Genomic DNA, 57,671 nt, shown 5'->3' on the forward strand with positions numbered 1-57,671 from the left:
ATACACGAGTTGTTATATTTGAGGGGAGATATGTACCCAGGAGCATGGGGTGGGTACATGAGTTGTGGTTTGAGGTGGAGATGTGTATCCAGGAGCTTGGTGTGGATACATGAGTTGTGGTTTTGAGGTCGAGATGTGTATCCAGGAGCGTGGTGTGGATACATGAGTTGATAGATTATGGTGTAGACGTGTACCCAGAAGCGTAGGGTGGGTACATGAGTTGTGGTTTTGAGGTGGAGATGTGTATCCAGAAGCGTCGGGTGGGTACATGAGTTGTTGTATTTGAGGGGAGATATGTATCCAGAAGCGTGAGGTGGATACATGAGTTGAGGATTTTGGGCTGAGATATGTACCCAGGAGCGTCGGGTGGATACACGAGTTGTTGTATTTGAGGGGAGATATGTACCCAGAAGCGTCGGGTGGGTACATGAGTTGAGGATTTTGGGTTGAGATATGTACCCAGAAGCGTGGGGTGGATACATGAGTTGAGGATTTTGGGCTGAGATATGTACCCAGAAGCGTGGAGTGGATACACGAGTTGTTATATTTGAGGGGAGATATGTATCCAGGAGCGTGGGGTGGATACATGAGTTGAGGATTTTGGGCTGAGATATGTACCCAGAAGCGTCGGGTGGGTACATGAGTTGAGGATTTTGGGCTGAGAAGTGTATCCAGAAGCGTTGGGTGGATACATGAGATGTGGATTTTGGGCTGCAATATGTATCCAGGAGCGTGGTGTGGATACATGAGTTGTGGTATTTGAGAGGAGATATGTATCCAGAAGCGTTGGGTGGATACAGAAGTTTTTAATAATATCGGGGTCTGACCCCAATGGCGCCTTTTTGAAGGGGATACAGGATAGAAAACTATCTTTCTCTTATTGACAATATCTGCAACTTTCACTATGCTATAGATAACTGAATACGGAAAGAATAGGTTTGATTTACTGATCTATGGAAGTAAATCATTAAAAGGGAAGTCCGGTGAAATTCCGGCGTGGTCCCGCCACTGTATATGGGAGTTTTCTACTAAAATACCACTGTCTAAAGATGGGAAGGTGATAGAAAACGATGATCATGAGCCAGGAGACCTGCCTATTTTTAACGACATTCGACCTACGCGGATAGGGAGGTGTACAACGTTTCTGGCATTATGCTGTCTTTGTGCGTAATGAAACCGGAATCCTGCTGTGTACACACATCTCTTGGATAAGGGGTGTATTTTTTTTGCGTAAATACCATATAAGGGGAGAGTTTTCCATGAACAAGCGAATTATGCAGCGTTTGACGGTTATATTAGCCGTTCTCGTGCTGATTGTGGGCAATCTGGCGTTTATTCAGCCGGCTGCAAATGCGGCTGGGCTTGATAATGCAGTGACGATCAAAGCGATTGATGAAAATGGTGAGGTTGTTTTACCATTGACTGCAGTGGAGATAGAAGAAGGGGAAACGGCTTATGATGCGCTGCAGGAAGCCGGTGAGAAAAACGATGCAGAAATTGAAGCAGCCATGGGGGAGTATGGGGCGTTCATCACTGGCATTGGAGGAGCATCCCCAACAGGAGAGGCTTACTGGTCTTTCAATCTTAACGGAATAGCTGCAGAAGTAGGTGCTTCTACACACCAGGCTTCCAATGGCGACCATTACCTGTTTTCTATCACAGAATGGCCTAGTCCTTCTGTAACCGCTAAAGTTTCGGTAATCGGGAAAGATGGAGCCGAAATAATTTCTGAAGAACAAGTGGAACTGATACAAGGAGCCAGTGCGTACGGCGCCTTAATTCAGGCAGCTGCAAAACATGATGTACCTGTACAAGCTACAGTGGATAACACATTTTTTACGTTTATCAATAATATCGCAAATACAGAATTGGGTGCCAATGATTATTGGAGTGTAGATGTAAACGGCAATGGTTTAAACAGCAGTATCGTAGAATATACGATTCAGCCGGATGATCACGTGCAAATGACACTTCAAACCTATGAAGCGCCGTCCGAACCAGATCCAGAGGAGCCGGGTGAACCGGAAGAACCAGCTGAGCCGGAAGAGTCGGCAGAGGAAGCAGATCCTGTTACAGAGAAAGAAATCAATGAGGGTATCGCAAATATCTTATCTTATATGAAAGCCAATGACGTTTCTGTCGCGTACGGAAATGAGTGGTGGGTATGGGGACTGGCGAATGTCAATGAAAAAATCCCATCCTCTTATGTCACAAGTGTGGCAGACAGAGTAGAATCGCTAGAAGGAAACTTCCGAAATATCTATGATTTAGAGAAAACGATTATGGGACTATCGGCGGCAGGCAAGGATGCAGCTTCTATAGAAGGATATGACCTGGTTGAGGCATTGGTGAATCATGCCAGTTTTGAAAATCCAGTGATTAATATGAATATCTATGCACTGCTGGCAGTCGACAGCGGCCAATATGAAACACCGGAAGGCTTCAGGGAGGAGCAAGTGGAAGCTGTTTTGGCAAATGAGCTGGATGGCGGAGGCTGGAGCTTCGTCGGTTCGACTCCGAGCCCAGACATTACGGGAATGGCATTGGCTGCATTAGCTCCTTACAAGGAACAGACTGATGTAAAGGCAGCAATTGACCGTGCAGTTACGTACCTTTCTGAAGCTCAGGGAGAGACTGGCGGGTATAACATTGATACCAATGGAGGAGACGCCAGCGAATCCATTTCACAGGCAATAATAGGTCTTGCTTCTGTTGGAGTGAATCCTAACGGAGAAGCATTTACTAAAACTGGCGGAAATCTTGTTCAGCATTTAATGAAGTTCAAACAAGCTGACGGCGGCTTCAGTCATTTGCAAGATGATGGAGCTTCAAGTTCAATGTCTACTCAACAAGCTTTATTGGCTTTAACTGCTTATCAAAGCTTTGTGAATGGAAGCGGGCTGGTGTATCAGTTTGATTTGGAAATTGGTGAAACCCCGGAACAGCCTGAGCAGCCTGAAACAGAGCAGCCGGATGAAACAGAAACAGAAACAGAAACAGAACAGCCGGAACAGCCAAGTGATCAGGACGATTCCGAGGAAGTTCCAACTGAGCAGCCTGAACAGTCAAATGACGAAACACCTGCAGAAGAAACAACAACAGCTAAGAAAACAGAAGGAGAGAAACTGCCTGAAACAGGAACAGATACGTTAGCTATTATGATAGCTGGTCTTGGTTTACTGTTGATCGGTTTCATTCTATTCTATATATATCGCAGAAAAACAGCATAATTAATAATCGGGTAATTTATCCTAATGGATGAATTACCCTCATTCATTGTTAGGAGAGGAGGATGAACGATGAAACGATTGATTTTTTCAGCTTTGATGCTGCTGATGTTGTTACTGGCCGGATGTGCAAAAGATGAAGTGGGACCACCAGCTGAGAATTCTGGTGAACAGTCTGAAGAGCTGGCAGGGGAAGGTGCTTCCAATGATCCGATAGTCGAGAAGGAAGATAGCGAAACAGAGAAAGAAGCCTCAAGCGACGACAAAAATGAAAACAGTGGCGATAAGAAAACAGAAGAAACTTCCCAGAAGGAAACCAGAAGCGGCAGCAATTCTGACCAAGAGGATGCAGCCACCAATACTTCTGAACAGGCGCAACAGACCGAACAGACGGCTAAAAAAGAGCAGGCTGATCCATCGCCATCAGAAAGTAATCAGACAAAGAAATCTCAGGGAGAAACGGCCTCTTCCAGCACTGAAAAAAAGGAAGCAGAAAAACCTGTTAAGCAAGAAGAGAAAACCTCTTCGCCAAAGCAGGAAAAGGACTCAGCTCCTCCAAAACAGGAAGAGAAAACCGCCCCGCCAAAACAGGATCCGCCAAAAGAGCCTGAGAAACCAAAACAAACCGTCACGATCACCATGGTTGCTCCGGATGTAAAAGGGACGATCCTACCGGTGACAACGGTGGAGATAGCAGAGGGGGATACGGTTCTGTCAGTCACACAGAAGATCACCAAAGCTGAAGGCATCCAACTGAGTGTCCGGGGATCAGGGGCGACTGCTTATGTTGAAGGAATTGATAATTTATTTGAAATGGACGAGGGTCCGTTGAGTGGATGGGAAGTTTTCGTCGACGGAAAGCAATTAGATAAAAGTACCGGCATATACGGTATCAAGCCGGGACAGGCTATTAAGTGGCATTTCACGAAGAACTACACAGAATAGCTAAATCAGAGGATTGAGTTGAGTTAAAATGATACGGGGATTTCGATCGTTTCATCCTGTAATATTGCTTCTATATTATATCCTGGCAATAGCCGGAATCATGCTCTATCAGCATCCGGTGTTCCTGGCAGCATCCGCCTTGATAATCATCCTCATCAATTGGATGCTTGACGGGGGCAGGGAATTGAAAAAATGGATGATTCCAATATTTTTTATGGGTGTTCTTACTTTGCTTCTGACGCCCTTTTTTAATCGCCGCGGCAATCATATTTTATTTTATTTATTCGACAATCAAGTATTTCTGGAAGCGGTATGGCAGGGAGTGATGATTGCATTGACTCTTGTCGGAATACTGACCCTGTTCATTACCTTTAATTTAGTCATCACACCGGATAAATTCGTCTTTCTATTCTCGAGGATCCTTCCGCAATGGGCGCTACTGATCATGTTGTCCATGCGATTTGTTCCGCTGCTGAGGAAAAGGCTCAAAGAAATCAGTGATGCACAAGGTGTGAAGGGCATGTCAATCAAGAGCGGATCATGGAAGAGCCGTGCCCGGACAGGGATGCTGCTTCTGCAAATTCTTCTGACATGGTCGCTGGAAGAGTCCATTCAAACGGCGGATTCCATGACAGCGAGGGGCTATGGAATTGGGAAGCGCAGTAAATACCAGCCGTTTTATATGAAAAGCAGGGATTGGATTGCACTTGCATTTCTTTTGTTAAGCGGTTCACTTGTTCTTTTTGGCTGGTGGCTGGGTGACGGTGTGATGACATTGCTCCCGACCCTTGAGCCAGTGTGGTTATACGGCAGAGAATGGTTTTATTTAGCGATTTGGTGCTTGTTTATTGGATTTCCGGTCTGGATGGAAGGAAAGGAGATGGTGAAATGGAGATACTTTCGGCACATAATTTAAGTTTCACTTATCCCGAAGAGGCAGAGAAGGCATTAAGCGATATAAGTATAAGTGTGCAGCAGGGCGAATTTGTGGTCCTTTGCGGTCCTTCCGGAAGCGGTAAATCCACTCTGCTTCGCCTTTTTAAACCTGAAATCGCCCCGCATGGTAAAGTAGAGGGCTCCCTTTTCTTTCAAGAAAGGCTGCTGGAAGATCTTGATTTGCGAATGAAAGCCAAGGATTTGGGAATGGTTTTTCAGGATCCCGAGAACCAAATCGCCATGGACAATGTGATGGAAGAACTTATCTTTGGCATGGAGAATCTAGGATTTACAACAGAGCAAATGCGGAAAAAAGTCGCTGAAATGGCCAATTTCTTCGGATTGAATCATCTTTTGCACAAACGGACAGATGAGTTGTCAGGAGGTCAAAAGCAATTGGTCAACTTAGCAGCTGTTTTGCTGCTTGATCCCAAGGTTTTGCTGCTGGATGAGCCGACTGCCCAGCTTGATCCAATTGCCGCAAAAGAGTTCATTCATATGCTTCAGCGCCTGAATGAAGAGTTCGGCATTACGATTGTTATCGTGGAGCATCGTCTGGATGAGCTGTTTACGGTCGCGAATAGGGTGATCATGCTAGAAAATGGAGAATTGCTTCATGATATGACACCTGTGGAAATTGTGCAGGCTCTTCGAAACCATGAAATCATGAGGAATTTCCTGCCAAGCACTGCGCTATTATATCTGGATTTTCATTTGGGAAGACTTACAGAAAATGTCCCTCTCAATGTGAAAGAAACAAGACAATGGCTGCAAGACCAGAAGATTCAGTGCAGTGAACCCCTTGAGGAAACGAATGTAAATCATTCTCCCCTCCTTGAACTGAATGAAATTGATTTCCAGTATGATAAACATACTGCGCCCGTGCTTCATAACTTAAATCTTACTATCTTTGAAGGGGAATGGCTTGCGATCGTCGGCGCGAACGGTACCGGCAAATCCACCCTGCTGAAAGTAATCGGGGGCATCCTGAAATTCCAGCACGGCTGGATGAGGTTCAACGGAAAGAAGGTAAAAAAACGCTTTCCAGAACAAGTGAGCTATCTTCCTCAAAATCCAAAGGTATTTTTATTCAGGATACAATCAAAAAGGAATTTGACCACATAGCGGAGCAGCATGGTCTGACGGATGCTGAAGACCGCATCCAGGCGCTCCTGGAAAAGTTGAATATCCGGCATCTGCAGGACCGCCATCCTTATGACCTGAGCGGAGGAGAATTGCAGAAGGCAGCATTGATTGGCAGCTTGCTGGCGGAACCAAAAATTTTGCTGATCGATGAGCCTACCAAAGGACTTGATCCCCAATCAAAAAAGGCATTCGGCGAAATTGTCTCAGATTTGGTAAAAGAGGGGCTTACTGTTGTGATGGTCACTCATGATATCGAATTTGCCGCAAACCATGCAACAAGATGCAGCATGCTGTTTCAAGGAGAGATTACCGTAACCGAAAGAACGAGAGATTTTTTCCACGAAAATACCTATTATACGACAGTCGTGAATAGGGTGACACGAAACAGCCATGTGAGCCCGGTCGTGACATTAGAGGAGGCAAAGCGCCTATGGCACGTTCAAAGCCAGTCTTAATCAGCGTTGCCATCCTGATTCTCGTCCTTCTCATTGGTTTTCCATTATTTAACCAGCAGCATTACCTGGCATTAAGTCTGTTGATCATGGGGGCATCCTTTCTTCCGTTCATGGTCAGTTTCTCTGCGAAACAGGTGATGAGCAGAGAACTGGTAGTGATCGCCATACTTGCGGCGATCGCCGCTGTCAGCCGGGTCCCTTTTGCATCGATACCAAGCGTGCAGCCGACAACCTTCGTCATCATCATGGCAGCCATGGTATTGGGACCGCAAAGCGGATTCGTCGTCGGCACCTTGGCTGCCATCGTCTCCAATCTGTTTCTAGGGCATGGCCCGTGGACGCCATGGCAGATGTATGCTTGGGGCATGATCGGCTTAACTGCAGGACTTCTTGGAAACACGAGGTTCATGCAGAATAAGATAGGGCGCTGTATTTTTGGATTCATTGCCGGAATTGCTTTCGGCTGGATAATGAATCTGTGGTTCGTTGTCGGTGTCATCCAGGAATTCAACTGGCCCGCCATCTTATTATACTACAGCACCAGCTTTTATTTTGACCTTGCCCATGCTGTCTGCAATGTGTTATTTATATGGGTTTTCAGTGCCAGCTGGATGAAGATCATCGGCAGGTTTAAGGTGAAGTATGGGTTGTTTACCGGGACCTGACTCCAGGCGTCGGGACACAGGGACAGGTTCCTTGTCCCGACGAATTAATACAAATTACTACTGAGACAAATTATTAATGCAGAAGAGACCTGTCAACTATGGCATGTCTCTTTTCTGTTTCCATAGCTGAATGGGACAATGTACCTGTCCCTCCGTCTGTAAACTATGGTCTCCAGGAAGGCAAAAAAGCCTCCAAGTGAAGCTGCGAGTGAATACAGAGGAATAGGACAGTCGGTTGGTGTAACAACGTTCAGCTATGGCTCTGCTAAATCATAAAAGTCACGAAAAAAGGAAGAATACATACCTGGTGGTACGGCAGGGTATTACGAGGACCCGGCCAACATCTACTTCCAGAAATCGACAGACGGGAGGAACGAAGAAGGATAAAAAGTGAGGACTCCTATTCCGTTGGTGAATATACAAAGAGGGAAACAAAAGGGCGAAGCGGAAGGCGTTGGAAGAGGAGGCCTATCTTCTCCGGATATAATGCTGACCACTGGATAGTAAAAGCAGCCGATGATGCCTTAAGCCGCACTCAAAGAGAACGGGAATGGGAAAACGACAAGCAGGATTACCAGCCCATAACCGATTCATACAATCACTGGGAGTCCCAATGCCGCTGCTGCACCCGTTGTTCTTATCCTTGTGATTGCTGCGGTGAATGTGGAGAAGCAAATTGCCGTTGGTGCCGGTCGTGCGATTCATACCCTTGCCAGTGCTGTTCAAGGTGCGATTCGTACCCATGTGAGTGCTGTGAGGATTGCGGCCAGCCGGATCGGTATTGTCGTAGTTAAAGGAGGGACATAGGGTAGAGGTTAAATTTCTCATTATTACACATCTCGGCTGGAAACTGCAGCTCGTCACCGAAGAGAAGGTTACTTTAAACACATATAGCCCGGAAACTGTGTGTCGTGACCGAAGTCAGGTCTACTCATACATCTCTAGCCGGGAAACCGTGTCTTGCTACCGAAGTGAGGTCTACTTCATCATATCCCGCCCGGTAACTGCAGCTAGTGACCTAAGACGGGCTGCTACGAACACATCTTCCCCAAAAACCTCAGGGCACGACCGAAGCCAGGTCCCCCCATCGTACCCAACCGGTCTCCAAACTTCACACAATTGCATCGGTTAGCTAAATGAACAACGGTACCTGTCCAGCCACCACGCCTTACAAAAAGGTTAATGATTTTTTATAATTAGTTAACACCAGGTTTACAAACCATTGTTAGTATTTTTGTATACAAGTATATATTTATTCTGGTTAGGGAAACTGAGAAACCTTCGATAGATGAGTGCCTTTCTATATTTTTATAGAAAAACCATCTGTTGGAGGTTTTATTTTTTGGAAAAGGGAGGGATTAAATGCAAGGCTCTACTTCATCACTACATTTTGAAAAAAGACTGCAGGAATTTAAGAAGATTGCATCTATTAAGAAACCTAAACACATAGAGAAGGTTTTTGAAGAAGAAATCAGCGGTGTCTTTCTTTTGACTGGTAATATAGGTGTATTAAAGAGGTATGTTGATCTTTTTAAAAGTAAAGACCTGCCCGTGTTTATACATATTGATAAAATCGGAGGATTGAGCTCAGACATCGAAGGGGTGAATTTCTTGGCGAATTATGTTCAGCCAACAGGGATTATCTCTACGAGAAGCAGTTTGATTAAGATGGCGAAGAAAAACGGATTGCTTACGATACAGAGGTTGTTTTTGGTGGATACCGAAGCGGTCAACCATGGACTGGAATCTATTGAAAAGTATCGCCCGGATTATGTTGAGATAATGCCGGCAATCGTACCTGAGGTCATTACGTATATAAGTGAAAATGTGAAGGTGCCAGTTATGACTGGGGGGTTGGTGAAGACGCCGCTTCATATGACGAATTCAATTAAAGCAGGGGCTGCGGCCGTTTCAACGTCTAATCCTGATTTATGGAAGGTGGATCTGAAAGAGTGAATATCAAAGCTGTTCTTTTCGATTTGGATGGTACGCTGATTGATAGTCGTGCCAGTATTATTAAATCTGTTTTAGCTACCACTGAAAAATTTGCTCCAGGCCGTTTTACTTACGAGGGCTTAGCCGCTCAGTTCGGTACTGCGTATGTGAAAATCCTTGAGACCCTGGATGAGGCACGAACTAAAGAAATCATAAACCATTATGCCATTGGCCAAGCCCGGTCGTATGCTGCTGAGGCTGAATTATTTCCTGGAGTCTTAGAGGGGCTTGAGCAGCTGAATAAACAGGGATTTACTCTTGGTATTGTAACGAATCAAAATCGTCTTTTAACGGAAGAGATTCTCAGACTGCATAATATTCACCATTACTTCGAGTGCATTATTAGCTGTGATGATGTACTAGAAGGAAAACCAAGTCCCGAGCCGATTACTAAAGCAGTTACCAGACTGGGGCTGAATGAAAATGAGTGCTTAATGGTGGGTGATTCCCATTTCGACATCATGGCTGCAATCAATGCGGGGGTCCATAGTGCGCTTATTGAGTCTTATGGAAAAAAACAAAACAAAGATTGTATTCCAAGCTATACATTCTCATCATTGGCCGGATTTTTCGATTATTCCTTGAAAACCTTTGAGAAGGAGAGGCTGGTAAGATGATTAACTGTACTGCCCACAGAGGGTGTTCATTACTCGCTCCTGAAAATACACTGATTGCGTTTAAAAAGGCAATAGATCATCCTGCGGTTTCGATGATAGAGTTGGATGTCCAGCTTAGCAAAGATCTTCATCCTGTCGTCATTCATGACTTTTCGGTTGATAGAACGACCAATGGCAAAGGATTGGTTGGTGATCACACGCTGGAGGAATTAAAGAAATTAGACGCTGGTTCATGGTTTAACAGTGACTTCAGCAATGAATCGATTCCAAGCCTTTCAGAAGTGCTTCGCTTATGCAAAGGACAGATAAAAATAAACATTGAACTGAAGACACTTCCGAGGTACTATCCGCAACTGGAAGAAATGGTTGCGAAAACGATTTTAGAAGAAGGAATGGAGAAGGAAGTGATGATTTCTTCCTTTGACCACCAGCGGATCAAAAGGGTAAAAGATTGGCTGCCTGACACGGAGACAGGGCTTATCATGATGGCAAACCCCGTTCTTATTACTCAGCAATTAAAAGAAGCAAGGGCTTCCTTCCTCTCCATTGCCCATGGTTTCATTACTGAAGCTTTAGTGGAGGAGCTCCTTGGCCAGGATTTTAAATTGATAGCCTGGACGGTTAATAAGGAGGTGGATATGAAACGGATGAGAGAACTTAGTGAGAAGATTATGGTTTGTACTGATGATGTTGAGAGATGGAGTAGAATTCAAGAGTAATAATCAAACTATTCTTTATTTTATATTAATAGTAGGTTAACAATTTATTGATATGATTTAATTACAAGTAGATAGCTGTAGGGCTTTGAGAAGACGAGAAACCTGTTAGAGATGAATATTAATTCATCTTTTTCAGGTTTCTTTTTTTGTGGAGGTGAAGAAGGAGAAGGGATTCTGTCATTCAAGTTACAAATAGCCATTTGAAAAATAGGAGGATGAAATATGTTGAAATTTAAACGTATGACAATTGCAGTGAGTATGGTCTTGATCCTGTTGCTCAGCGCGTGCATAGGTGGAGGTTCTAATTCAAAAGTTGTATCAAATAATGCCAATGAAAATGTTGAGGCTGAAGAGACGAACAAAGAAAATTCAGGGGAGAAAGACCGTTCTCCTTATAAGATTAAAATTCTCGGCAACAGCGATAAGGTATCCACAACAGCGGAAACCCCGATTGGACAAGTAATCAAAGAAAAATTCAATATCGAATTTGAGTTGATCCCTTACAGCGGTGATCTTAAGCAAAAGCTGAACATGATGCTTGCTGCGGGAGACTATCCGGAGCTCCTTCATATAGAAGGACAGGAAATTGTCAAGAAATATATCAATGCGGGAGCCGTGATCCCCCTTGATCCTTATTTAGAAACGGCATCGAATTTCAATGAGAGATATGAAGAAACCATTCCATTCTGGAGAAGTGCTTCTGAGGACGGGAAGCTTTATAAATGGGAATATGATACTCCGCAGGATATCAATAACTTTTGTGAATGTAATGATATAGCCATCCGAAGTGACCTGCTGGAAGAAGAAGGCTGGCCGGAGCTTCGCAGTACAGATGATTATGTGAAATTCTTGAAGGAAAAGTTAGAGGAACACCCTTCTACCAATGGCAACAAAACAATTGGTATGGCAGTCCCTTTTGCAGAATCATGGGGTATGGCAGGGGTATCCCCGATTATGTATGAAAAAGGTGACGAGTATATTTCGGTAGGTAATGAAGGAGTAATTTTTAACTATAAAGAGAAAAAATTCGAAGACATGTTTTCCAATGAGTACACGAAAGATTCATTGAAATTCTTTAATAGGCTGTACCGTGAAGGCATCATTTCGGAAGAAAGCTTTACGGATACGTACGAGCAAGTGAAAGAAAAGTTGAACAGCGGCCAGGCCCTTAGTGCTTTTTACAGCGTCTTTGGAATAGATGGGATTAATCGTGCCATAGAGAATTCGGGGAACTCTGAACTGCAATATATCAAAATGCCTATCCAAACGAATTCACAAGTGGAAGAGAATCAAAGCCGCCTGCTGCGTCTAGAAAGTACCCGTCCATACAGTTCAGTGGTGATCACTAAAAATGCTAAGCACCCAGAGCGCATTATGGAATTAGTGGATTGGATTGCTTCGGAGGAAGGACAGTTGCTGCTTCAATCAGGGATTGAAGGGAAGCATTATTCTGTTGAAGACGGAAAGAGAGTTCCATCTGAAGAGTTTATCGATGGTGCTTTAAATAAAGAAGCGTATTTATCAACTGAAGGATTTAGCTTTAGGATGCTGGGTTATGTCCGTTCTTCTTCTCCTGTAGATGGACAACCATACTCACTGTTGAATGATAGCGAGATTAAAGACAAGCTCTACTTGACGGACCGTGTGAAGGGTGCATATGAAGAGATGGGATGGGAGCATTCGTTGAGCTGGTGGCATGAAAATGGTGAACCTGCACCATCGGGAGTGGCATCAGCGGTATCTGTCGACCCTGCAAGCAAGGTTGGAAAAACACATCAAAAGATGGTAGATCTTCGTATAAAGAATTCGGCACGCTTGATCTCCGCAGATTCAGAAAAAGAATTTGAAGAGATCTGGAAGGATGTCATGAAACAATACGAGAAGCTGGAGCCTCAGACGGTAATTGATGAGTATAATGCCATTTATGAGAAGGAACAAAGTAAAGTTGAATAATCAATCTTAAGAAGCTCTACGATGAGAATGGGCATGGTTGCAAGATGATCCTGCCCATTTTCATCTAATTAGGGGGGGTATTATGGAAAAGTCGGTTGTACTTGCTTCTAAAGTGAAAGCATCAATGGATGGAAATTTTTCTCGGATAATAAAAAAGCTCATTCGGCAAAGGTATTTGTTCTTCATGCTGCTTCCGAGTGTTGTATTGGTATTCCTTTTCAATTACTTAACGCTAGCCGGCTGGATAATCGCCTTTAAGGATTATCAAATCGGCATTAGTATATGGGAAGTAGAATGGACAGGGCTTGAACAATTCAAAACCTTCTTCGCTGAAAGTGGAGATTATGTGTATCTACTGAGAAATACTCTGGTGATGAACTTGTCTGTTATCGTGGTGAATTTAACTTTAGCCTTAACATTTGCCATTCTATTAAATGAAATCAGAGTGAAATGGTTTGCCAAGACGATTCAGACAGTATCTTTTTTTCCATTTTTTATTTCATGGGTGATCGTGTACGCTATTATGCATGCCTTATTTTCTGCTTCCACAGGTGCCGTGAACGAAACATTGATGGAAGTCGGGATTATCCAAAAAGGAATCAATATTCTTGGAGATAAGCAGTTCTCGTGGTTATTGATTATTTGTATGATGGCTTGGAAATACATCGGTTATAACGCTATTATTTTCATATCTGCCATCTCTTCCATTTCACTGGAACAATATGAGTCTGCTGAAATAGATGGAGCGGGCCGGTTTGGCAAGATTCGATATATTACTCTCCCGAATTTAATTCCAGCTTTAGTGGTCCTGCTGATCATGAACATTGGATGGGTATTGAATTCCGATTTTGAATTGTTTTACCTTTTTACAAACCCTACCAACTGGGAGACCATGGAAGTTCTGGATATGTATGTATATAAGTATGGCCTGCAATTAGGGGACTTTTCTTATGCGACAGCTGTTGGGATGATCAAGTCTGTCGTCAGTATCATCCTTGTTGTAGGTGCGAATGCGATTTCCAAGAAGCTGACTGAAACGTCTATCATTTAACTAAAGGAGGAAAAAGGTGAAAAAGCGTCTAACTGCAGGAGATATTATCTTTAACCTGTTCAACTATTCATTTATGTTACTTTTGGGAATCTTGATGTTCTTTCCATTCGTCTATATTTTCAGCTATTCATTGAGCGACCCTAACACGCTGCCTAATGGCTTAATATTCTTTCCGTCTGGATTCAATATTGACTCGTACGTTGTGGCACTAAGCAGTCCTGCCGTCTTGAATGGAATTCTTATTTCAATCCTAAGAACATTAATCGGGCCGGCAGTAATGATTTTCTTTACCTCGATGGCAGCATATGTGTTGACCCGAGATGATTTATTTGCCGTAAAATTCTTCAGAAGGTTCTTTGTCTTTACCCTGTATATATCCAGTGGATTAATCCCCGTCTACCTATTGGTTCAATCCCTGAACCTGACAGGCAGCTTTTGGATTTATATTGTCCCTGCTGCTGTAGGGGTCTTTAATTTAGTTTTAATTAAAACGTATATTGAAAGCTTGCCTAAGTCACTTGAAGATGCAGCATTAGTAGATGGTGCGAATGAGTTTGTCCTTTTCTGGAAAGTCATTTTTCCTGTGATCAAGCCTGTGGTCGCTGCCGTAATGTTATTTAGCGCGGTTGGGCAATGGAATGCATTTATCGATACTCAAATCTACAATGCCATGAATCCCGAGTTATTCCCGTTGCAATATGTCCTTTATGAAACACTTAACTCAACTACTGCAATGGAAAACAGTTCTGACTTGGTTCAAACAGTAACTCCTAAAGGCTTAAAGATGGCCATTACCATGATTACTGTACTACCGATATTGATCATTTATCCTTTCTTACAGAAACATTTTGCAAAAGGATTGATGATTGGGTCTATTAAAGGATGAAAAAAGTTTAAATCAGTCAGGAGAGATACAATGGAGAAACTTCGTATTGGAATAGCTGGTGCTAAAAGAGGCAGAAGCTTATATAAAGAATTTCAAAAGCTTCAAGATGCAGAAGTCGTGGCTGTGATGGACCCGGACAGGAATTCCCTGGACAGATTTCTGGAAGAGTTTTCTGTGAAATCTGCGTTTGATGATTATGAGAAATTATTAGATTTTGGTCTGGATATCGTTGTAATCGCTTCACCCATGCAGTTTCATGCCCAACAAGCCATTGAGGCATTGAACCGAAATATTCATGTTCTTTCTGAAGTCACTGCCGCGATTACAGTAAACGAATGCAAGGAACTCTTGCTGGCAGCGCAAGAAAGCAAGGCACAATATATGCTGGCAGAAAACTATTGTTATATGAGAGAAAACATTGCTATAAAAAATATGGTGAAAGCAGGCCTATTCGGAAAGATTTACTATGGTGAAGGAGAGTATATTCATCGCCTGCAGCCAGCTTATTTTGAAAAAGAAGGAGTACCTACCTGGAGAAAAACATACCTTGCCAGCAAGCGGGGATGTACATACGGAACACACAGCCTCGGTCCTCTGATTGAATGGACGGGAGAAGCGGTTACCAGCGTGAATTGTCTGGGGACAGGTGCCCACCAGGAAGGCAGACGCTATACAAATGATGATACAACACTGATGCTCTGTAAGACAAGCGGAGGCGCATTATTCAAAATCCGTACAGACATTGTCTCGAACCGTCCCCATAATATGGCCTATTATAGCTTACAAGGAACAAAAGGCTGCTATGAAGGACCTAAGACGAGTGCGGATGTACATAAAGTGTGGCTGGAGGATTATTCTAAAGGACCGGAGGATTGGCTGGATCTCTCTGAATTCTTTAATGATTTCTTACCGCCTGAACTGGTAGATGTCCCTGAAGAAGCCCGTTCTTCCCACCATCAGGGTGCTGATTATTACATGGTGAAAGATTTTGTGAAATCCATTAGAGAAGGCAAGCCGGTTTCAATCGATATCAAAAAAGCCCTGTTATTCACACTTCCAGGGATTATTTCCGAGAAATCGATTGAGTTAGGCGGAGATCATGCTGAAGTACCGGATATAAATAATTGGCTCGTCCAAAAATGATGAAAAGGTGTGCATATCGATGCACACCTTTTTCATCATTTTTTAATAGAATCTATCCGGCAATTGATTGTCCTTGGGAAAATTCTATCCTGTGCAGACGCCGGTGGATAACGAAGGTAAGTATATAGGCGGTAGTGCTGCCCAAAAAGATGATGCCTAAACCTGGAAAAGCACTCAAGATATAATAGTTTGCAGAGCAGCTCACAATCAACAAGAAAGTGCTGACCGGGGAGCTCACAGCCATTAATAAACTGTTTTTGATATAGTGAATCAACGGCATTTGAAAATGAACATAGAGAGGAAAAATATAAAACATAATGAAAAGATAAAATAAAGCAGCCGGAAAAAGCAAATAAGAAAAACTATACAAAACAGACTCCAGCTGAAAGATTTGATAGTTAAGATAAAAACTGATGGGAGCCAGGAAAAGAAGAACCCCTAATTTATTCGACCGCCAAAACTCGGATTTATAAGTGTTCCAGAAGGTGTTGAAGACAGGAAAATCAAAATCCCCCTGGCACCATTTCCGTATAACGGCAAACATAGAAATACTGGCTGGCATGAATCCAAAAATCAACGCTCCTGCCAATGTAAACAGCAACCATAATATATTTACATATGCCAACCGTGTAACCCATTCACTCACCCGGTAAATTCCTCCAAGTGCGCCGTTGAATTCCATGGACAGACTCCCCCCCTTATATAGCTTTAATTATAAGTTTAATGGAAATTTGTTAACCGGGTTTAAAGGGTTTATTACAATACTTTAAAGGTAGAACAGGGAGTAATGGTGACAGTAGGGATAAAGGAGCAGATCCCTTTACAATACCACAAGGCTTAGACCAGAAAAGTTCTTTAATCTTAAAACCACAATCAGCGGTTCTTTTTTATTGGAAAAGACATGTATAGCAGCATGTCTCTTTTCTGTTTCCATAGCTGAATGGGACAATGTACCTGTCCCCTCCTCCCGTGGTGGTACATGAATGGAAGGTTTTGGTCAGAGATATGTATCTAGAGGTGGCAGGTGAGTATATGAGTTGTAGGTTTTGGTCAGAGATATGTATCCAGAGGTGGCAGGTGGGTACATGAGTGGCGGTTTTAGGTCAGAGATGTGTATCCATGTGAGCCCGGTGGGTACATGAGTTGTAGTTTTAGGTCAGAGATATGTATCCAGAGGTGGCAGGTGGGTACATGAGTTGCAGGTTTTGATCCAAGATATGTATCCAAGAAATCCAGGTGGATACATGAGTAGCAGATTTTGGTCAGAGATATGTAACCATGAGCTCCCGGTGGATACATGAGTTTAATCTTTACGCGTTTTTTTGCCAAGTGACAGGATCCCAAGTGGTTAATGGTTATAATTTACACTAAAAAAGCGCTTATTTAATTGATCAAATCAACCAATAAGCGCTCTCTCATTATTAATTCCTCATCTCCTGCGGCAGCATCCTGATCGATTCAATGACAGCTTCAAGCTTCGTTTCAATTCGGTGCAGAAGATACATTGTCACAACGATCGGAAAGCCTACCTCTGAGATGAACGAAATTCCTTGTTCCAATTTGCTCACCTCCTTTTTTTCAAGAAATAAGGTGCCCTGTAGCCAGAGCTGCGGGGCACCTTTTCATTTATTACACTTCGTATTCCGTGACATTTCGCTCGATTACGCGAGCTCCCTCAGCTGCTACTAGTGAGCCGCTGCTGCTTTGGATGACATTCGTGGCGATCAATGTATCCATTACCTGCTTCACTTGATCAGTGTCGACCGGCTCAACAGGAGCATCAATGGATACACGGGCTGTTTTTCCAAACTGGGTTTTAAATTGCAGTTCCAATGCTTTAGCCATTATAGTTTCCCCTCCTTTCTATTAGTCTTTCAGAATCATTACTCGTTGATGTCGTAGCTGTCATTCTTCTCAACCAGCAGAAGAGGTCTGGAGCTCAGCCCCGCTAGTGCTTGAGCAGCTTGAAGAATTTCGTCTGGTGTTGAAGTGTAGTTGATGTTGGCATAAGTTTTGTTAGAGTACTTTGGCTTGCCGTTCTCGTCCACTCCGTTGTCAAAGACCATTCTCAGCTTGATACTTTTTAAATCTGAAGTTGCCATGTGTTTCACCTCCTTTCACCTTCTATGTAGAGGTGAGGGAGAGAAAAGGACACCTTGGAGTTAAAAAATTTTTCGGATCGGGAAGGCAGGTGCTTCGCTCGATTTTGTGTTTGAAAACATAATTGTTATGCAAAAGGCAGTGGCTAGGAGACAAGGATGAAATGGAAATCTATTTCTCTCTCCAGATCACCGGTTTCTTCATGCAAAAGAGACTTGTCTCCTAGGCATGTTTCTTTCTTGTATCTTGTAATATCAACTGAGGGAGAATGGGAAAGGGAATCTGTATCTCCGCTTAACGTTAATCTTTGTTAAAAAGAGACCATTTCAAGCTCTTCTTTCTATATAAAAAATGAGAAAATCTGTTAGATGCGGGTTTGGGTCATTACTTGGAACAGGAGTTTTGGAATGAATGGAAGAGAAGGAGGGAGCAGAATTATGCTGAGATGCAATCAAATGGCAGGACTGAAAGGAATTGAAACAAAGGAAACTAAGGGTAAAAGACTATTTAGGATTTTGAAGGGTATCAGAAGTCGAGGTTATGAAAGAAAAACGGGAGAACGGGTGAAGAACAGGAGATGAACTAGGGGGAAACAAGGCGTGTACAAAAAGAAGAATGTAATAAGAAAGGGAAAGAAGGAAATAAAAAGAGGGTGCGTGGGAAGGAGCGAGCCCTCTTGGGGACATAGATTCACACCCCCACACTGTTTTCCAGTATAGCTTTGTCTTTTGTTATGAAGATATACAATTCATCCAATGTCAAAGTGACGAAGTTGTTTTCCTTCAAGTAGGTCATTTGTTCTTGAAAATTGTTCTGTGGTAATTCGCCATCAAGGTATTGGTCCTGGGGTATATCCTGCTCCTTAAAAATGCGGAAAAAAAGCCTCCACGACAGCTATCCTGGAGGCATTCCTTCTTTCTTAATTTTAGCGTTATCGTTATGGACAATGACTTAAAGTTGCTATTCCTTCAGGAAAAGTAATTTCTTAATACTCTCCATACGCTTTACTTTCCCAAATAATTTCTGAGTCCTCAGGTGTCCCATATAAGAACGCTGTTGCGGGAACTTCAACCCTTATTGTAAAGTCATATTGTCCCTCTGCCCAGATTGTCGTATTCCTTTTCAGAAATGATTCAGAATTGTTAGCTACGTCGGTAAATTCCTTAATAAACTCTTGTCCTGCTGCTTTGCCGTCTGTGGAGGTCATGCCGTCTTTCATTGTCACAACAAAGTACAGGTGTCCATCTTCTCCAGTGAAAATTATGTCTTGAATTTTATTGTTGTTTTTTATCACCCTATCTTGGGCTTGATCGAAAAGGTTTTGGTCAATTACTCCCCGTTCTTGCTGATCACGAAGGTCCTGTCTATCTGTATAATCTTCGGGAATGGATATATCAATATGCAATTCAGGCAGGCCATCATTCTTTCTTAATTCCTTAAGTGTGAATGTGGAGAGCATATCTTCTCCCAGGTACTCTTCTTTCTCGAGCACTACTCCAGAATCATATTCAATTTTAATAAGTCCTCTTTCATACAAGAATACTTTTGGATCTGTTTTAACTAACTCGAGTGTAACCCAATTTTCTTTAAGGTTTTGATCGACTACAGTCCATGAATATCCATTGAACTCCATATCATGCAAGTGGTAAACGGGAGTTCCTGTGTATAATGGCCTGTTTTTAACCCATTCCTCTGCAGTGGTTGATGCTGGTTCTTGATCAAAGGTTTTATGCTGATGATCAAGAAAAATAATTTCAGTATTTGTAGTAATATATGAATGATCTGTTGTCAAAGCATCGTTCTCATAGGTTTTTTGACTTTCCTTTATGATAAAGCCTTCTTCTTCAAATTTCGAGGAAATTTCTACTTCCGTTTTACTGCTTAAAGACATTGAACTTTCATATTTCAAATGCAGTTTTTGAACAGCCTCTCGCTGATCTTTGTATAAGTCATGGAAATACGCCTTCCATTCCTCTTCAGTTTTGTCTACATGAGCAGGGTCTGTGCTTTCATCATCCGAAACTGGTTCCACACGCTGGTGAGGAGTCAGAGGAAAGTCTGGATCGGATAAATAGTCGTTTTGATTAACATCCAGTTGATCAGTCTCTGCTTCTTCTTCTACCTGATCGGCAGGAGAAGAGGGATCTTGGTCAAGATTGGATGTTAAGATATAGGATAATGCCACAATGGAGAATAGAATTACTGCCACACCGGATAACCCATAATAGTAATATTTCTCTTTCTTTGTGGTTTTCGAAACTTCAGTGGCTTTTTTCATTATTTTATCTTGCTGTGATTTGAATTGATATCTGGAAAATACATCTTGATTTAACGAATCTCTGATTTCTTTCTGTTCATCCCTGTTTTTCATGACCACCGGCCTCCTTCTCTCAGATTTTTAAGATACTTGCGTCCCCGGTCGAGCCTTGACCTGACCGTTGAGGAATTCACAACTAATAATTTGCTTATCTCTTCTGTAGAAAGGTCTTCATAATAATACAGAACCAGTACTTCACGGTATTTCACAGGTAGAGTAAGCAAGGCTTCACCTATGGAGTTTTTTTCTTCATTTTGGAGAAGAATGGTTTCAGGTGTATCTCCATCTTGTTTTGGATTACCTTGAACAAGATGATTCCACCATTTTGTCCTCCTTTGGATTTTCCGCAGGTAATCTTTACATTCATTTGCCGTGATACTGAATAACCATGTTTTCAGCTTCGAACGATGGTCAAAAGATAAAAAGTTTTTGTAAACTTTAATGAACACTTCTTGAGAAATATCTTCAGCTACCGACCAATCCTTTACATAAGTGTAGGCAAATTGGACAACTGCTTTTTCATTTTTTTGAATAATTTCCTCGAAATAGTCAATGCCAATTTCTCCATTCTCGCTGTCACTGTATTCTTTTTTCAGTTTTCCCTCCATCTCATAACCCCTTATTATCTATTTTTGATTCTTAGACGTTCAAAGTTTGATTTCTGTCTCAACTTAATTGCCTTTTTTGTATAGGCAGCAGAAACAATATACCGTCACTTTGAAAATTGTTAATACCATTTCACTTTTGGAGTATTTTGGATGGGACCAAGAAGGTGATGGGTGATACAAACAGTGAAATGATGGTTTTAGTTACCTATCATTACTCTGATTAATGTACTGTCTTCTCCTGAAAATGATCCGCCTCAAATATTCCTCTTACAGTACAATACAACAGAATTAAGAGTTGGTGTTGAATTACCAAGAGAAATGAGAAAAAACAGAACAGGAAATGAACAAGGAATCGATTGGTTTACAGGCATCAGATGAAGGATATTCCTTTATCCGTCTTTATACCCTATAAAGTGTTAATGATTGGGTTTTACTGCCGATATATCTAATGGAAAGTATAAGACCTGTAAAAGGGCGATTAACATTTGGTGCGAGAATATGATAGTTACTTCTTACTGACTTGAATTTAAATTGAACAAGATATCCCCTTATAATCATTCAGAGTGAATTCGGACAGGAAATGATAAAGATACATAAAAAGGAGCCAATAAGATGGTTGAGCAGCTTTTGATTTTAGGTGCAGCATTTGGTTTTATTAGAATAGTTTCCAGTTTAATTGCACTGATTCTCCTTATTCTTCTTGTTTTTAGAAGAAATAGATTGAAAACCTTTAAGTATATAATCATCGTCTTTTTTCTACTGGGTATCAGTTCTTGGTGTGAAGAAAAAATTGCTAAAACACTGGTGAACCAGGAAATGATTTATGCGGTTAATGACCTGAGGACTGAAGCCGATCCTGCCCAAGAGAATAGAGAAGCTGGTGTGGAAAAGAATGATGTTGTCATGGTAGAGCCTCCAGAGGACCGTGTAGAAGAAAATGAAGATGCCAAACATGAAGAAGTCGAGCGCAAAGTAACAGAAGTACACATTGAACAAGAGAAAGAGACTTCCAGCTGTCCCCAAGCAGGTGGATTTGAAGTAGAAGCTATTATATCTGATTCAAGCTTTAATGATAAGCTTTCAGCAGGGTATGCAGGGGAAGTCAGCTTTGGGGTGGGTGATAGCCTTAGCGCGGTAATCAGCCACTGGGGAGAACCTGAAGAAAGTGGAGATTACGAGCACCTTACTGATTATCACAGCTACTGTAATGTTACTTTTTTTAACTACAATGATACGATTTATGATAGTCCTGAAAGTAATCCCGATACAATCACAGGCATTGCCTTATCTGTACAAAATGGTTCGATTCAATGGGTGAAAGAGGTATTGGGAGAGCCATTCAGGGAATATAAATCAGAGCTGTTTCAAGGATATTATTTAGACTACTCGGTGGGAACTAACAGATTAAGTATGATTGATATTGATTTCGATAATGAAATTGATCGTATAGAGTTATTTCATGATAGTCAGCTTCAAGATGAAACTGCAGAACAGGAAGAAGCCCAGCAGGAGGCCGATGCTATCATAAGTGATGTGCAAGAGCGCAGTAGAGAAAATGGCACAGATATAAGTGATTCAGAAACCTTGGAGTACATCCTATCGACTAAGGGGGATGTCATTGTTTATTTCTATACTCCGTTTTGTTCTCATTGTGAAAACATGGCTCCTTTATTAAACAGCGCTGCTGAAGAAGCAGGGATTCGCGTAAAGCATTTAAACCTGATGGAGGATGAAGAAGGCTGGAACCGTTTCAGCATTGATGGTATACCAACCGTCGTTTCATATAAAGAAGGAACAGAAGTCACCCGCATTGTAGGGGAAACAGATGAAGAGTCACTTATGAACTGGTTGTCTGCCCAGTAGTAGATTGATTTAGCGGATCGAGAGCAGTAAAAATAGAAAATAAGCCGGACCTTCACGATAATGGAAGTTCCGGCTTTATTTTATTTATTGTATATGAGATTCAAGAAATAGATGCATTAGCGAGTATGTTAAGATTCTGTGGCAGCATTTTCAGGTTGTTGGTTGATATAAATATAATCTCCGTCATCATACATTTCAATGGTTCCATTCGGAGTTGAAATCATATCGACTCCATAATCCATCAGCCTGTCAAACACGTCATTATGAGGAGCTCCTTCACTGTTGCCCTCTCCGTATGAAAGAATTCCGAATGTAGGATTAACGGCTTCGATAAACGCTTGGGATGTACTTGTATTCAAGCCATGACTGCCAATTTTGAGAACGTCTGCTTCTAGGTAATAGTCCTGGATTAAACGCTCTTCTGTTTCTATGCCTGAGTCACCGGTTAGAAGGTATTCTACATCTCCGTGGCTGATCATCATGACAATGGAGGCGTCATCATTGTCTGAACTGTTCGAGCCGCTGTTTAATACTTCTATAGAAACCATAGGGTCCAATTCAATAAAATCTCCCTCTTCTGCTGTTGAAACCGGAATGCTCTTTTGCTGTACAAGAGATAAGAACTCCCGGTACGTATCTGATGAATCTGTCTTTCCATTGACTATCACTTCACTAACAGGAAACTTGTTCAGTACAGCCATCAATCCGCCAACATGGTCAGCGTCAGGGTGGGTCGCCACCATGACATCAATTTTTGTAACATCATTAGCTTGTAAGTGGCTGACCACGTCATCGCCTGAAGTCGTATTTCCTCCATCGACTAGCATGGTCATTCCATTCGGGGTTTCAACCAGTATAGAATCTCCTTGGCCTGCATTGATAAAGTCGACATGCAAGTCACCTATCTGAGCTAGTAAAAATTTATTAAGCTGACTTTCAAGCAGAGCCTTTGCATTATCGTCTTGTACTCTTTCTATTAAACTAATGACTAAATCAATTTGATTTTCAATCGGCTGGTTATTGTTGTCCAACTCAATTAATTGATCGAATGCCATCTTTGCGGATATAGCATATATGGTGTTATGTTTGGCGGTCTCGCCGGGTGCTTTGTATTTTGAAAGGATGGCATCTCTTGTTGATTGTCCATAAACCCGATATAGAAGAACGGCTTGTTTTCTGATTTCGCTGGATAAATTATGGTAAGCTTGTACAGTTTGATCACTGATTGGGCTATGTGCAAATGACTTATTGTAACTATTTGTTTTGTTAAGGATTTTTTTACCAGAAGTGATGGCATCGATGTATGCCTGTGCTCTTAGGTAATGAACTTTGATATTTTGGTCGATTCGTTTTCTTAACTCGTTTCTCTTTGAAGAAGATAAAGAAGGAAGCAGTTTTTCTGCGGCAAGCATAGGCTCTTTTGTATTATTGTACAAGTTCATATCAGGATAAGTAACAGGGTTTTCAGGGAACTTCTTCTTTCTATACTCATAAGAAATTTCCCATTTAAGAGCGCCGGCCCACTGTTCAGCCTCTGTTACTAACTTTTCGGCTTTAGAGTATGTGGAAGCGGCTGCAGAGTTGACCGGTAACAGTGACAGCAAAATTATAAGAGTACTAAGGATAGCAATTAGCTTTTTCATATTGACCTCCAATGTTCATTCTAATTAACTATTATTTTATCAAGTACTGAAAATATGTTCCATTAATTTCTAAAGAATTTTTCTGGATTAGGTCTATATAACTAATGAGTTATTAATATTGATTGATGACTGTTTTCCCGGTTTGAAGGCTTGCTGGGGAAGATTTCCGTAGTACTGCCTTTCTAATAAGACTTAGAAGGCAGAATGACTGGATTTTGTACTATATCTGATTTCCAAACTTTGCAGGTTAACTAGAGGGTAATATTTGTCAGGTAATCTTCCTTTTTCTTAAAATATTCTTTTAAGCATAATTTGTTAGAATATTCAAAATTAATATAGCTATTATACCAGGAATGATGTACTATTATCTCAGGTTAGAGCTCAACCGAAAATGTAATATAACAATGTTTTAAACTAATTAAGGTTGCTGGATGTTTGTTTTTGTCTTGTGAAAAATTCATAGTGAATGGATGGAAGATGGATGAAAAATATAGTAAAAATACTATGTTCAGTTATGCTTTTGTTTGTTGCATTTGTGACGGTTGAGCCCAAATATGCTGAGGCATCATTTGGTTGTGAAGATACTCAGTATTCATTAAGTGACACAGGTAAAAAAGGGACCATTACGCTTGACCCTCGCGAAGGTGGATGTACCGACCCTCCAGGAACAGGCGGTGATGTAGATCCTGGCACAGGTGAAGATCCAGACCCGGGCACAGGTGAAGATCCGGGTACCCCTGTCGAGGAAGAGATATTTCTTGGTGAATTCGTGGAATATACAAATGAACTAGGGGTAACGGTAACGGAGCCTTATTCTCCTGAATTGATTACTGAATTAGAAGCCAAATCTGAAAGTAATCAAAAAGGTGATCAACTGGACTGTATTGCTTGCGTTGGCGACTTTACGTATTACAGTTATAAAGTGTATAACCAAGGAATTACGAAATCTTGGTCCTATCTTTCAAATCCTTACTTCATTATAAGCATTGCAAGAGGAGCGACCTACAAATCATCTATACAGAAATCTACTACTATTTCAGCAAGCTATTCAGGCACCATTCCATCAAAGTCAGCAGTGAATCAAACTTTTGGACTTTCTGCTTCCGGCACAAAAACGATAACATTTGAAGTCAGCCTTTCCGGCCCATCAGGAAAATATAATTCAAGAGATTTCTACTACAAAAAAGGTCGACATACTTATAAAGTTAAAACGGTTAAGTCCAAAAAGAATAAGAGCGGAAAAGTACTTTCCAGTTCTACTTATTATGGATATGTTGGAAAACCAGCTGTTAAACATTATTCTGTAGACACTTACTAAAGAGTACTTGAGGAGCAAAAATCATGAAGCTGAATTGGCAATCAATTTTATGTTTGGCAGTATTTCTGGTCAGTTCCGTCAGCTTACTATTTGTGCTGAGTTCAAATTTGATTGCAGAGTATTTACTAGCCTACGGAATCCCGATTTCGATCCTAGTAAGCTTTAGTTTATTATCGCTGATTTTCGCCCTGAGAAAATAAACTAACGGACCCTTCTCTTATGAGGAGGGTCTTTTATGTGCTGCTTTTTAGATTAGAAGCTTGAAATGGCGATCCTGGAAGTCGATTTTCCTTTTTGGTTTTAGTAGATGGGGACAGAAGAGAAGACCATGCCCAAACATTTTTTTGATTATATCATAAAAGATTTCCAGCAAAACCTGTTATTTGCACTGTACTGTTAGAATTTTTTTTCATCCTATTATTTTGCTTGAATTTTTCAGGAAAGCACCTCATTGAGTTTTTCTTCAAATGCGTCACTTACGCGGCTTCTATTCTCTATGATTTCTGTGTTTGTGAAAGTCAGGATTCCCCGAGGTTCATCAAGGTTCAATTTTTCTTTGAATGCCCCTATCGCCCCTCTGCTGCGCCCTTCGATTTCAAAGTAAACAGTCGTTTCTGTTTCACCCTGCAGAATGTACACTTCGAGCTCGTCCAGTTTCCTGCTGTATCTTCCATGGACGGGAGTGAACTCGTACTGCTGCACAAAGGTCTTTTTTATTTTTACCCAGGCCGGTGTTTTTTGGCTTTCCATCTGCCTGAACTTAAAGCCGATTACTTTGATGGCATCAATCAGGTTTACGTGAACGGGTGAAGGGTCTACAGAAATTTCATCTCTATCTCTCGGGTCAATCGCATTCCTAATATCAATACCAGTTTCAATCCAGACTTTTGGAACATTCTTTTGAGTTTCAGGATCAACCATCGTTATTGGTGTGTCCAGTGGAACCTGAAAGGAGAATGGGATATTCAGCTTCTGGCCTTCAGAAATCGGTAATGGCTCATTAAGTTTGTGAGTCATCACAATTCCAGGGGAAAGGCGGTCGCTGCCTTCATGCCCGTATAAAGTCATGAGCTTGAGGTAAATCGACTCCACCCGCTGATTAGTACTGCCGCCTTTTATTTCAATAATTCCTTCAAAGCTTTCACCTTGCTGAATATATGAGCTTTTCAGCTTTGTATCGACTCTAGCAGAGCCGAGACCAAAACTTGCAATCACTTTATTAAACATTGACATGTTCGTTTCTCCTCTCGGTTTTGATAGTTTTATAGTAGCATAAAAGAGAAAGTTCTCTCTTCTAACTTGCCATTTACATATTAGTACCTCCGAATATATTAATTAAGAATCTCTTGGCCAAAGTCCTCAGCTTGTTTTGGTTCAATTCCTTCTATTATTTAACAGGTCTTTCATGGTGACTGGTTTCTTTTCAATAAATGAATCTAATGTGTTATTTGTAAAGATATAATAGGGCTTAACATTCATTTCCTAGGGCCGTCTGGTTCTAAGACTTGTTAAGGCTGTTCGGGTATCTGTGTTGGTTGGATCATTTGAATCCACTTCTCCTAGTTGAGGGGAGTGGTTTGAGAATTCCCGGGAAGATAACTATTTTACTCGGCGCGTGATGAAACATGAGTAGCGGTTTTTCAAAGGAGACGTGTATTCCAAAAGTAAGATACCTATGCTCCGGCTATCAAATATAATAATAAACTCCTCCCTTGACATAAAAAGCAACCTTTATTACAATGTGTGTAACCGGTTACATAGAACGACGGTTTTTATTTATAGGTTGTATGTAACCGGTTACATAAAAAAGGAAGACAGAAAGGTGAGAAAGCATGGCGACAATTTCAGAGGTGGCGAAGCGGGCAGGTGTATCGGTTGCGACGGTATCACGCGTGATTAACAATAAAGGATATGTTCATGAGGATACGCGCAAGTCTGTTGCCAATGCGATTAAGCAGCTCGGATACAAGCCGAATAGTGTGGCCAGAAGCCTTTCGCAGAAGACTTCCAAGATGATTTGTTTTTTGATTCCTGATATTACGAACCCGTTCTTTCCTCAGTTGGTGAGGGCGGTGGAGGATGTCATGTATCCGGCTGGTTACTCGACGATTTTATTCAACAGTGATGAGCAGCTGGAGCATGAGCTGGAGTATATTGAAGGGATGACTTCAAAGTATATAGATGGTTTTATTATTGTTTCGAACACGCTTAAGTGGGAGCATTTGTCAGCTTTGAATGTGCCGGTGGTGGCGCTGGACCGTTTTATCGATGACCGGATTCCTTCTGTTGCTGTTGATAACTATGAAGGAGCACGGAAGGCATTGGAATATATGATCGAGAGGGGATGCCGAAACATTGCGCACCTTGAAGGTCCGAGGCATGTCATCACGTCCGGGGAAAGAAAGCGGGCGTATCAGGATGTCATGAAGGAGAATAACCTTCCCATCACGCTTCAGCAGGGTCACTATGAACTAGAAAAAGGCATGGTGAGTACGATGGAACTGCTTGAGTCGAACCGAAGCATCGATGCCATTTTTGCTGGGAATGATGTGATGGCGATTGGTGCTTTGAAAGCTGCCGGGAAGCTGGGCATCAAAGTGCCGGAAGAAGTGTCAATCATGGGATTCGATGGGATGGAATGGGGCACGACGGTTTTGCCGGAGCTGACGACGATGCAGCAGCCGATATATGAAATAGGAAAAAAAGCGGCCGAGATGCTGTTAGCAAGAATACAGGGATTGCCATTAGAAAGAGAACACTATGTACTGAAGGCAGCGCTGGAGGTACGGAAATCAGTGAGATAAGAGGTGAGCGGAATGATTATAGTGGTTGGAAGCTTGAACATGGATCTCGTAACGTCGGTTGAACGCTTTCCGAAGAAAGGGGAAACCTTGACGGGGACTTCTTTTGCCACCATTTTCGGTGGGAAAGGCGCAAACCAGGCGGTCGCTGCTGCAAGGGTGGAGAGAGAAGTTCATATGGTCGGCCGGGTCGGGGATGACCCATTCGGCCAGGAGTATTTGCAGTATTTAAGTAAAGAAGGGTTAAAAACTGAAAATGTGGAACCGGTTACACATCAAGTTACCGGGACGGCTTCGATTACGGTTGCGGAGCAGGACAATACGATTGTGATCGTGCCGGGGGCTAATGAAAGCATGACAGCGGATGAGGTGGAAGCTTCAAGAGAGGTCATTGAGCGTTCCGATGTTGTGATTGTCCAGCTGGAGATTCCGATTCCGGCAGTGGAACGGGCGATTGAGATTGCAAAAGCTTCAGGAGCGATTGTTATTTTAAATCCAGCACCCTACCAGGAGATTCCTTCAGAATGGTGGGAAAAAATCGATTATGTCACGCCAAATGAGCATGAAGCAGCGGAAATGAGAAAGAGCACTGAGTTTTCTCCTGACTACGAAAGCAAGCTGATTGTCACGATGGGCGGCAGTGGTGCTTCCTATTGTGTGAACGGAGAACGGAAATTGGTGGCGGCCCCTAAGGTGGAAGTTAAGGATACGACCGGAGCCGGCGATACCTTCAACGGTGTACTGGGAGCGGGGCTCGATCAAGGCTTCTCTCTTGAGGAAGCGATCCGGCAGGCAGTTGCGGCGGCAAGCCTTTCGGTGACGAAGTTCGGAGCGCAGACCGGGATGCCGACGAAAGAAGAGCTTGACGAGTTTCTGAAAAGGGGGGCATCCTCATGATGAAAAATGCACCGTTAAACAGTGAAATTGCAAAAGTACTTGCGGATCTGGGCCATACAGATACCATCGTGATTGCAGACTGCGGCCTTCCGGTACCGGATGGAGTGAGGAAAATCGATTTGGCTGTGAAACTAGGCACTCCGGGCTTTAAGGAAGTTATGGAAGTCGTTGAACACTGCATGGAAGTAGAGCGTGTGACAGTGGCAGCTGAGATGGCAACGCACAATACGGAATTGCTCCAAGGGATTACCGGAACATACGGTGACATCCACACGATTTCCCATGAAGCATTCAAAACTTTAACTAAAGAAGCAAAAGCGGTCATCCGTACCGGAGAGGCGACACCGTACGCCAACATAATCCTGCATGCGGGGGTGATTTTTTGAAAACCGAACCTATTGTAACCATGACCAATATTCAGAAGTCATTTGGACCGGTACATGTTTTAAAAGGAGTCAATTTCGATCTGGTCCCAGGCGAGATTCACGCTTTGATGGGGGAAAACGGAGCCGGAAAATCGACCATGATGAAAATCCTGACCGGGATCTACGATAAAGATGAAGGTGAAATCACCTACAAAGGAGAGCCGGTTCAATTTAAAAACCCGAAGGAAGCGGAAAAGCTTGGCATCGGAGTCATTCATCAGGAGTTGAATATCCTGCCGAATCTGACGGTCGCGGAAAATTTCTTTCTTGGAAAAGAAAAGACATATGGAAAATCCGGCGTGATTAAGATTAAAGAAATGAACAAGGAGGCAGAGTCCTGGCTGATGGAACTGGGCATCAAGCTGGATCCGCAAAAACCTGCTTCTTCGTGCTCAGTCGGCCAGCAGCAAATGATTGAGATTGCCCGGGCTGTTTCTGTAAAAAGCGATGTGCTCATCATGGATGAACCGACAGCGGCTTTAACGAGCAAAGAGATCGATGTTCTTTTCAATGTGATGAACGGGCTTAGAGAGAGGGGCGTAGCCATTGTTTATATTTCTCACCGGATGGAAGAAATCTTTAAAATGTGTGACCGCATCACGGTTCTGAGGGATGGCGCGTCAATCGGCACCAGGATCATTAAGGAAACGGATTTTCCTGAAGTCGTAAAAATGATGGTTGGGCGCGAGCTTGGCGATCAATTTCCGGAACGCAAAGTAAAGCCTGGAAAAGAGAGGCTGGTCGTGAAAGGTGTCTCTACCAAAACAGGAGTGAAGCAGGCTGATTTTACAGTGCATGAAGGTGAAATACTCGGTATTGCAGGCCTTATGGGAGCCGGCCGGACAGAATTGATGAGGGCTGTCTTCGGAGCGGACAAGCGGACATCAGGAGAAATCATCCTCGATGGCAAGCCGATAAAAGGCAGCAACCCTAAACGGGCGATTGAGGCAGGAATTGCTTTCGTAACGGAAGACCGGAAAGGAGAGGGACTTATTTTAAACCAGACGGTGCGGGAAAACCTCGCGGCCGCCCAGTTGAATAAGCTCTCCAAATGGAGTGTTTTGAATAATAAAATGGAACGGCAATCGGCTGAGGAATTGATCCAGCGCCTTCGGATAAAGACTTCTGGAACCGAGCAGGCAGCTCAATCATTGAGCGGCGGGAACCAGCAGAAGATTGTTATAGGGAAATGGCTTGCAACAGACCCGCAGGTGCTCATTCTGGATGAGCCAACACGGGGTGTCGACGTTGGTGCCAAAAAAGAAATCTACGGAATTATGAATGCGCTTACCGAAAAAGGTGTTTCCATTATCATGGTGTCCTCGGAGCTTCCTGAAGTTATGGGGATGTCGGATCGAATTCTCGTCATGCATGAGGGAAAAGTGACGGCATTGCTCGACCGGAATGAAGCGACGCAGGAAACGATCATGACAGCAGCAACGGGAGGAGAGTAAATATGAAAAATAAAGAGATGCTCCAGAAACTTGGTCCGTTATTGGGACTGGTTGTAATCGTGATTATATTATCCATCCTAAGCCCAAGTTTCTTTGAACTTAATAATATTCTAAATATCTTACGCCAGGTTTCCATCAATGCTCTGATTGCGTTTGGAATGACCTATATCATTTTGACAGGCGGTATCGACTTATCGGTCGGTTCGATGCTGGCGCTTGGCTCGGCCATAACCGCCGGCGCGATGGCATCAGGGATGGATCCTATCCTGGCCATGCTTCTCGGATTGCTGGCGGGTGCTGCAATGGGTGCCTTTAACGGATTGATCATCACGAAAGGGCGGGTGGCTCCGTTTATCGCGACCCTTGCGACCATGACGATTTTTAGAGGGCTGACGCTTGTGTACACGAATGGACGTCCAATTACAGGACTGTCTGACTCATTTTCTTTTCAAATGATTGGTAAAGGATACCTGTTTGGCATTCCTTTCCCGGTCATCACCATGTTCTTCTCGTTTGCTGTCCTATGGTTCATTTTAAAAAGAACGACCTTTGGACGCGGGGTATACTCTGTGGGAGGAAATGAAGAGGCTTCCCGTCTGGCGGGTCTCGGAGTGGATAAAATCAAAATGGGTGTCTATACGCTGACAGGGATGCTGAGTGTTCTGGCAGGAATCATTTTAACGTCCCGATTGAACTCAGCGCAGCCGACTGCAGGTACCGCTTATGAGTTGGATGCAATCGCAGCGGTTGTCCTTGGTGGTACAAGCCTGACCGGCGGACGGGGCTGGATATTCGGCACATTAGTCGGAGCCCTGATCATCGGAGTTTTGAATAATGGATTGAACTTAATGAACGTATCTTCGTTTTACCAACAAGTGGTCAAAGGCGGAGTGATCCTGCTGGCTGTTCTGCTGGATCGTAAGAAATCCGCATGACATATATAAACCAAACAAAGGGAGAGTGGACTTAAGATGAAGAAAAATTAGTACTGGTTTTACTACTGGCAATGTCAATGATCATGGCAGCATGTTCTTTAGAATCTCCAACAAACAATAACTCATCAGATAATGAGGGTGACAGCGGCGGCGACACCAGTGATCAAACAATCGGATTCTCAATCTCGACGATGAATAACCCGTTCTTCGTGACACTGGCAGAAGGTGCTGAAGCGCAGGCAGAAGAACTGGGAATGGACATCACTGTGGTAGACGCGCAGGACGATCCATCCAAACAGGCGAGTGACATAGAAGATTTGATTCAACAGGATGTTGATATCATCCTCGTAAATCCTACTGATTCAGCAGCGGTTGCATCTGCGATTGAATCAGCGAATAATGCCGATATTCCTGTAATCACGGTTGACCGAAGTGCTGAAAGTGGAGAAGTGATTGCACATATCGCATCTGATAACGCTGAAGGCGGTAAAATGGCAGGTAACTTTATTGTTGAAGAACTTGGCGGATCAGGAAATGTTGTTGAACTTGAAGGGATTTCTGGATCATCAGCTGCACGTGAACGAGGCGAAGGCTTTAACGAGGCTGTCGATGAAAGCGATATTGAAGTCGTTGCCAACCAAACAGCGAATTTTGACCGTTCAGAAGGTTTGACGGTAATGGAAAACATCATACAAAGCGGGGCCGAGTTTGATGCAGTATTCGCCCACAACGATGAAATGGCGCTGGGAGCACTTGAAGCGCTAGCATCTGCCGGCATGGATGATGTAATGGTTGTCGGATTTGATGCAACGGACGATGCAGTAGCCTCAGTGGAAAATGGCGAAATGGGTGCAACCGTGGCTCAGAAGCCGGACGAAATTGGTAATCAGGCAGTAGAAACGGCTCAAGCAGTATTAGATGGGGAAGAAGTGGAAGAGTTTGTTCCGGTTGAGCTTGAGTTGATTACGGAATAAAAGGGTTGACCGTTGAGGGGCTTGTCCTTCGCTTCAGCCATTGTCGTTTAAGGAGAGTTAACCTCTTAGTTGAGGTTGGCTCTTTTTTTATTATGAAGAGGGTTTTGTTTTGATGGTGTGGGGAGGGTTGTGTGTCAGGCGGGGGCGGTGAGTATGTGAGTGGAGGGTTTGGGAGGAAATGTGTATCTTCTCGGGCCCGGGGATACATGAGTTGAGTGTTTTGAGTGGAGATGTGTATCCACTCGGGCCCGGCAGGTACATGAGTTGAAGTTTTGGAGTGGAGATGTGTATCCACTCGGGCTCGGTAGGTACATGAGTTGAGGTATTTGTGAGGAGATATGTATCCACTCGGGCCCGGTGGGTACATGAGTTGAGATTTTGGAGTGGAGATATGTATCCACTCGGGCCCGGTAGGTACATGAGTTTAGGTATTTGTGAGGAGATATGTAACTACTCGTGCCTGGTGGATGAGTTGAGTGTTTTGAGTGGAGATGTGTATCCACTCGGGCCCGGTGGGTACATGAGTTGCAGTTTTGGAGTGGAGATGTGTATCCACTCGGGCTCGGTAGGTACATGAGTTGAGGTATTTGTGAGAAGATATGTATCCACTCGGGCCCGGTGGGTACATGAGTTGAGTGTTTTGAGTGGAGATGTGTACCCACTCGTGCCCGGTGGGTACATGAGTTGAGTGTTTTGAGTGGAGATGTGTACCCAGGAGAGAACACGACTAACTAAAAGAATTACCTGGAGGTTTACCAAAAAAAGCATTTTAAAGTTTCGGTAAAGCAAGAAGGCATTCTTATGCTATAATATATGTGAAACAATTCACAATCATTATGGAAAGAGAGGTGTCTCTATGACATCAAAATTAAAACCAGCCCTGTATTCCAGCTTAATACTTTCTGCCGGGGTTTTTGTGTTAGGTCTTATAGATGGAGCCTTTTTGTTATCTTTTATCGTTTTGTTTTATGCACTGGCAGGGAATTTTTTATATGGAATACCTGTTTCTCTTCTTTCTGAATTTTTTACTAAGAAGCTCGACAAAGGAAGGTTCTTTGCTGCGGCGGCAATACATATCTTATTCGGATTTGTTACGGTGTTTGTGATTGAAGGGCTGGCTGCTTTTGCGGTTGTGAGTGCGGTCTTGTTTTTTGTGGTGGATGAATGGCGAAAGAGCAGAGGTCAGGGGATTCAGAGCAAAAGGGCAGTTTTTGTGAAGGCGGTATCTGTTCTGGTGCTTGCTTCCATGGCTGTTGGGGGGCTTCCTATTTATGAAGAGATGACGAAGGAAGAGACAAATTTCACCTATCTTATTCCGGATGGTTTTGAAGGTTCCGTTGTGGTCTTCCATAATGTTTCCGGCCAGCCGCAGCTTGATGATGAAGGGGATTACTCTGTTGTGCCGGTGGAGGTTGAGACGCTGCCCAGCTTGGAAGGCACAGATTTGGAGAAGTATGGATTGGCACAAACATCGACTGAAAACCGTGGTGGATTGGTGACCGACCGGTATTATTATGTGGATGATGACGGAAACCGAACGAAGATTAATTCATATTGTATACATCATGGAAGCGGCGGTGCTTTTTCAGAAGATGGCGGTGAAGAAATTCAATTTAACGCTTTCCAAATCACAACCAGCCAGTGCGGTGAGGATTTTCTTTTGCACGGAAGTGATCTTTATGGAACACAGAGCCGGGAAGTGATGAACTATTGGAGAGGGTTTAATGAGGGAAGAGAAACCCCATGATTCTCTTCCCCGTTATAGCTCCCTTGAACTCTCACCTGATTCCAGAATAATGATCGGCCCTTCGACTCCGCCTATGAAGGAATCCAACTCTTCAGGTACCTCAATCGTTGTTTCGATATGAATCTTTTTCACGTCATTTGCTTTTATTTCAGCATGATAAGGTGCATCCCGATTCAATAGAGGGATTGGATGATAGTTGTTTTCTTCCTCGAAACTGAATGTGAATTCGACGTCTTCCCTTCCCCTGTTTTCCAGAGTCAATTCGCAGTCCGCCGTCATGAATCTCCTGTTATCCCAATCTGGTACATCAAACATACAGACACTATCTTCGGCAATATATTCAATTTTATAGATTCCTTTTGCCATGTAGTTTTGAAAAATATCCACTGCCAAAGCGGGGGAGGCCAGCACAAATACAAAACTGAGCGCTACCAGAAGCAATTGAAATTTTTTCAGTGCGAACCACAGGACGGTTACACTTGCCATCATTAATACATGAGAAAGAATGATAAGGTGAAACTCTAAATTAATATGCCTCGTTAAAATCATATTCATCTCTTGGGCTTCAACGTTTCCAAATGGAAACCTTAATAAGAATGAAATGAGAAATAGAACAAAAGAAACGGCCAATAATAAGGGTGACTTAATCATTTTTTACCTCCAACCTTGTTGTTGATGCAGTTTAAAAGGGAAATCAAACCCCGATCATAAAGAATAAACCTACCGAATATCTGAAAATGACATAGGAAAGGGTCATGGCGATGACTAAATGCAGACCCCACAGCCGGCGGATGAAGTTTAATAGAATGATATCTAGAATGATTAAAATCACGGGCAGTAAAAAAACAGCGAAAAAGAAATAGAAATGGCTGAATATACCCATTACGATTGATGCGGATACAAGCAGAGGGAAAATTATATGTAGCGAGTAGAGTATGGATAAATTGAGTTTTCGTCTCATGAGTTCACCTCAAATAAAAAAGAAGCATTCGGCTTCCTTTTAATAATCTATGAAATATATAATTCTATTGTAACATAGCAAGGATGAACAGCCGCACTGCAGAAAGGGACAAGGTTGACTTCTATGCTATTACTTCGAAAAAAAACCACTGTTGCTCTCTCATCAACAGTGGTTTTCTTATTAATAGAATCTCTTGAATCCATCAAAATGGGATTTCCAGTAGGAATTATCCAAACTGGAAATCATTACCCCGTCATCTCCGGCATGGATGAACTGGTTGCCACCCAGGTAGATTCCCAGATGAGAAATTCCCTTTTTATATGTATTTTCAAAAAAGACTAAATCACCGACAGCAGGTTTGTTCACATAATAGGAACGGTTGTAATAGCCGCCGCTAGAAGTTCTGCTTGACTTCAATCCAGCTTGGTTATAAACATAGTGTATAAATCCGCTGCAGTCAAAGCTTCCAACAGTTGATCCACCCCAAACATATGGTGTACCGATATGAGATTTTGCTTCTTCGATAAGCTTTACAACATCGAATGCTTTCGAAGAGGCAGGAGGGGTTGTTACAACACCCGACTTAACTGTCAATTTCTGTCCGACAAAAATCATATCACTTTTTAAACCATTCCACTCTTTCAGTTGTGATACTGAGACTCCATATGAACGTCCGATGACAGAAAGAGAATCGCCAGATTGAATGGTATAAGTCTTTTCAGCACTGCTCTCTTTTGGAGGAGCAGGTAAACTTGGAGCAGGTGGCGGTGGGGCAGGATTTACTGGCGGAACTACTGCAGGGCCCTGAACAGTGCCCTTCCCAACTATCAACTTTTGCCCTGGATAGATTAGGTGACCACTGAGATTATTGAGTGCTTTCAATTCTGCAATTGTAATAGAGTGTTTGTTGGCAATTCCAATCAGCGTATCCCCGGAAATGATTGTGTACTTCTTATCTATGACTGGAAGAGGAACTACTTCCTGCTCTGGTGGAGCGGATGGGATTTCTTGGTTGCTGATTTTAAGTACCTGTTTTGGATAAATGACATCAGAAGTCAACCCGTTTATTTCTTTAACCTTGTTGATCGATGTGCCGTATTTTTTGGCAATGGACCATAATGAATCTCCACTGGCAACAGTATGGGAACTAGCCTCTGCGGCAGCACCATACGCAGTAGAAATAACAGCGGTAGCGGCGACAGTAAATAACACCTTTTTCACATTATTTCCCCTTTTGTCATAATATAGTATTCTTTAGGAGTATTTTATCACGCTTCTTATTAAAAAGGGGAATTTGTTTGCATATTCTATTATTCTTTTAAGTATCTTTAATTGTTGAGCACACTTTACAACCAAATGAATACAAAATGATACATAAAATGGATATTATTGTGTTTTTTTAACTCCTCTGTGTTTATACCTAGAGGTTTTCAAGTAAAAAACTAGTTCAGAAAGTGTATTGATGAGGGAGGGAGTGAATATGCTAACGCGAAGAAAGACAAGCTTATTTTAAGGGGAACTATACTTACTTTGCACAGAATTCTAATTCTGCTGAAAAGTGGATAAGTAAAAGCGATCTTAATATGAAAGATCGCTTTAAAACATGTATAAATAGAATAAGTGCTAATGACTAGGCGCTAAAACGGTTTGTTTCGCTAGTAGATTTAATGGATTGAAGCGCTTCGTTCATTTTGAATAGTAAAATAAGCAGTTCACAATAAATTCTTGTAAAAAGCGGTCCTAAAATAAGCGTCATTAAACCTGTGAAAACCATAAAACCTCCACCGTAAGGATTTGCTGCTCCAGAAATCATCATGATTAATCCGAATATAACCGATAAACCGACACCGGCCCAAAAGATTACTTTAATGATAGCTGGAGTAATCATCTTGTTAAAGTTTATATATTGATTCACAAAGACACACCTCCTTATAAGGAATAAAATAACTTTTTAATGTTACCATAGACCTATTTAAATTATCAAGGTGTCATAGTAAGTTATTTTGTTGCAAAGGAAAGGTACTTTTGATTGATTAAGTATAATAGCCTTCATCTATCTTCAAAGCTTTTCCCATTAATAAGCAATCGTTTTGTATTTCTTCACAGGTAAGATTATGTGCTTACCCCAAGACAAAGGTCCGCCAAAATAGGGTTCCCGCATTAAAGGTAAATGATTTGTAAAAATTAACAAATTTTCAAATAGTTTGTAGAAATATGGTTTTTATATAGTATAATAGACCTGTAATTTAATTTTATTGTCGAAAGGATGTTGTGTTTTCCTGTGAACAAGAAAGATGTCATTACTAAAAGTACGATTGCTCTGCTGCCTGCTTTTCATAAAACTTATCGGACTGAACTGGTTTTGGAGTCCGGGGAAAGGATCATGAGTACTAAATCAGTGAGGCAGCTGCTGGATGAAGCCTGCTTGGTCAGGGGATCTTCCTATGACGGGCGGATCAAGTCAGTTAGAAACCAATTGAACTATAATCGAAAAACACCTCTGATGATCTGTCAGCATGATCACATTTTTGCTTTCCCAACCGTGTCCCCCTCACACTATACCTGCATCTGGTTATTCACACACCACATACATACTTTCACACATGAAAAGGGTAAGACCGCCGTCATCTTTAAGAATGGACTCGAGCTGGAAGTGCCTTGTTCCGTAGCTATTCTTATTAGGCAGCGGGAAAAGACGCTTGCTGCGATGTATCATTTTATGCTTCCTAAGAGATGAAAACGCCATTAATAGTAGAGGGCAGCCTATAAAAAGAAGGACGTTATTTCCTGCTTCCAGCAGGAATAACGTCCTTATACTTATATCTCCACTTGATTACCGTCCTGATATTGAGAACGCAGCTCGACTTTCAATATCTTTCCGGATGGGTTGCGCGGCAGTTCTTTTACAAAGTCGACGGACTTCGGTTTCTTGTAGCTTGCGATTTTTCCTTCGCAATACGTAATGACATCCTCTTGTGTCAAGACGGCTTCTTCCCTTGGAACCACTACGGCTTTAACCGATTCTCCCCAAACCGGGTCGGGAACGCCAATGACGGCCACATCCAAAATGTCCGGGTGGGAGTACAGGGCTTCTTCAATTTCCCTCGGATAGATGTTAACCCCTCCGCTGATCAGCATGTCCTTTTTACGATCAACAATGTAGTAGTAACCTTCTTCATCCTGTAATGCCATATCACCGACCGTAAAATAACCGTCCCTGAAGGAAGCTTCGTTTGCCTCCGGATTTTTATAGTATTCATCGAGCAGATAGGGGGCTTTAATGTAAAGTTCTCCGATTTCTCCGGTTTTTACAGGATTTTTTTCTTCGTCTACTATCATGCATTCCACAAGAGGGAATGGCTGTCCTACGCAGCGGTCTTTTCTCCGGATGTCCTTTGGCTTGATATTAAGGGTAATCGCGCTTTCTGTCGAGCCGTAAAATTCATGAAGATCAACATCTGGGAAAAAATTCAGGACATCAAGCTTCGTTTGAGTAGGGAGTGCGGACCCGGCGGAAATTAATACCCTCATGGAACTGATATCATATCTATCCTTGGTTTCTTGGTTTAAATTCACAAGGAAGTTAAACATGGTCGGTGCCATGAACGCATTGGTTGCCTTGTGCCTTTCCACCTCTGCCAGGAATTGCTCGGGATCGAAAGACTCTTGAATGATGAGTGTGCCGCCCGCAATCAACTGCATCATCAGGAAGATCCAGGGTGCGGCGTGATAAATCGGACCGGGAACAATATGGATATCAGACTCATCAATTTTATATTCGTAAGCAGCGGCCATCCCCGTCAACATCCGTGAGCGGTGAGAAATGACGACTCCTTTCGGTTTGCCGGTAGTACCGGAAGTGTAGCCGAGGTAGAGGGTATCCGTTTCCTCTATCTTGATTTCAGGTTCTTGGGTGGATCCCCGTTCAAGGAATGAATCATAATTGATGATGCTTTCAGAAGAGCTTACCCCAACAGCAATCACATCGTCCAGAGTACTTAACTGAGGTGAAATTTTTTGAATTTCTTCTGAATATTCCTCTGTGGTGATAAAGGCGCGGCTTTCTGAATTTGTAACGATGTATTCAATCTCGGAACCTACTAGTCTGTAATTGATCGGAACAATGATGACTCCGATTTTGGAAAGAGCGGTGATGATTTCAATATAAGCGGAGTGATTCTTCATCATGACCGACACTTTGTCGCCTTTCTTATAACCTTTTGAAAGGAAAGCGTTTGCAAGTTGGTTCGCACGACTGTTCAATTCGTGGTAAGACCAGTTCTTATTTTTAAAAATAATGGCAGTTTTGTCACGGAATTTATCTGCATTCTGTTTCATGATTGAGCTGAAAGTCAGCACAACAGCACATCCTTTAAATGATTGTAGAAGTATAATACGATTGTACAAAATATTCTGTTTATTAACAAGGGAAAGGGTCTTTATATTAACTAGGCGCATTTTGCTGTCGAATAGTCTGATAAGAAGGGGTTAAAGGAGAATTAAAGGGAAAAGTTTATTTTTGTTTTATTGTCGAAACATTATGATAATTTACCCAGAGGGATTTCCCTTCGGCTGTTTAATATTAACTAGTGGAGAGATTCCACTGTTTTGCGCGAACGGCACACATTGGAATTTCTGCTTAATAACTGGGAGAGAGGAAGGATAAGTAGATGAGCAGAATTTTTTCAAAAGTATCATTGAGTCTCATTGCGTTTGTACTGTTGATGTCAGTCTTCAGTATGGGGGCATCTGCACAAGGAGGTAACGGTTCGGGCACCGTGATGACGGAGCTGCCGGCAGCTGAGATTTTTGGGGATATGGAATTGTCCTCAACCCGTCCGACTTCGGTAATTGTTGAGCTTCAAGAAGAGTCTATAGTGGAAGCGAAACAGAAGGGAAAAAAGAAAACAAAGAATGGATTGAAGGCTGAGAGGGGAAAAGTAATTCAATCGGTAGAGAAAGCTGTTAAAAAAGCAAAAGTGAATAGAGAATATGATTATGTATTTTCAGGTTTCTCTGTTGAACTGCCTGCCAATGAGATTATGAAACTATCAGCAATTCCCGGGATAAAAGCAATTTACCCGAATGTTCACTATACAGTGGATTCTACTACGGTGGAGGCGTTTCCAGGAGAAGCGTTCCAACCGGAAATGATGAACAGTGCCCCATTCATCGGATCAAATGAGGCATGGGAAACAGGTTTTACCGGTGAAGGAGTCACAGTGGCTGTTATCGACACTGGTGTGGACTATACTCACCCTGACCTGGCACATGCTTTCGGAAATTATAAAGGATATGATTTTGTAGATAATGACAATGATCCGCAGGAGGGTGCTGGTCAATATCACGGTACTCATGTATCGGGAACAGTTGCTGCGAATGGAGCAATCAAAGGTGTGGCACCGGAAGCGACATTATTAGGATATCGTGTACTGGGCCCTGAGGGAGGCAGCACAGAAGATGTAGTTGCCGGTATTGAAAAAGCCGTCCTGGACGGTGCAGATGTAATGAACTTATCTTTAGGAAACACATTGAACAACCCTGACTGGGCAACTTCCATTGCATTGGATTGGGCTATGGCAGAAGGGGTAGTGGCGGTTACTTCCAATGGTAACGCTGGTCCTAATAACTGGACGGTAGGGTCTCCAGGTACGTCCCGTGAAGCGGTATCAGTGGGTGCTACCCAGCTGCCGTATGATTTTTATGAAGCGGCTTTGAAGACAGGAAATGTTTCTTACGAGAGCGCTTCTGTTATGGGATATCCATCAGCAGATGCTTTGGAAGGTCTAAATGGACAAGAGAATACATTGGTGGATGTAGGCCTTGGTGGTCCTGCAGATTTTGCCGGTAAGAATGTAAATGGAAAGATCGCGTTGATCAGCCGCGGCGCATTCGCGTTTGTTGATAAAGTGAATAACGCTAAGGCGGCCGGTGCAGTTGGTGTAGTTATTTATAATAACGTTGGAGCTGCAGCCGATATTCCAGAGGTGCCGGGATTGGCTTTGCCGACGATCAAGTTATCGATACAGGATGGCCAGGAGATTACAGCTGAAGTTGCGAAAGGAAACAACACTGCAGCATTTGAGACAGGTTTTGTGGCAGAGATTGATGAAACAATGGCCAGCTTTTCTTCACGCGGTCCAGTGACTCTTTCCTGGATGATCAAACCGGATGTTTCCGCACCTGGTGTGGATATCGTCAGCACTTATCCAGGCGGAGGCTACACATCCTTACAGGGTACAAGCATGGCTTCACCTCATGTGGCCGGAGCTGCGGCAATCCTTCTGCAAAAAAATCCATCTTGGGGAGCGGACGATGTGAAAGCAGCATTGATGAACACGGCTGCAGATGTCATTGACCCAGTGGATAAAACCAACCCTGATGACGACACATCCTATGCTCACAATGCGCAAGGAGCGGGAAGTATTCGTATTATGGACGCGTTAAATACGAAAACTCTTATTGCACCTGGAAGCCATTCATTCGGCAAATTTGTGAAGGCAAAAGGGAAACAGGTTGAAAAGCAAAGCTTCGAAATTCAAAATCTATCAAACAAAAGACAGAGCTACAGCTTTGATGTTGAGTTTGAAGGAAATCCTTCAGGAATCAAAGTTATGATGAGCAAGAACCTGAAAGTACAGCCTGGAAAAACGCAAAAAGTGAATTTCAAGGTTCAGGTGGATGCCTCCAAGCTTGAGCCTGGATATTATGAAGGAACCATTGAAGTGAGTGATGGAAAAACTACACAGGATTTGCCGACTATCCTGTTTGTCGGAGAACCGGATTATCCTCGTGTAACTGGAGCCTTTTTGGACAAAACAGCAGAAGGCTATTATGTCGGTTCTTACTTGCCTGGCGGTGCTGAAGTTCTTGAGTACTACTTGTTCCAATTGGTGGATGGAAATATCGGACCTGCCATCGGTGAATTGGGAACATTTGAGAATGCGCCGACTCCGTACCATGAATTCTTATGGGACGGCAAAGCAGGGGGCGCTGACCTTCCGAACGGTGATTATGTACTCGGAGTATATGTTGAACAAGCAGGGGTAACGGAGTATAAAGCTTACCTGGTGACTAAAGAATAGAAGTGGGAGGGACATGATGTTGTGTCCCTTTTTATTTTTGTTTTAATGATTTAAGCTTTAAAGCTTTAAAGCGCTAAGAGGGGCTGTCCCTTTTAGTAGTATAAATGCTTTGGGGAAGGTGTTTATAAAGTGTGTGTTCGGTATTTTATGACGGAAGCTGATTTTAATAATTTTCTTTAGTTAGGACGTGTAATTATGGTTAATGAGATTACAATAAAATCACCTTCATTTTCAAAAAAATATAGTACAGAAGCAATAGACAATTATAAAGTGAGTTCTTGCTGCCGAACTTCTTAAGAAGCGTGAGAGGCACACTTAAAGATTCTACTTAGGGTGCGACTTGGATGAAGAGAATCCTGTTATTCTTGCTAATTGTATACTTGTGACGGGAGGATGTGGATTAAAGAACATAACTCTTTCTGACTTTTATGGAGAAGATCTTGAACAAGTAATGGAGATTACTATTGTTGATGGAAGCACGGGAAGGTCAATTAGTATTTCTGATGAAAACACAATATCTATTTTTATAGAAGAAACAAGGGAGATTAAGTTAATTGCCCTCAAGGATCAATCTGGAAGAGATGGGTTTCGGTTTTGGTTGCATTCTTAATAGAAGATGCAAAAACTATGTCCTTTGGGGACTCGCAGATCGAGGAGAATTATTATCGGACAGAGCCTGATATATATGAGATAGTTTAGGTATATGCTGGGAAAGAAGAGTAATTAGTGAGTTGGCAGCCGTTTAGGAGTAATGGTAGGATAGCTTTTATAGCCGATTGGTAGCATTAGGGGGCGCTGCCGTTTATTCAGTGTTTGTCAATAAAAAAACGTATCAGCAACTTTAGGCTGATACGTTTTGGGATTCTTACAACACCTTCCCAAGAAAAGCCTTGGTCCGGTCATGCTTAGGGTTACCAAACAACTCGCTCGGAACATCTTCTTCCACGATATATCCGCCATCCATAAAGATGACGCGGTCCCCAACTTCACGGGCAAAGCCCATTTCGTGTGTAACCACAACCATGGTCATTCCTTCGCGGGCAAGGTCTTTCATAACTTCCAATACTTCGCCGATCATCTCGGGATCGAGTGCCGATGTGGGCTCATCGAACAGCATAACTTTTGGTTCCATGGCAAGAGCTCTCGCAATAGCGACACGCTGTTTCTGTCCACCGGAAAGCTCCCCTGGATAGCTTTCCGCTTTTTCCTCTAGCCCGACTTTTCTTAGAAGGTTTAGGGCTGTTTTCTTAGCGGCTTCTTTATCGACACCCTTGGTTTTCATCGGTGCGAGTGTAATGTTCTGAAGAACGGTTTTATGCGGGAAGAGGTTGAAGTGCTGGAACACCATCCCGACTTCCTGGCGTATTTTATTGATGTTGATTTTTGGGTCTGTAATGTCATTTCCGTTGACGATGACATGGCCGCCGGTGATTTCCTCCAGCTTGTTTAAGCATCTGAGGAAGGTGCTTTTTCCCGAGCCGGACGGACCGACTACACAGACCACTTCCTGCTCTTTTACGTCTGTACTGATATCTTTTAACACTTCCAGGTCTCCGAAGGATTTTTTGAGGTTATTTACTTGTATTACGCTCATCGCAGTTCATATCTCCTCTCTACAAAGTCGCCGAGTTTTGTAAGCAGGTAAATCAGGATGAAATACATCAGTGCTACGACTCCCCAGATTTTAAATGCTTCAAAGGTTGAGGATACGGCAGTCTGCCCTCTTTGTGTCAATTCGGCGATGCCGATAACTGAAAGAAGCGAGGTATCTTTTAAACTGATGATTGCCTGATTGACAAATGCGGGAAGCATTCTTCTTAAAGCTTGGGGCAGTACAATGTAACGCATTGTCTGTCCGCTTGTGAGCCCCAGTGTCCTGGCTGCCTCTGTTTGTCCTTTGTCGATTGATTGGATTCCGGCGCGGACAATTTCAGCAATATATGCACCTGCATTAATAGTAATCCCTATTATACCGGCTGTTATGGGATCGAGTGATATGAATTCAAGTGAATTCAATCCAAAGTAGATAAAGAATAGTTGAACAAGGAAAGGAGTTCCCCTGACAAAGTTAATGAACCATATGGCGACCCACTTTAAGGGCGGAATCGGTGACAAGCGGAACAGCGCTATAACCAATCCAAGGATAAAACCCAGGAGCAAACCGACAACTGTTATATAAGCGGTAAGCTGCAATCCCTCCCACAACATTGGGAGTATTTCTATTATGACATCCATAGCGTTTCTCCTTTCATGCTGTAAAATTTAAAAAGACAGCGCGCAAGAGGAGCGCGCTGTGCAGTCTTACTCTTCCAGGTATGTGTTTATAATTTCATCATATTCGCCGCTGTCTCTCAGTTTTTGAAGGCCGCTGTTGATTTTTTCGAGAAGTTCCTGATTCTCTCCTTTGAGTATGGCGATTCCATATTGGTCACCGTTCAGGCGATCTCCAACAGTTTTTAACCCAAGATCTTTTGTTTTAATCTGATAAGCGATTACCGGGTAATCCTCAATCAGTACATCGGCATTTCCATTGGCAACTTCTTGGAACATCGACGGACTGTCATTGAATTGGCGGACTTCGGCTATGCCGACTTCCTCTTTCAATTCTTCAGCCTTATCGGCGCCTGTTGTACCATTTTTAACGGCGACAGTTTTACCTTCTAAATCTTCAACAGATGTAATGTCGTTGTTATCTTCTGAAACAACAAGAGTCAATCCGGCATCAAAATATGGATCGGAGAAATCCACTTTCTCTTTCCGTTCATCAGTGATACTCATTCCTGCAATCGCCACATCAAGCTGATCTGCCTGCAGTGCCGGGATGATTCCGCCAAAATCCATCGGTTTCAATTCAATTGAAAAGCCTTCTTCTTCGGCAATAGCGTTGATAAGATCAATATCAATTCCTTTATAATCGCCGCCTTCTTCAAATTCGAACGGAGGATAAGTCGTATCCGTACCCACAGTGTATGTAGTGCCTCCGTCATCCCCGGATCCGCCTTCATCCCCGCCGTTATTTGCTGAGTTGTTCGTTCCGCACGCGGCAAGAACCAGCATCAAAGCCATCAAAAAGCTCACTATTTTTATTTTTTTCATCTAATCCCTCCAAGTATTTTTAGATAATTCTGTACTATTACAATGTTAACAAAAGTTTACAGTGTAGTTCAAAGGATATGCTTTCTTTAACTCTTTAACGCGCTCAAAGAATCTCATGAAAAAGCTATTAATGTTAAAATGGGAAATAGAGAAAATGGAGTAAATAGTGGAGGAGTGTTCTAATGCTGATTCAATGTACAAAGAAACTGCTGGATGACCTGAAGGTCAGTGCCGAGGAATCTTTTGAAGAAAATCCACTGTTTTCCTGGCATGCAAATATTATTAAGCTCGGACGCAAGAAGACGATTGTCCTGGTGAACGATCACACGAGATATTCAATCGTGCTTTACGGCGTGAAAGCAAAGGACCTGAAAAATCTCAGCGGTCTGCTTATGGAATCGATTCGTGAGATTTTTAAGGCAGAAGGGGTTAAGCCGGAGATCATTGAGCAGTTCATACAACAATCAGGCGAAGCAGCTTTTACTAAAACCAAAGACAGAAAATCTGTAGCTAGAATGAACAGGGCTTGTGAAGATGTTTACTTCATGACCGATTTGATTGATGAGGAATCTATTGCTCAAGTTGATGTGAGTATGAAGATCAGCTCCATGCTGGCTGGGGTTGGGAAGGGTAAATATATAAATCCGAATGAGGAACTGTATAGAAGCTTGGAGGAAATGGCGGGACAACCTGTTTTTCATTCAGAAGCAGCCCAGTTAAAAGTAACCCTAAAGCTGGAGGATCATGCTGTTTGGCGGAGGATCACCATCCCGACGAACTATAATTTCAAGCAATTACACAATGTCCTGCAAATTGCTTTTAACTGGCAGAACAGCCACCTATATGATTTCATGGTCAAATCGAAAGACCAAGGGGAGCCCCTGATGAACATTGTTTCTTATAGAGATGCTTTTAATGAAGAAAGCGAACTTCCGATGAAAATGGAAACCGAGGTTGAGCTGTCTCAATGTCTGGAAACAGCCATTCTCTACACCTACGACTTCGGAGACAATTGGCGGCATGAGATCCAGGTGGAAAATGTGATTCAGGATTATAAAGTAAACTACCCAGTATGCACGGAAGGAGAAGGAAGTGCACCGCCAGAGGACGTAGGCGGTGTACCGGGCTTTGAAGAGTTTATACGTGTTATCAGCGATAAAAATCACCCTGAAAATGAGCACATGACAGGCTGGGGTGAAATGCAGGGGTATGAGACTTTCAATCTAAATGAGGTTAATTGGATGCTCAAGAAGAAATTGTAGCCAGGGAGTTTGATTGAGGGCAAATGATTCTACACTCCGTTTGATAAAAGGAAAATATTCGACAGGGGCCGGCGTTTCAACAGCTGAGCCCCTGGAAAGGAGAAAAACCATGTTAAACCTATTAAAAAAGCTGTCTCTGCAATCAAAATGTGCCATCTGTAAGCAGAAGCCGAAACAGGCAGCAGTCTATTTCAATGATAGAGGACAGAAGGTGAAGGTCTGCGCCAAGTGTGTTCCTTATGCGGAGAGGCGGGCTTTTAGGAAGTAGTTTGTTCTTGTCCTTTAGGTTTACTGGATGGCAGGGGGAGGAGTGTGATGGTGTGTGCCTCACTTTCGGTCACGAGCGTGAGATCTCAGCGGAGATAGGTATGAAGAGTGCCTCGCTTCGATCAGGAGTGAGAGAATTTGTATGAAATATGGATGAAGAGAGCTTCACGCGGGTCAAGAAATAGAGAAATCATTAGAGATATGTTCAAAGCAGTCCCTTTTAGCAGAAAAGGTTAGAGGGTCATCTTTTTAACCGCATCAACCATTTTTAGGTAGAAACATCACCCCGACCAAATTCCTATAGAAGGCAAGCGGAATAACCCCCAAAGACCCATCTTTCCAAAAAAGATTGATTAGTGAAAATTTTCATAGTACCTTATATATAAGTAGTATGATAGCGTTTGCATAAAGTGATAAGTCTGTGTAGTTGCCCTGGAATGAGGAGGTTTGCGCCTATTTGCGCAACCGGTTTCACAACTGCATTTGTTTTTGTGGGTTTGTGCAAACGGTTTCATTAATAAAACTAAACAGGAGGAAAAGGGATGCGGAGGAAACAGTTTCAAAGAATGACAGCAATCTTTTTATCATTCATTCTTGTAATCTCGATGTTCGCAGGATACATACCGGGGGCGAATGCAGAGACGGGAGACCGTTCTGTCAGCCTGTCTTATGAGCGGAGTGATGAGGAGTATGAAGGCTGGAATCTCTGGGTTTGGGGTACAGGGGTTCAGGATGACCAGATCGATTACACAGAAGTGAAGGACGGCAAAGCGATTTTCAATATAGCTGTCAGCCCTGATGTTGATGAAATCGGTTTTGTTGTAAGAAAAGGAACGGACTGGTCGGAAAAGGATGTCGACGGTGACCGTTTTATTACATTGAATAAAAAAGATTCGATTACAAAGGTACATGTGAAGAGCGGAGAGATGGAGTTTCATAAGGTGCCGGATGGGTCCGGCCCAGTCGTTGAAGATGGCCAGGCCACTTTCTTTTTCCGTGACAAGGAGTTATACGCACAAGGCTCAATGGATACGGTGGAAAAGGTAGAGCTGGAGATTCTGGGACAGCGATATGAAATGGAAGCGCAGCCGGAAAACGAGCGTTGGAGTTATACACTGCAAGACCTTCCTCAGGGAGAGCATCTCTACACGTATTTTGTTACTGTGAACGGTGAAACAACCGAGGTAACAGATCCTTATAATACGGTTGACGGGCAGTCTGTCGTCACATACCAAGTGGCTGACTTCCAAGTTTCAGCGTCGGTTCAGCCAGAAGCGGTGAGCTACAATGAAAATGCGGTGGTTTCTGTTGATCTTGGAACAGACACAGAGGCGGATATCCGTGAAATGTATATGGATTTGACAGCCATCGGCGGGGAAGAAAAAGTCAGCATCGATCCGCAGCTGAAGGAGCTGGCGGTTGCTGTTGACCAGAAGGTGACAGCGGGTGTGAAGGCCCTGCCAATCACAGTGGTGGACGAATTTGGAAATACTCACAAAGCAGAGGCTTCCTTGGAAGTGAAGGCACGTACCTTCACGGGTGAAGAAGCGGACTTTGATTGGGATGAATCAGTCATTTACTTCATGCTGACGGACCGTTTTTTTGACGGAGACAGTTCAAACAATGATCCTTATGGAATCGGCTATGATACTTCCAAGAGCGGCACGTATCAGGGCGGCGATTTTAAAGGAGTCACGGAAAAATTAGAGTATCTTGATGAACTTGGAATCAACACGATCTGGCTGAGCCCGATCGTCGATAATATCGACTATGATGTCAGAAGTGAGAATCCGGATACTCCTTATTATGCTTACCATGGGTACTGGGCGGATAATTTCGGAGAGTTGAATCCTCATTTTGGTTCCATGGAAGATTTCCATGAATTGATCGATGAAGCGCATAACCGCGGAATCAAAATCATGGTGGATGTTGTGCTGAACCACTCAGGTTATGGATTGAAGGAAAGTGATGCCGGAACGACGGGTATTCCTAACTTCCCGACAGACGAAGATCGGGCACGCTTTGACGGCATGCTACGTGCCGGCGGCGATGATACGATCCGCGGCGAATTGTCAGGTCTGCCTGACTTCCTGACAGAGAACGCTGAGGTTCGTGACCAGATTGTTCAATGGCAGACTGATTGGATTGAAAAATCAACAACACCGAACGGCAATACGATTGATTATTTCCGTGTCGATACAGTCAAGCATGTGGAAGATACGACATGGATGAAATTTAAAAATGAGTTAACGAAAGTAAAGCCTGACCATAAGATGATCGGTGAGGTCTGGGGAGCGAACGTGGACGAAGATTCCGGTTACCTGAATTCCGGAATGATGGATTCACTGCTCGACTTTGATTTTAAAAACCTGGCGAGGGAATTTGCGAATGGCAGTCTGACTGCGGTTGAGTCTAAGCTGGAAAGCCGTAATGGTGAAATTTCCAATGACGCAACACTTGGGCAGTTCCTCGGCAGCCATGACGAAGACCGTTTCCTTGAAGCAGTGGAAGGCGACCTTGGTAAATACCAGGTAGGTGCTTCACTGCAGCTGACGGCCAAAGGACAGCCGGTCATCTATTATGGTGAAGAGCTCGGCCTTCCTGGTAAAAATAATTACCCGGTTTATGATAACCGTCCGAATTTGCCTTGGGATGAAACGGAAGGAAACAAGGTGCTCTCGCATTATCAAAAAGTACTGGACTTCCGAAACGCACATACGGATATTTTTGCTAAAGGCGAGCGGAGTAAAATCGCGGGCTCGGACAGTGAAAAATATCTTGTGTTCCAACGAAGCTATAATGAAGAAAAAGTATATATCGGGTTAAATACGGCAACCTCGGCCAAAGAAGCATCTGTGGACTTCAGGTTGGGAAATGCGGTCGTAACTGATCATTATTCTGACAAAACATACACGACTTCTGAAAACGGAAAAGCGACAGTGACACTGCCGGCAATGGAAGACGGCGGAACGGCATTGTTCACGGTTGAAGGCGGTGCCCCTTCAGAAGAGCCGGGAGATGCCGGTGAGATTGCGGAAGATACGCTTCGCATCCACTATCAGTGAACAGATAACAGCTACGAAAATCTCGGTCTATGGTTATGGGGAGACGTTGAAACTCCTACAGAGAACTGGCCAGCAGGCGGAAAAGCTTTTGATGGGGTGACAGAGTACGGTGCGTACGTTGATGTGAAAATCAACAGCGATGCCCAGGAAGTCGGATTCCTCGTCTTGGACAGAACCAATGGTGATAAAGACGTCGGAGATAAAATCGTTGAACTTTCTTCTCCTGAACTGAATGAAGTCTGGATAAAGGAAGGTTCTGACGAAGTCTTTTTATACGAACCGGCCGACCTGCCCGACAATACGGTGAGGATTTACTATGACCGTGAAAAGGATGACTATGAAGGCTGGGGCCTTTGGAACTGGGGCGATGTTGCCGCACCGTCAGACGGCTGGCCGAATGGAGCAGCGGATGCAGCGGGAATTGGCAAGTTTGGTGCGTATTATGACATTGAACTTGCAGAGAATGCTTCACAAATCAATTTCCTTTTTGTGAACAAAAGCACTGGTGCCCAAACGGGAGATATGTCGTTTGAAATGCTGGATCAGTACAACACACTGTTTGTAAAAGAAGGTGAAGACAAGGTTTACACGGATCCTTATGGAGCAGGCAAGGCTTCTCTTTTATCAGGAGAAGTGCTTTCCGAGGAGCTGATTTCCCTTCGTTTTTCCAAGACAGAAGGATTGACGGCCGAAGAGTTGAAAAACAACATTTCGGTTGCGGATAAAGACGGAAATGAAGTAACCATTTCAGATGTGACAGTGGAAGGGGAAGAGAAGGTCCACCTTCACGGCACGTTTGATATCGAGAAGCTTCCATACTCCGTTACTTACGGGGAACGCTCGGTAGAGGTGAAGTCAGGCTGGAAGTTGATCGATGAGATGTACGGCTATGACGGACAGTTAGGCGCAGAACTTCATAAGAAAGGTAACGCCACATTGAAGGTCTGGTCTCCAAAGGCGGATAACGTTTCTGTTGTTCTTTATGATAAAAAAGACCAGAATAAAGTGGTGAAAACCGTTGAGATGGAGAAAGGCGACCGCGGTGTCTGGTCTGTAACTCTTACGAAAAAGAACACTGGCGTTGCGAATCACAAGGGTTATTACTATCACTACAAGGTCACTCATGGTGAGGAAACAAAACTGGCGCTTGATCCTTATGCGCAGTCCATGGCAGCCTGGAGCAGCGAATCGGGAGACCCTGTAGGGAAAGCGGCAATCGTCGATGTTGCAAAGGTGGGTCCGAAGCTTGATTTTGCTGATATTCCTGGATATGAAAAGCGTGAGGACACAATCATCTACGAAGCACATGTACGTGACTTCACGTCCGATCCGAATATTGCAGATGAGTTGAAATCCGAATTCGGCACATTCTCCGCCTTCGTGGAAAAATTGGATTACATTGAAGACCTGGGAGTTACCCATATCCAGCTGCTGCCGGTGATGAGCTACTACTTCAGCAATGAGTTTGAAAAAGATGAAAGAATGCTGGAATACGAATCAACCGACACGAACTACAACTGGGGATATGACCCGCAGAGCTACTTCTCTTTGACAGGCATGTATTCGGAAAAACCGGAAGACCCGGAAAAGAGAATCAAAGAGTTCAAAAAGTTGATTAAAGAGATTCATAAGCGCGACATGGGTGTGGTCCTTGATGTGGTCTACAACCATACCGCGCAGGTTTCAATTTTTGAAGACCTTGTACCAAATTACTATCACTTCATGGATGGTGATGGCACGCCGAGAACGAGCTTTGGCGGCGGACGTCTTGGCACGACGCATAAAATGTCCAGAAGAATTTTAGAAGACTCCATTATGCACTGGGTCAACGAGTACAAAGTCGATGGTTTCCGTTTTGATATGATGGGCGACCACGACGCGGAAAGTATCCAGAGAGCATTTGATCAAGCGAAAAAGGTGAACCCGAATCTTGTGATGATCGGGGAAGGCTGGAGAACGTTTGCAGGAGATGAAGGCGAGCCGGTTCAAGCTGCCGACCAGGATTGGATGCAGCACACAGAAGCGGTCGGAAGCTTCTCCGATGAGTTCCGCAATGAGTTGAAGTCCGGTTTCGGAAGCGAAGGCCAGCCAAGGTTCCTGACGGGCGGCGCACGCAATATAGACCAGATTTTCGATAACATCAAAGCGCAGCCTCATAATTTTACAGCCGATCAGCCGGGTGACGTGGTGCAATATATCGCCGCTCATGACAACCTGACGCTGTATGATGTCATCGCGCAATCAATTAAAAAAGACCCGGATGTCCCGGAAAATAACGTGGAGATTCATAAGCGTGTTCGAATCGGAAATGCGATGGTACTGACCTCGCAGGGTACGGCATTCATCCATGCCGGCCAGGAATTCGGCCGTACCAAACAATGGAGAGCGGAAGCAGAAACGGATCCTTATAAGTCCACTTACATGACGGACGAAAATGGAACACCGTTCAAGTATCCGTATTTCATCCATGATTCCTACGATTCTTCAGACATCATCAACCGAATCGACTGGGAAAAAGCAACGAACGAAGAGCTGTACCCGGTGAATAACGTGACAAGAGAGTACACATCTGGATTGATCAAGCTGCGCCGCTCAACGGATGCCTTCCGTCTCGGTTCAAAAGAGCTGGTCGATTCCAATGTCATATTGCTGGACGCTCCTGAAATCGGTGACCAGGATCTGCTGATCGCCTACCAGGCAAAAGCAACGAATGGCGAAGTGTATCACGTATTCATCAACGCGGATTCTAAAGCCAGAACAGTGACTTTAGGAGAAGACTTGACCGGCGCATCGGTACTTGTCGACGGAGACGAAGCAGGTGTTGAGGAAGTTACCGAAAGAACAGGATTTGATTTGAAGGCGGACAGCATCTCTTTGGATCCTCTGACGACGGTTGTCGTTAAGGTTGGAGATGCTGAGGAAGAGGAAGAGAATCCGGGCAAGGGTGATGATAAGCACCGCTTTCCTTTTAAGAATTTCCTTATATATCTATGGAACAAATACTTCTCGAATTATTTTCCTTTTCAGCCTTGAGGGTCATTTTTGAACGCTGATGATAACAGGTGAAAGAAAGATTATTGTGGAAAGGGCATCTCTTTATGAGGTGCTCTTTTTAATGTATAGGCTATGTTAAAGTTTAATGTTGTTTTAATAATAAATGAGAATTCCAATAGTATGGAATTCTCATTTATAGTGATTTCAATAAAGCATTTTAAGTTTGAGTTACTCATTTACTTCGTTTTCTAAACTCTAAATTCTTTCTTTTAGTTGTTTTTTCTTTCTTGACTTGTTGAGCCTCATAGAAAGTCCCAGCCGCAAGAGAAAATGCAAACCACGCCCATAATCACTCCATCATAATCCGCTCTCAAAATATCTATTCTTGATTGTTACGGTTTTTTTGTTTTCTTCCTCCAATTCACTAAGCCTTCTTTCATTTTTCAATTCATTGTTTCTTTTAGACTTTTGAAATTTATCTACTATCACTAAGAAAATAACAATCCAAAGAATAGATAAGATTACCCAAACAAAAATTAGTGATGACGACCCCATTGGATTTCCCCCTTATTATTTCTTGAACTTAGATAACCTAAGATTATCATATGTTACACATATTGGTATTAAATTCCCTTTAATTATCATATCATTGACTGTTACTTCGTTCAGTTGGTGTTGAATGCTCTCAAGCACTTGGAACCACGCAAGATAATTATCAAGATACTTTGTCGCCACACCATTAAAACGCTGTATCCATCCTTTCAGTCTACTGTGGTAATTGTTGACGTTTTGGATATGATAAAGCCCCTTTGTGCGGAACTTTCCGTTTGATTTGAACTGATAAATGGTCATTCCATTGTCAGCAGCGTAGGTTCTGAACGCTCGCCAGGAGTCTGTACATAATACATTTTGAGATGAAAGTTTTTGACCAATCGCTTTGTCTAATTGCTCTGTTTTTATTCTGCCTACGCCAAGCGTTTTTGAGATTGTATATTTGTCCCGGTCTCTTGCCACTAATACACAGACCTGTTCCTTGCTGATGCCACGTTTCTTGGCTTTTCCACCACGTTTACGAGGTTTTCTTCCTGTGATTTTTTTCTGCCCTTTTTCAGAGTACAGGAAATAGGTCTCGTCCATTTCAACGATACCTTGAAAATTATCTACTTCAATTTGCTTTAGTGCTGACAATAGTTTGTGTCTCCAGTAAAAAAGTGTGACGTGGGTTACCCCTTTGACCAATTTGGCTGACTTACGGAGGGACTGCCCATCAATCATACATTCTATGAATTTTATCCACTTATTCATACGCCGAGTTCTATAAAGTGCGGTGTTTGTTAAATCAGTGAAAGTTGAAGCACAAGATTTACAACGATACCGTTGTTTCTTTACTTCATCACCATCTACAAGGGTGATGTATTTACCAAATCTGACAACGTGTTTGGATTGGCAGCGAGGGCAAGTGTATCCCTGTTTATATTTTCGTTCTGAAATCTCTTGAAGAGCGTTTCCTGTTGAAGATGATGCAGTGAGAGCATCTATAAGAAATGCCCGCAGCCTTTGTTTTTCTGCCGGATTTAATTTCTGTATCTCTTTTAAGATATCTGTCGCTCTCACTGTCATCACCAACCTATATTTGATACATTCATTATAGAACAAATGTTCTTGAAATTCAAATATCAACATTATCCTTTAACATAGCCAATGTATAAAGAGATTGTGGATGGGAGGCTGAGTCGATGTTTAACGATTGGCCGATAAACTGCGAGTTTTCGTCGATAAAAGAAATTTACCGGTTCCGTCGATAAAGTTCACTTTAAAGTGCACAATAGAAGCAGCCTTCATTAGAATAAGGCAAATTGTTGAATCCTTAAGTTCATCATATTGAGTCTTAAATTTACTCTCGAAAGGTGTAGAATTCGATAAAAAACAATCATTCCCGACACGAAAAATAAAATGGGCATAATTCTTTATAAAGAACAAAATGTGTACTATAATGGATAACAACATAAACGATACTCGTTTTGATTCTTTAAAGGAGTGAGAGAGATTGAGGAAACGATTGGTTTTGATTCAACTGTCGAGGGCGCTTGTGCCGATTATGGTGATGCTGTTTCATGTTTCGGTGAATATGGAGGGGTATTGGGAATATAATTTACTCGGGTTGTCGTCTCTTCCGATTTCCGGCGGTGTCAATTACTTTTTTGCTTTATCCGGTTTCATGCTTTTTTATATTTATCAGAAGAAGTTAGGACAGCCTAAGCAATTAAAGGGATTTTTGCAAAGCAGGTTCGTCCGGATTTATCCCGTTTATTTTGTTCTTACGTTGATTGCAATTCCGGTTCTGGTTTTCTTCCCTTATTTAGGTGTGGGCCATGAAATCAATTACAATACGATTGTTCATTCCCTGCTGCTCATCCCAGAGGTGGATGGGGTGAAGCCGGTGTTGGATGTGGCCTGGTCATTGGTTTACACAGTTTATTTTTATATGATTTTTTCAGTGTTGTTTTTTTCCAAGAAGGTCTTCTCGACAATCTTTTTGACAACATGGACGATTATTTCAATAGCATTTGCTACTAATATTTTGTGGGCGGAGCAGTTTATCCCCTACTTCTTTTTCTATCAATATAACCTGATTTTCCTGGCAGGGATGCTTTGTGCATACGCAGTGACACGGTTCCAGCCTTCGATGCTCGTTTCGGCTGCCCTGATTATTATCGGACTGGCTGGTTTTCCCCTGACTTGGTTGAACTATTTCAACCCGGTATTGGATAACAGTTATTATGACCTTTATACCGGGCTTGCCTCTGTGTTCATTATTTACGGACTTGCTTCGATAGATATGAAAAAGGACATCAGGATTCCAAGCGCGCTGAATTATCTCGGAAGTGCCTCGCTTTCGATTTACCTGGCACACAATCTTGTACTGAATACCTTCTCTGAAATCTTCAGCAGGACGGGAGTGTATTACGCGGCAGGGCCGGTGGTGACAAGCATCAGCCTGCTGGTCATCATCACGTTCTTCGGCTGCCTGGTGCATTCGTTTATTGAGAAGCCGTTGACAGCGAAGCTTAAAAAGACAATTACCAGTAATGGGTCGCCAATTACAGAAACGCAAAAGGCAATTCCAGGAACGGGAGCCTCGCAAGTCATATAAGACAGCTCTTCCAGGAACAGTCCCTCTCAGCGGAGTAACGTGTTTATACGTTAACTCGTTAAGAGGGACTGTTCCTTTTAGTGGGAAGGTACTGGCCGCGGTTTCTTAAGTCTGATGAATGGGTTAGAATAGGTATAAGATTTCCAGTTTATGAAAGGAAATGGAGTGAAAAGCTCTATGAAGCTATTAAGAATATTATTTATAATTGTCGGGAGTATCATTCTTGGAGTTGGTTCCTTCAGAGTGAGTGAAGCGATGGTTGAAAATCTAAATACTTCCTATGTTCCCGAGCGTCCTCTTCCATTGAATACAGTGGAGGAGCAGGATGAAAGTTTTAATGCGGATGCCTCACAGGATGTGGACAAGCTCATTTCCCACTCTGTGAAAGGTTCGGGTACGACTTCTCTGCCCGTGGATACGGATGAGAGTTATATTATCTATGAGGATGCCTTGTACTTAAACACTTCCGGTGAAGGGGAATGGGCAAAGGTGCCGGATGACGATATGCTCGGATATGCTAGGATAAGCGACTATCTTGAAACCATTTCTGAAAGTAATATCTTTGTATCGAAGGGGTATTCAGCGGTTGTCTATGGAGGGAGGGGTTCTGAAAATATTAGTATCATGAAAACGTATGATGAAGGAATCTCTTGGTCTGTCGGCACAATTTCTAAAACGGCAACACGTGACCTGGAAAAGGGTTACGATGATTTATTTATCGACTTTTCAGAAGATCAAGGAACGGGTTACCTTGCAGCTGTCCGAAGCAGAAGTGGAACGGAAGGAGAGGCACTTGCTTTCCGCAGTGTTAATTCTGGAGTGACCTGGGACCCTGTGAGTGAAATCGATGAGCTTTACGTGGAAATTTTATCACGATTTGAATTGCAGGTGGAAAAACAGGATGAAGAATAAAAGATGGAAAATCATTTTGGGATTGTTCGCGGTTTTGCTGGCTGGTTTTCAGGCA

General features: G+C 42.9%; 52 protein-coding genes, 2 pseudogenes and 1 riboswitch (1 of these 55 running past the window's edge). Of the genes and pseudogenes, 35 read left to right on the top strand and 19 right to left on the bottom strand.

The genetic code is table 11. The annotated features are described in order from the left end of the window. Positions 1 to 917: 917 nt before the first annotated feature. Positions 918 to 1,112, top strand: a riboswitch (cobalamin riboswitch). Positions 1,113 to 1,259: 147 nt separating this feature from the next. From B9Z54_RS22510 to B9Z54_RS22570, 14 genes and pseudogenes are all read left to right on the top strand, one after another. After that, positions 1,260 to 3,230, top strand: coding sequence for a DUF4430 domain-containing protein (locus tag B9Z54_RS22510; protein ID WP_113930584.1), 1,971 nt, complete (start codon positions 1,260 to 1,262; stop codon positions 3,228 to 3,230). Between the two features lie 69 nt (positions 3,231 to 3,299). Next, entirely contained in the window at positions 3,300 to 4,172 is an 873-nt protein-coding gene (locus tag B9Z54_RS22515) for a DUF4430 domain-containing protein (RefSeq protein ID WP_113930585.1), read from the top strand. Between the two features lie 28 nt (positions 4,173 to 4,200). Next, a complete protein-coding gene (locus B9Z54_RS22520; protein ID WP_113930586.1) occupies positions 4,201 to 5,088 on the top strand; it encodes an energy-coupling factor transporter transmembrane component T in 888 nt (295 codons plus the stop codon). Beyond that, positions 5,061 to 6,062 (top strand): annotated as a pseudogene (locus B9Z54_RS22525) (energy-coupling factor ABC transporter ATP-binding protein); the annotation flags it as partial. The gene B9Z54_RS22520 and the pseudogene B9Z54_RS22525, both read left to right, overlap by 28 nt. Continuing rightward, a complete protein-coding gene (locus B9Z54_RS26290; RefSeq protein ID WP_481747817.1) occupies positions 6,029 to 6,709 on the top strand; it encodes an AAA family ATPase in 681 nt (226 codons plus the stop codon). The pseudogene B9Z54_RS22525 and the gene B9Z54_RS26290, both read left to right, overlap by 34 nt. Beyond that, complete coding sequence (locus tag B9Z54_RS22530; RefSeq protein ID WP_113930587.1) at positions 6,685 to 7,374, top strand: ECF transporter S component; 690 nt, start codon at positions 6,685 to 6,687, stop codon at positions 7,372 to 7,374. Before B9Z54_RS26290 ends, B9Z54_RS22530 begins: the two co-directional genes overlap by 25 nt. Before the next feature lie 645 nt (positions 7,375 to 8,019). Then, positions 8,020 to 8,181, top strand: a complete 162-nt coding sequence (locus tag B9Z54_RS25070; RefSeq protein WP_162785332.1) for a hypothetical protein — start codon at positions 8,020 to 8,022, stop codon at positions 8,179 to 8,181. A 555-nt stretch (positions 8,182 to 8,736) separates the two neighbouring features. Next, positions 8,737 to 9,330, top strand: coding sequence for a glycerol-3-phosphate responsive antiterminator (locus B9Z54_RS22540; RefSeq protein ID WP_113930588.1), 594 nt, complete (start codon positions 8,737 to 8,739; stop codon positions 9,328 to 9,330). Further along, on the top strand, positions 9,306 to 9,986 hold the full coding sequence (locus B9Z54_RS22545) for an HAD family hydrolase (protein ID WP_113930589.1): 681 nt from the start codon (positions 9,306 to 9,308) through the stop codon (positions 9,984 to 9,986). Before B9Z54_RS22540 ends, B9Z54_RS22545 begins: the two co-directional genes overlap by 25 nt. Then, complete coding sequence (locus tag B9Z54_RS22550; RefSeq protein WP_113930590.1) at positions 9,983 to 10,705, top strand: glycerophosphodiester phosphodiesterase; 723 nt, start codon at positions 9,983 to 9,985, stop codon at positions 10,703 to 10,705. The genes B9Z54_RS22545 and B9Z54_RS22550 overlap by 4 nt, the downstream gene beginning before the upstream one ends. Positions 10,706 to 10,927: 222 nt before the next feature. Continuing rightward, complete coding sequence (locus tag B9Z54_RS22555) at positions 10,928 to 12,658, top strand: extracellular solute-binding protein (protein ID WP_113930591.1); 1,731 nt, start codon at positions 10,928 to 10,930, stop codon at positions 12,656 to 12,658. 82 nt (positions 12,659 to 12,740) lie between these two features. Next, positions 12,741 to 13,709 (top strand): ABC transporter permease, encoded by a 969-nt coding sequence (locus tag B9Z54_RS22560; RefSeq protein WP_113930592.1) that lies wholly within the window; start codon positions 12,741 to 12,743, stop codon positions 13,707 to 13,709. 16 nt (positions 13,710 to 13,725) lie between these two features. After that, positions 13,726 to 14,595: a carbohydrate ABC transporter permease gene (locus B9Z54_RS22565; protein WP_113930593.1), complete on the top strand. Its 870-nt coding sequence runs from the start codon at positions 13,726 to 13,728 to the stop codon at positions 14,593 to 14,595. Positions 14,596 to 14,625: 30 nt separating this feature from the next. Next, positions 14,626 to 15,738: a Gfo/Idh/MocA family protein gene (locus tag B9Z54_RS22570; protein WP_113930594.1), complete on the top strand. Its 1,113-nt coding sequence runs from the start codon at positions 14,626 to 14,628 to the stop codon at positions 15,736 to 15,738. A gap of 52 nt (positions 15,739 to 15,790) precedes the next feature. On the opposite strand, the gene B9Z54_RS22575 is transcribed toward B9Z54_RS22570, so the two are convergent. The 4 genes from B9Z54_RS22575 to B9Z54_RS22590 all read right to left on the bottom strand — a co-directional run bounded on the left by B9Z54_RS22575 (position 15,791) and on the right by B9Z54_RS22590 (position 17,840). Beyond that, positions 15,791 to 16,420 carry a YesL family protein gene (locus B9Z54_RS22575; RefSeq protein WP_113930595.1) on the bottom strand — a complete coding sequence of 210 codons (630 nt, stop codon included), beginning with the start codon at positions 16,418 to 16,420 and terminating at the stop codon, positions 15,791 to 15,793. 739 nt (positions 16,421 to 17,159) lie between these two features. Beyond that, the gene (locus B9Z54_RS22580; RefSeq protein WP_113930596.1) at positions 17,160 to 17,297 is read right to left on the bottom strand and encodes a YvrJ family protein; all 138 of its coding nucleotides are present in this window, start codon (positions 17,295 to 17,297) and stop codon (positions 17,160 to 17,162) included. A gap of 70 nt (positions 17,298 to 17,367) precedes the next feature. Continuing rightward, positions 17,368 to 17,583: a DUF2922 domain-containing protein gene (locus B9Z54_RS22585; protein WP_113930597.1), complete on the bottom strand. Its 216-nt coding sequence runs from the start codon at positions 17,581 to 17,583 to the stop codon at positions 17,368 to 17,370. Between the two features lie 38 nt (positions 17,584 to 17,621). Then, a complete protein-coding gene (locus B9Z54_RS22590; protein WP_113930598.1) occupies positions 17,622 to 17,840 on the bottom strand; it encodes a DUF1659 domain-containing protein in 219 nt (72 codons plus the stop codon). 405 nt (positions 17,841 to 18,245) lie between these two features. Here B9Z54_RS22590 and B9Z54_RS25370 point away from each other — a divergent pair, with 405 nt between their 5' ends. After that, positions 18,246 to 18,419: a hypothetical protein gene (locus B9Z54_RS25370; RefSeq protein WP_205207757.1), complete on the top strand. Its 174-nt coding sequence runs from the start codon at positions 18,246 to 18,248 to the stop codon at positions 18,417 to 18,419. A gap of 404 nt (positions 18,420 to 18,823) precedes the next feature. Here the strand turns inward: B9Z54_RS25370 and B9Z54_RS22595 are convergent, their stop codons facing one another. Together B9Z54_RS22595 and B9Z54_RS22600 are read right to left on the bottom strand one after the other, a co-directional pair. Continuing rightward, positions 18,824 to 20,209: a hypothetical protein gene (locus B9Z54_RS22595; RefSeq protein ID WP_113930599.1), complete on the bottom strand. Its 1,386-nt coding sequence runs from the start codon at positions 20,207 to 20,209 to the stop codon at positions 18,824 to 18,826. Beyond that, positions 20,206 to 20,763, bottom strand: a complete 558-nt coding sequence (locus B9Z54_RS22600) for an RNA polymerase sigma factor (RefSeq protein ID WP_113930600.1) — start codon at positions 20,761 to 20,763, stop codon at positions 20,206 to 20,208. The genes B9Z54_RS22595 and B9Z54_RS22600 overlap by 4 nt, the downstream gene beginning before the upstream one ends. A gap of 612 nt (positions 20,764 to 21,375) precedes the next feature. Between B9Z54_RS22600 and B9Z54_RS22605 the strand changes: the two genes are divergently transcribed. Then, on the top strand, positions 21,376 to 22,626 hold the full coding sequence (locus tag B9Z54_RS22605; protein WP_113930601.1) for a thioredoxin family protein: 1,251 nt from the start codon (positions 21,376 to 21,378) through the stop codon (positions 22,624 to 22,626). A gap of 128 nt (positions 22,627 to 22,754) precedes the next feature. Here B9Z54_RS22605 and B9Z54_RS22610 read toward each other — a convergent pair whose 3' ends face one another. Continuing rightward, positions 22,755 to 24,269 (bottom strand): MBL fold metallo-hydrolase, encoded by a 1,515-nt coding sequence (locus tag B9Z54_RS22610; RefSeq protein WP_113930602.1) that lies wholly within the window; start codon positions 24,267 to 24,269, stop codon positions 22,755 to 22,757. 481 nt (positions 24,270 to 24,750) lie between these two features. On the opposite strand from B9Z54_RS22610, the gene B9Z54_RS22615 reads away from it, so the two are divergent. Beyond that, a complete protein-coding gene (locus tag B9Z54_RS22615) occupies positions 24,751 to 25,587 on the top strand; it encodes a hypothetical protein (RefSeq protein WP_113930603.1) in 837 nt (278 codons plus the stop codon). A 23-nt stretch (positions 25,588 to 25,610) separates the two neighbouring features. After that, positions 25,611 to 25,787 (top strand): hypothetical protein, encoded by a 177-nt coding sequence (locus B9Z54_RS25075; RefSeq protein WP_162785333.1) that lies wholly within the window; start codon positions 25,611 to 25,613, stop codon positions 25,785 to 25,787. 235 nt (positions 25,788 to 26,022) lie between these two features. On the opposite strand, the gene B9Z54_RS22620 is transcribed toward B9Z54_RS25075, so the two are convergent. Together B9Z54_RS22620 and B9Z54_RS26785 are read right to left on the bottom strand one after the other, a co-directional pair. Next, positions 26,023 to 26,820 carry a sporulation protein gene (locus tag B9Z54_RS22620; RefSeq protein ID WP_113930604.1) on the bottom strand — a complete coding sequence of 266 codons (798 nt, stop codon included), beginning with the start codon at positions 26,818 to 26,820 and terminating at the stop codon, positions 26,023 to 26,025. A 141-nt stretch (positions 26,821 to 26,961) separates the two neighbouring features. Next, a complete protein-coding gene (locus tag B9Z54_RS26785; RefSeq protein WP_113930605.1) occupies positions 26,962 to 27,066 on the bottom strand; it encodes an HRDC domain-containing protein in 105 nt (34 codons plus the stop codon). Between the two features lie 353 nt (positions 27,067 to 27,419). Between B9Z54_RS26785 and B9Z54_RS22630 the strand changes: the two genes are divergently transcribed. The 7 genes from B9Z54_RS22630 (at position 27,420) to B9Z54_RS22660 (ending at position 34,820) form a co-directional block, all read left to right on the top strand. Further along, positions 27,420 to 28,391 carry a LacI family DNA-binding transcriptional regulator gene (locus tag B9Z54_RS22630; RefSeq protein ID WP_113930606.1) on the top strand — a complete coding sequence of 324 codons (972 nt, stop codon included), beginning with the start codon at positions 27,420 to 27,422 and terminating at the stop codon, positions 28,389 to 28,391. Positions 28,392 to 28,403: 12 nt separating this feature from the next. Then, positions 28,404 to 29,285: a ribokinase gene (gene rbsK, locus B9Z54_RS22635; protein ID WP_113930607.1), complete on the top strand. Its 882-nt coding sequence runs from the start codon at positions 28,404 to 28,406 to the stop codon at positions 29,283 to 29,285. Further along, on the top strand, positions 29,282 to 29,671 hold the full coding sequence (gene rbsD, locus B9Z54_RS22640; protein WP_113930608.1) for a D-ribose pyranase: 390 nt from the start codon (positions 29,282 to 29,284) through the stop codon (positions 29,669 to 29,671). The genes rbsK and rbsD overlap by 4 nt, the downstream gene beginning before the upstream one ends. Positions 29,672 to 29,691: 20 nt before the next feature. Next, the gene (locus B9Z54_RS22645) at positions 29,692 to 31,164 is read left to right on the top strand and encodes a sugar ABC transporter ATP-binding protein (protein WP_113930827.1); all 1,473 of its coding nucleotides are present in this window, start codon (positions 29,692 to 29,694) and stop codon (positions 31,162 to 31,164) included. Between the two features lie 2 nt (positions 31,165 to 31,166). Further along, positions 31,167 to 32,099, top strand: a complete 933-nt coding sequence (locus B9Z54_RS22650; RefSeq protein WP_113930609.1) for an ABC transporter permease subunit — start codon at positions 31,167 to 31,169, stop codon at positions 32,097 to 32,099. 71 nt (positions 32,100 to 32,170) lie between these two features. After that, positions 32,171 to 33,073, top strand: a complete 903-nt coding sequence (gene rbsB, locus B9Z54_RS22655; RefSeq protein WP_113930610.1) for a ribose ABC transporter substrate-binding protein RbsB — start codon at positions 32,171 to 32,173, stop codon at positions 33,071 to 33,073. A gap of 856 nt (positions 33,074 to 33,929) precedes the next feature. Continuing rightward, positions 33,930 to 34,820 carry a DUF6843 domain-containing protein gene (locus B9Z54_RS22660; RefSeq protein ID WP_113930611.1) on the top strand — a complete coding sequence of 297 codons (891 nt, stop codon included), beginning with the start codon at positions 33,930 to 33,932 and terminating at the stop codon, positions 34,818 to 34,820. 12 nt (positions 34,821 to 34,832) lie between these two features. Here the strand turns inward: B9Z54_RS22660 and B9Z54_RS22665 are convergent, their stop codons facing one another. The 4 genes from B9Z54_RS22665 to B9Z54_RS22675 all read right to left on the bottom strand — a co-directional run bounded on the left by B9Z54_RS22665 (position 34,833) and on the right by B9Z54_RS22675 (position 37,696). Beyond that, a complete protein-coding gene (locus B9Z54_RS22665; protein ID WP_113930612.1) occupies positions 34,833 to 35,471 on the bottom strand; it encodes a hypothetical protein in 639 nt (212 codons plus the stop codon). Between the two features lie 43 nt (positions 35,472 to 35,514). Further along, positions 35,515 to 35,781 (bottom strand): hypothetical protein, encoded by a 267-nt coding sequence (locus B9Z54_RS25080; protein WP_162785334.1) that lies wholly within the window; start codon positions 35,779 to 35,781, stop codon positions 35,515 to 35,517. 180 nt (positions 35,782 to 35,961) lie between these two features. Further along, positions 35,962 to 37,002 carry a C40 family peptidase gene (locus B9Z54_RS22670; protein WP_113930613.1) on the bottom strand — a complete coding sequence of 347 codons (1,041 nt, stop codon included), beginning with the start codon at positions 37,000 to 37,002 and terminating at the stop codon, positions 35,962 to 35,964. Positions 37,003 to 37,411: 409 nt separating this feature from the next. Next, positions 37,412 to 37,696, bottom strand: a complete 285-nt coding sequence (locus B9Z54_RS22675; protein WP_113930614.1) for a DUF4282 domain-containing protein — start codon at positions 37,694 to 37,696, stop codon at positions 37,412 to 37,414. A 366-nt stretch (positions 37,697 to 38,062) separates the two neighbouring features. On the opposite strand from B9Z54_RS22675, the gene B9Z54_RS22680 reads away from it, so the two are divergent. Beyond that, positions 38,063 to 38,518: a competence protein ComK gene (locus tag B9Z54_RS22680; protein WP_162785335.1), complete on the top strand. Its 456-nt coding sequence runs from the start codon at positions 38,063 to 38,065 to the stop codon at positions 38,516 to 38,518. A gap of 80 nt (positions 38,519 to 38,598) precedes the next feature. On the opposite strand, the gene B9Z54_RS22685 is transcribed toward B9Z54_RS22680, so the two are convergent. Beyond that, positions 38,599 to 40,239 (bottom strand): class I adenylate-forming enzyme family protein, encoded by a 1,641-nt coding sequence (locus B9Z54_RS22685; protein WP_113930616.1) that lies wholly within the window; start codon positions 40,237 to 40,239, stop codon positions 38,599 to 38,601. Positions 40,240 to 40,451: 212 nt separating this feature from the next. On the opposite strand from B9Z54_RS22685, the gene B9Z54_RS22690 reads away from it, so the two are divergent. After that, complete coding sequence (locus tag B9Z54_RS22690) at positions 40,452 to 42,866, top strand: S8 family serine peptidase (protein ID WP_240190066.1); 2,415 nt, start codon at positions 40,452 to 40,454, stop codon at positions 42,864 to 42,866. Between the two features lie 340 nt (positions 42,867 to 43,206). Then, the gene (locus tag B9Z54_RS22695; RefSeq protein ID WP_113930617.1) at positions 43,207 to 43,476 is read left to right on the top strand and encodes a thioredoxin domain-containing protein; all 270 of its coding nucleotides are present in this window, start codon (positions 43,207 to 43,209) and stop codon (positions 43,474 to 43,476) included. A gap of 255 nt (positions 43,477 to 43,731) precedes the next feature. On the opposite strand, the gene B9Z54_RS22700 is transcribed toward B9Z54_RS22695, so the two are convergent. The 3 genes from B9Z54_RS22700 to B9Z54_RS22710 form a co-directional block, all read right to left on the bottom strand. After that, the gene (locus B9Z54_RS22700; RefSeq protein WP_113930618.1) at positions 43,732 to 44,460 is read right to left on the bottom strand and encodes an amino acid ABC transporter ATP-binding protein; all 729 of its coding nucleotides are present in this window, start codon (positions 44,458 to 44,460) and stop codon (positions 43,732 to 43,734) included. After that, complete coding sequence (locus B9Z54_RS22705) at positions 44,457 to 45,101, bottom strand: amino acid ABC transporter permease (protein ID WP_113930619.1); 645 nt, start codon at positions 45,099 to 45,101, stop codon at positions 44,457 to 44,459. Before B9Z54_RS22705 ends, B9Z54_RS22700 begins: the two co-directional genes overlap by 4 nt. A gap of 66 nt (positions 45,102 to 45,167) precedes the next feature. Continuing rightward, the gene (locus tag B9Z54_RS22710) at positions 45,168 to 45,962 is read right to left on the bottom strand and encodes a transporter substrate-binding domain-containing protein (RefSeq protein ID WP_113930620.1); all 795 of its coding nucleotides are present in this window, start codon (positions 45,960 to 45,962) and stop codon (positions 45,168 to 45,170) included. Positions 45,963 to 46,144: 182 nt separating this feature from the next. Here B9Z54_RS22710 and B9Z54_RS22715 point away from each other — a divergent pair, with 182 nt between their 5' ends. The 4 genes and pseudogenes from B9Z54_RS22715 to B9Z54_RS22730 form a co-directional block, all read left to right on the top strand. Next, positions 46,145 to 47,224, top strand: coding sequence for a plasmid pRiA4b ORF-3 family protein (locus tag B9Z54_RS22715; RefSeq protein WP_113930621.1), 1,080 nt, complete (start codon positions 46,145 to 46,147; stop codon positions 47,222 to 47,224). A gap of 109 nt (positions 47,225 to 47,333) precedes the next feature. Beyond that, on the top strand, positions 47,334 to 47,492 hold the full coding sequence (locus tag B9Z54_RS25375) for a hypothetical protein (RefSeq protein WP_187444528.1): 159 nt from the start codon (positions 47,334 to 47,336) through the stop codon (positions 47,490 to 47,492). Between the two features lie 541 nt (positions 47,493 to 48,033). Continuing rightward, complete coding sequence (locus B9Z54_RS25970; RefSeq protein ID WP_240190067.1) at positions 48,034 to 50,556, top strand: alpha-amylase family glycosyl hydrolase; 2,523 nt, start codon at positions 48,034 to 48,036, stop codon at positions 50,554 to 50,556. A 15-nt stretch (positions 50,557 to 50,571) separates the two neighbouring features. After that, positions 50,572 to 53,589: pseudogene (locus B9Z54_RS22730) on the top strand (pullulanase); the annotation flags it as partial. Positions 53,590 to 53,907: 318 nt separating this feature from the next. On the opposite strand, the gene B9Z54_RS22735 reads toward B9Z54_RS22730, so the two are convergent. Together B9Z54_RS22735 and B9Z54_RS22740 are read right to left on the bottom strand one after the other, a co-directional pair. Beyond that, positions 53,908 to 54,105, bottom strand: coding sequence for a hypothetical protein (locus B9Z54_RS22735; protein ID WP_113930623.1), 198 nt, complete (start codon positions 54,103 to 54,105; stop codon positions 53,908 to 53,910). A 15-nt stretch (positions 54,106 to 54,120) separates the two neighbouring features. Further along, complete coding sequence (locus B9Z54_RS22740) at positions 54,121 to 55,170, bottom strand: IS1595 family transposase (RefSeq protein WP_113930829.1); 1,050 nt, start codon at positions 55,168 to 55,170, stop codon at positions 54,121 to 54,123. Positions 55,171 to 55,597: 427 nt separating this feature from the next. On the opposite strand from B9Z54_RS22740, the gene B9Z54_RS22745 reads away from it, so the two are divergent. From B9Z54_RS22745 to B9Z54_RS22755, 3 genes are all read left to right on the top strand, one after another. Beyond that, positions 55,598 to 56,704 (top strand): acyltransferase family protein, encoded by a 1,107-nt coding sequence (locus tag B9Z54_RS22745; RefSeq protein WP_113930624.1) that lies wholly within the window; start codon positions 55,598 to 55,600, stop codon positions 56,702 to 56,704. A 177-nt stretch (positions 56,705 to 56,881) separates the two neighbouring features. Beyond that, positions 56,882 to 57,616, top strand: coding sequence for a hypothetical protein (locus tag B9Z54_RS22750; protein WP_113930625.1), 735 nt, complete (start codon positions 56,882 to 56,884; stop codon positions 57,614 to 57,616). Continuing rightward, positions 57,606 to 57,671 carry the start of a hypothetical protein gene (locus tag B9Z54_RS22755; protein WP_113930626.1) on the top strand. 804 nt of this gene lie beyond the right edge of the window, so the window shows 66 of its 870 coding nt (coding positions 1-66); the start codon lies at positions 57,606 to 57,608; the stop codon falls past the right edge of the window. The genes B9Z54_RS22750 and B9Z54_RS22755 overlap by 11 nt, the downstream gene beginning before the upstream one ends.

This window comes from Bacillus sp. P14.5, assembly GCF_003316765.1.
Taxonomy (GTDB): domain Bacteria; phylum Bacillota; class Bacilli; order Bacillales; family Bacillaceae_B; genus Rossellomorea.

Bases quoted from the DNA above. Each gene is read 5' to 3' on its own strand.
- B9Z54_RS25970 (WP_240190067.1), top strand. From the start codon at position 48,034: ATGCGGAGGAAACAGTTTCAAAGAATGACAGCAATCTTTTTATCATTC.
- B9Z54_RS25075 (WP_162785333.1), top strand. From the start codon at position 25,611: ATGAAGCTGAATTGGCAATCAATTTTATGTTTGGCAGTATTTCTGGTC.
- B9Z54_RS22555 (WP_113930591.1), top strand. From the start codon at position 10,928: ATGTTGAAATTTAAACGTATGACAATTGCAGTGAGTATGGTCTTGATC.
- B9Z54_RS22605 (WP_113930601.1), top strand. From the start codon at position 21,376: ATGGTTGAGCAGCTTTTGATTTTAGGTGCAGCATTTGGTTTTATTAGA.
- B9Z54_RS22540 (WP_113930588.1), top strand. From the start codon at position 8,737: ATGCAAGGCTCTACTTCATCACTACATTTTGAAAAAAGACTGCAGGAA.
- B9Z54_RS22520 (WP_113930586.1), top strand. From the start codon at position 4,201: ATGATACGGGGATTTCGATCGTTTCATCCTGTAATATTGCTTCTATAT.
- rbsB (WP_113930610.1), top strand. From the start codon at position 32,171: ATGTCAATGATCATGGCAGCATGTTCTTTAGAATCTCCAACAAACAAT.
- B9Z54_RS22630 (WP_113930606.1), top strand. From the start codon at position 27,420: ATGGCGACAATTTCAGAGGTGGCGAAGCGGGCAGGTGTATCGGTTGCG.
- B9Z54_RS22530 (WP_113930587.1), top strand. From the start codon at position 6,685: ATGGCACGTTCAAAGCCAGTCTTAATCAGCGTTGCCATCCTGATTCTC.
- B9Z54_RS26290 (WP_481747817.1), top strand. From the start codon at position 6,029: ATGGCTTGCGATCGTCGGCGCGAACGGTACCGGCAAATCCACCCTGCT.
- B9Z54_RS22585 (WP_113930597.1), bottom strand. From the start codon at position 17,583: ATGGCTAAAGCATTGGAACTGCAATTTAAAACCCAGTTTGGAAAAACA.
- B9Z54_RS25370 (WP_205207757.1), top strand. From the start codon at position 18,246: ATGAATGGAAGAGAAGGAGGGAGCAGAATTATGCTGAGATGCAATCAA.
- B9Z54_RS22700 (WP_113930618.1), bottom strand. From the start codon at position 44,460: ATGAGCGTAATACAAGTAAATAACCTCAAAAAATCCTTCGGAGACCTG.
- B9Z54_RS22570 (WP_113930594.1), top strand. From the start codon at position 14,626: ATGGAGAAACTTCGTATTGGAATAGCTGGTGCTAAAAGAGGCAGAAGC.
- B9Z54_RS22550 (WP_113930590.1), top strand. From the start codon at position 9,983: ATGATTAACTGTACTGCCCACAGAGGGTGTTCATTACTCGCTCCTGAA.
- B9Z54_RS22515 (WP_113930585.1), top strand. From the start codon at position 3,300: ATGAAACGATTGATTTTTTCAGCTTTGATGCTGCTGATGTTGTTACTG.
- B9Z54_RS22615 (WP_113930603.1), top strand. From the start codon at position 24,751: ATGAAAAATATAGTAAAAATACTATGTTCAGTTATGCTTTTGTTTGTT.
- B9Z54_RS22750 (WP_113930625.1), top strand. From the start codon at position 56,882: ATGAAGCTATTAAGAATATTATTTATAATTGTCGGGAGTATCATTCTT.
- B9Z54_RS25080 (WP_162785334.1), bottom strand. From the start codon at position 35,781: ATGAGACGAAAACTCAATTTATCCATACTCTACTCGCTACATATAATT.
- rbsK (WP_113930607.1), top strand. From the start codon at position 28,404: ATGATTATAGTGGTTGGAAGCTTGAACATGGATCTCGTAACGTCGGTT.
- B9Z54_RS22545 (WP_113930589.1), top strand. From the start codon at position 9,306: ATGGAAGGTGGATCTGAAAGAGTGAATATCAAAGCTGTTCTTTTCGAT.
- B9Z54_RS22600 (WP_113930600.1), bottom strand. From the start codon at position 20,763: ATGGAGGGAAAACTGAAAAAAGAATACAGTGACAGCGAGAATGGAGAA.
- B9Z54_RS22735 (WP_113930623.1), bottom strand. From the start codon at position 54,105: ATGGGGTCGTCATCACTAATTTTTGTTTGGGTAATCTTATCTATTCTT.
- B9Z54_RS22595 (WP_113930599.1), bottom strand. From the start codon at position 20,209: ATGAAAAACAGGGATGAACAGAAAGAAATCAGAGATTCGTTAAATCAA.
- B9Z54_RS22575 (WP_113930595.1), bottom strand. From the start codon at position 16,420: ATGGAATTCAACGGCGCACTTGGAGGAATTTACCGGGTGAGTGAATGG.
- B9Z54_RS26785 (WP_113930605.1), bottom strand. From the start codon at position 27,066: ATGAATGTTAAGCCCTATTATATCTTTACAAATAACACATTAGATTCA.
- B9Z54_RS22685 (WP_113930616.1), bottom strand. From the start codon at position 40,239: ATGCGCCTAGTTAATATAAAGACCCTTTCCCTTGTTAATAAACAGAAT.
- B9Z54_RS22590 (WP_113930598.1), bottom strand. From the start codon at position 17,840: ATGGCAACTTCAGATTTAAAAAGTATCAAGCTGAGAATGGTCTTTGAC.
- B9Z54_RS22650 (WP_113930609.1), top strand. From the start codon at position 31,167: ATGAAAAATAAAGAGATGCTCCAGAAACTTGGTCCGTTATTGGGACTG.
- B9Z54_RS22740 (WP_113930829.1), bottom strand. From the start codon at position 55,170: ATGACAGTGAGAGCGACAGATATCTTAAAAGAGATACAGAAATTAAAT.
- B9Z54_RS22620 (WP_113930604.1), bottom strand. From the start codon at position 26,820: ATGTCAATGTTTAATAAAGTGATTGCAAGTTTTGGTCTCGGCTCTGCT.
- rbsD (WP_113930608.1), top strand. From the start codon at position 29,282: ATGATGAAAAATGCACCGTTAAACAGTGAAATTGCAAAAGTACTTGCG.
- B9Z54_RS22645 (WP_113930827.1), top strand. From the start codon at position 29,692: ATGACCAATATTCAGAAGTCATTTGGACCGGTACATGTTTTAAAAGGA.
- B9Z54_RS22560 (WP_113930592.1), top strand. From the start codon at position 12,741: ATGGAAAAGTCGGTTGTACTTGCTTCTAAAGTGAAAGCATCAATGGAT.
- B9Z54_RS22610 (WP_113930602.1), bottom strand. From the start codon at position 24,269: ATGAAAAAGCTAATTGCTATCCTTAGTACTCTTATAATTTTGCTGTCA.
- B9Z54_RS22690 (WP_240190066.1), top strand. From the start codon at position 40,452: ATGAGCAGAATTTTTTCAAAAGTATCATTGAGTCTCATTGCGTTTGTA.
- B9Z54_RS22705 (WP_113930619.1), bottom strand. From the start codon at position 45,101: ATGGATGTCATAATAGAAATACTCCCAATGTTGTGGGAGGGATTGCAG.
- B9Z54_RS22710 (WP_113930620.1), bottom strand. From the start codon at position 45,962: ATGAAAAAAATAAAAATAGTGAGCTTTTTGATGGCTTTGATGCTGGTT.
- B9Z54_RS22510 (WP_113930584.1), top strand. From the start codon at position 1,260: ATGAACAAGCGAATTATGCAGCGTTTGACGGTTATATTAGCCGTTCTC.
- B9Z54_RS22715 (WP_113930621.1), top strand. From the start codon at position 46,145: ATGCTGATTCAATGTACAAAGAAACTGCTGGATGACCTGAAGGTCAGT.
- B9Z54_RS25375 (WP_187444528.1), top strand. From the start codon at position 47,334: ATGTTAAACCTATTAAAAAAGCTGTCTCTGCAATCAAAATGTGCCATC.
- B9Z54_RS22665 (WP_113930612.1), bottom strand. From the start codon at position 35,471: ATGATTAAGTCACCCTTATTATTGGCCGTTTCTTTTGTTCTATTTCTC.
- B9Z54_RS22660 (WP_113930611.1), top strand. From the start codon at position 33,930: ATGACATCAAAATTAAAACCAGCCCTGTATTCCAGCTTAATACTTTCT.